Source organism: Variovorax pasteuri, from assembly GCF_051216435.1.
Classification (GTDB): domain Bacteria; phylum Pseudomonadota; class Gammaproteobacteria; order Burkholderiales; family Burkholderiaceae_C; genus Variovorax.
Genome location: NZ_JBPJZS010000013.1, coordinates 56,000 through 110,843 on the forward strand (window position 1 = coordinate 56,000; position 54,844 = coordinate 110,843).

Below are 54,844 nucleotides of genomic sequence, written 5' to 3' on the forward strand. Positions count from 1 at the left end.
GAACGGATCGGCCGGGTAGAACCAGGGCCCGGCAATGGCCACCGCCAGCACCGCCAGCAGCATCGCCATGCCGACGATGGCGGCGGGGTTGCGCAGGAACATGCGCAGCGCCTCCATGCCGGGGTGTTCCACGCGCACGGCGGGTGCAGCAACAGAGGGCATCGCGATCACCTTGTTCATGAGGCCTTGATCCGTGGGTCGATGAAGCGGTAGCACAGGTCGGTGAGCTGGTTCATCACCACCACCACGACCGACGAGAACAGCAGCACGCCGAGGATGGTCGGGTAGTCGCGCCGCAGCACCGACTCGAAGGCCAGCCGGCCGAGGCCCGGCCAGTTGAACACCGTCTCCACCAGGATGGCGCCGGCCAGCACGTTGCCGAACTGCAGCCCCAGCACCGTGACCACCGGCAGCAGCGCGTTGCGCAGCGCATGCTTGTAGAGCACCACGCGCTCGGCCAGCCCCTTGGCGCGCGCGGTGCGGATGAAGTCCGAGCCCAGCACGTCGAGCATCGACGAGCGCGCCAGCCGGCTGTATTGCGCCAGGTACACCAGGCTCAGCGTGAGCGTGGGCAGCACCAGGTGGTAGGCCACGTCGATCATGTCGGCCAGCCCGCCGGCGCCGCTCGAATCGATGGCGCGCATGCCCGCCACCGGCAATATCGGGAACACCGAGGCCAGCAGGATCACCAGCATGATCCCCAGCCAGAACACCGGTGCCGCGAAGCCCACGAGCGAGAGCACCGTGATGAACTGCGACAGCCAGCCGTTCGGCTTGCGCGACGACAGCACGCCCAGCGCCGTGCCCACGAAGAAGGCCAGCAGCACCGAGCTCAGCACCAGCAGCAGCGTGGCCGGCACGCGCTCGGCGATCAGGTGGGTCACCGGCAGGTTGAAGAAGTACGAGTAGCCCAGGTCGCCGCGCGCCACCTTGCCCAGGTACACGCCCAGCTGCACCGGCAGCGACCTGTCCAGCCCGTACTGCGTGCGCAGTTGCGCCATCAGCTCGGGCGACATGCCGCCGCTGGCGCCGGCGATGGTTTCCACCGGGTCGCCCGGTGCGGCGTGCACCAGCACGAAGTTGAGGACCACCACCGCGACCACCAGGCCCAGCGCCTGAAGCAGTCGCGATGCGATGTAGCGCAGCGTGCCCATGACCCGCGCCTTACTTGAAGTACACCTCGTCCATCGGCGACATCGGTCCCCAGATGGTGGTCGGCACGTTGCCCAGCTTCTTGCTGGTGATGGTGTGGTACGGCACCTGGTTGATGAACTCGATGGGCAGCTCGTCGGTCACGATCTTCTGGAAGGTGGCGTAGTAGGCCTTGCGCTGCGTCGGGTCCATCAGGCTGCCGGCGGTGTTGAGCAGCTCGTCCACCTTCGGGTTGGCGTACGACTGGGTGTTGGTCCAGACGATGGGCTTGATGTTGGTCGACAGGTAGGTGCGGTGCACGCCGATGATCGGGTCGCCCCAGTTGAACACCGTGTCCATCGACAGGTCGAAGTCGTGCGAGGCCAGCCGCTTGGCCCAGGCCGGAAAGTCGGCCGAGGCGCGCACCTCCACCGTGATGCCCACCTTCTTGAGTTGCCCGCGGATGTACTCGGCCACGTTCTTCTGCTGGTCGTCGGCGCCGGGCAGGTAGTCGATGGTGAGCTTGAAGCGCTCGCCGCCGGCACCGGCCTTGTAGCCCGCGGCGTCGAGCATCTCGCCGGCCTTCTTCAGGTCGAGCGGGTAGCGCACCAGGTCGGGCACCGCGAACGGGCTGCTGGCCACCAGCGGGCCGTCGGACACGGTGGCGAAGCCGCCCATCAGCGCCTTGGTGATGAAGTTCTTGTCGAGCGCCGTGGCAATGGCCTTGCGCACCTGCACGTCGGACAGCGGCTTCTTCGCGGTGTTGAAGGCCAGCCAGTTGAGCGCGCCGATGCCGTCGTAGCCCTTGGGCGTGAGCGACACCTTGGGGTCGTTGGCCAGGCGCTTCAGGTCGGTGGGCAGCGTGGCGAAGGGCACCATCTGGATGTCGCCGCGCTCCAGCCCGAGGATCAGGCTGGCCGAGTCGGGCGTGATGTTGACGATGATCTTGTCGAGGTAGGGCCTGTTCGGCAGAAAGAACTTGTCGAAGCGCTCCAGCACCACGCGCTGCGCCGGCTTGAAGTCGGTCACGCGGAAGGGGCCCGAGCCGATCACGTCGGTGCTGTTGCGCGGATGGTTCTTCAGGTCCTGCCCGTCGCCGTAGATGTGCTTGGGAAGAGTCGGGCACAGCGCGGGCGACATCGCCAGCACGATGGCCGGGTGCGGCACGCCCATGCGCACGATGGCGGTGTAGGCGTCGGGCGTTTCCACCTTGTCCACCGGTCCCATCATGGTGGTGAAGGGGTGGTTGGCCTTGATGGCCATGATCGAGAAGGCCACGTCGGCCGAGGTGACGGGCTTGCCGTCGTGGAACACCGCGTCCTTGCGCAGCTTGAGCGTGAGCGACTTGCCGTCCTCGGCCAGCTTCCACGATTCGGCCAGGTAGGGCTGCGGGTTCCACTTGTCGTCGAAGCGCAGCGGGCTCGCGAAGATCTGCGTGGAGGGCAGGGCGGTGGCAATGCCCGACTGCACCGCGCCGTTCAGGTGCCGGGGCGTCTGCGTGCTGCCGATGACCAGCGTGCCGCCGCGCTTGGGCTCGTCGGCCGCGAACGCCGGCAGCGGCAGCAGGCTGCTCGCGGCCATGAGCGTGGCGGACAGCAGCGTGGTGCGGCGCGTGAAGACCGCATCTGCAGGAATCGAGGGCAGCGAGGAAAGCGTGGGGATCGGCATGACAGGACCTCAGGGAGTTCGACACAGGCAATCGGTTTCGGTCCGCGGCGTTGCAGGACCTCGGTGTCGAAGATAGGCGCTTGGTGCGCGCCGGCGAAGAGCCAACGCCGCGCGAGTCACAGGGCCAGAAGGCACGGGTTTGCCCCGTTGTGCGCCGGGGCCGTGCGCCACATCGGGGAATGCGCGTGCGCGGTGCGTTTCCCGATGCGGCGAGGCGCCGCGTTGGCTACTTTTCGTCGCGCAGCCAGTACCACTTGTAGAGCATGCGCTGCCCCATGCGCCGGAACGGCGCGAACGCGCGCGACTCCACCATGCCCAGCACGTTGGGAAAGGGCAGCGGCGAGTGGTAGATGGGCAGTTCGAACACGTCCTTGCCCGTGTCCTTGCCCGCCACGCGCTCGGCCAGCCGCTTGCCGGCCCAGGTCGAGAACGACACGCCGTTGCCGCCGTAGCCCACCGCGTACCAGACCTTCTTGTCCGCCTCGGGCTGGGTGATGCGCGGCATCATGTCGTGGCTCATGTCGACCCACCCCCACCACGAGTAGTCGATGCGGATGCCCGCCAGCGGCGGAAACTTGCGCGCGATGGCGTCGGTCAGCAGCTTCAGGTGCACCGGGTCTTCGGCGTCGGCGCCGGTCACCGCGCTGCGGCTGCCGATCTGCAGCCGGTTGCCCTTGAGCAGCCGGTAATAGAAGCGCAGCGTGCGCGTGTCGGTCAGGAAGGTTTTCGAGCGGAAGTTGGTGGCCTGCAGCTCCGCATCGGTCAGCGGCCGCGTGACCACCGAGTTCGACAGGATCGGCATGAGCCGGTTCTTCAGCAGCGGGCTCAGCGCCTGCCCCGTGTAGCCGCCGGTGCACACCGCCACGCGGCGCGCGCGCACCACGCCGGCCGGCGTCCGCAGATGGTGCACGCCGTCGATGGTGTGCCAGCCCTGCACCGGGCTGGAGGTGTGCACCGTCACGCCCAGCGCGCGGGCGCGCTGCATCAGGCCGAAGGTGAACTTCAGCGGGTGGATGCCGATGCCTTCGGCCTCGAACATCGCGCCCACGGTTTCGCGCTCGTCGCAGTAGTCGCGGCGCACTTCCTCCGCGCTCATCATGCGGGTGGCGTAGCCGAACTTCTCGCGCATGAGCCGTGCCTCGGCGTCGAGCACCGGCAGCTTCTCGGCCCGGTGCGCCAGGTAGAGGTGGCCGCCGTCGTAGGCGTCGCAGTCGATCTGCGTGGTGAGATGGCGAAAGTTCTCGAAGCCGCTGCGAATCTCGGCGTCGAGCCGCCTGGCGGTGTCCATGCCCCAGCGCTGGATCCATTGCGAGCGCTTCAGGCGTCCGCTCGCGTTCTGCCCCTGGCCGCCGCTGCGGCTGGAGCAGCCCCACGCGGCCTGGTTGGCCTCCAGCACGGTGGCGCGAATGCCGTGTTCCTGCGCCAGGTAGAGCGCGGTCGACATGCCCGTGGCGCCGGAGCCGATGATGGCCACGTCGACATCGATGTCCTGCACCAGCGGGCCGTCGTCCTCCGGCGGGGTGCCGGCGCTGGCCACCCACCAGGTGGGCGCGTAGGCGCGGCCCGCGCCGGGGTCGGGCGCGTGCAGCGGGTCGTATTGCGGATCGTAGGGGCGCATGGGCACCTGCAGCGGCTGCGGCTCGAACGATGCGGCGTCGATGGCTGCGCTGGCGGTGGCGAACTGCACGGTGCCTGTCATGGTCATGAAGGGCTCCAGGAAGGGAAAAGGAAGGGTTCGGCTTACTTCGCGGCGGGCAGGTTGGGCCGGGCCTTGCGGAACACGTTCTTCAGGTGGATCTTTGCGCCCCTGAAGGTGAACACGTCGATGCCGTCGGTCTCGATGCGGCTGCCGTCGGCGGCGGTGCCGGTGAAGGTCCATTGCGAGGTGCCGAAGTCACCGTGCACGAAGTGCTGGCCGTTCACCCACTGCGCGTCGGGCACCGCGGCCCATGCGGCGGCGAAGGCCTTGCGCACCGCCTCGGTGCCCACATGGCGCGTGCCGCAGGCGTCGGGGCCGGCGGCGGTCTGGAAGATGCAGTCGTCGGTCATGAAGCCCATGAGCGCGTCGACGTCGTGGCGGTTCCAGGCGTCGCTGAAGGCGGCCAGGGTGTCGGTGGTCACGGTAGAGGAAGAAGAGGCAGTCACGCGGGAGCTCCGGAAATTGATGAGGCAAGCGTAGGCAGCCGGCTGCCTGCGCGATAGGGCCAGTTGCGGGAATTCGACCGAGCCAGAGCGCCGGCCAAAGTGCACGAACGGCACCGGCTGCCCTAAACTGCGGCGCACCATGCCCCCGAACCCGCGAGCCACCCAATGGGCGCAGCTCTTCGCGCTGCCCGACCAGCCGGCACTGCCGTTGCAAGCCCGCTTGCGCACCGCCGTGGTTCAGGCCATCCTCGAAGAACACCTGAGCCCCGGCGCGCCGTTGCCTTCGTCGCGCGAGCTCGCGGCCCTGCTGGGGCTGAGCCGCAACACCGTCACCTCCGCGTACCTGCAACTCATCGACGAAGGCTTCCTGGAGGCGCGCCCGCGCAGCGGCGTGTTCGTGGCGCGCAATGCGCGGCCGGTGTCCGCCGCACATGCGGAGCCGCTGGTGAGCCGCAGCGGGCAGGCGAGCCAGCCGCCGGACTGGTCGGGGCGCGTGCTGCGCTCGCTGATGGACAAGCCCACGCTGTCCAAGCCCGACCGGTGGCGCGACTACCCGTACCCCTTCGTCTACGGCAACTACGACCCGCAGCTGTTCCCCACCGAAGATTTTCGCGAGTGCTGCGCGCGCAGCCTGGCGCGCTCGCAGCTGCCGCACTGGACGCCCGACTTCGAGACCGACGACGTGCCCGACCTGATCGAGCAGATCCGCACGCGGCTGCTGCCCAAGCGCGGCGTGTTCGCGCTGAAGGAAGAGATCCTCGTGACCATGGGCGCGCAGCACGCCTACTACCTGCTGGCCGAGGCGCTGTTCGACGAGCACACGCGCGTGGGGCTCGAAGAGCCGGGCCATCCGCATGCGCGCAACAGCTTCTCGTTGCGCCAGCCCAAATGGGTCGAGGTCGACGTCGATGAAGACGGGCTGGTGGTCGATGCGCTGCCCGCCGCCGACTACCTGTTCGTGACCCCGTCGCACCAGAGCCCCACGACGGCCACGCTGAGCCTGGAGCGCAGGCAGTGGCTGCTGCGCAAGGCGGAGCTGCAGGACTTCGTGATCATCGAGGACGACTACGAGGCCGAGAACCTGTACGAAGGCAAGCCGATGCCCGCGCTCAAGAGCCTGGACAAGACGGGGCGGGTGATCTACGTGGGGTCGGTGTCCAAGAGCCTGTCGCCGGCGCTGCGGCTGGGGTTCATCGTGGCGCCGCGCGCGTTGATCAAGGAGCTGAGGGTCATCCGGCATGCGATGGTGCGGCACCCGAGCGCCTTCCTGCAGCATGCGTATGCGCTGTTCCTGTCGCTGGGGCATCACGAGTCGCATGCGCGGCGGGTGAACCACGCGATGCAGGAGCGGCTGGCCCTGGCGGCCCAGGCGCTGCGCGACCATCTGCCCGATTTCGAATTCCGGCTGCCTTCGGGCGGGGCGTCGATCTGGGTGCAGGCGCCGACCTGGGTGGACGCCACCGAGCTGTCGCTGATGGCGCGCAGCCACGGGGTGCTGATCGAGGCGGGCGACGTGTTCTTTGCCAAGCCGCCGTACCCGTGCCCGTTCTTCCGGCTGCGGTTGTCGTCCATTGCGGCGGCGCAGATTCCGGCGGGCATCCGGGCGTTGGGGCTGGCGGTCGAAGAGTTGGCGCTGGCGCGGGGCGAGAAGCGCCCGGCGGGTGGTCGGACGCACTGAGCCTTGCGGCTTCCCGGAAGGCCGAGGCGCACGCACCGCTGGCGTGCAGCGCGCACCAGAACGAGGGTAAGTCCCGAGCCACTGGCTCTACGCCCACGCAAGCGCTGGCACTTCCTGGCTGGCGGTGTTGGGTGCAAAGTCCGCAGCGAGATTCACCCTCCAGGAGAAAACAGATGACCTTGTCCCGACGTCTTTCCCTCCAGTGCGCAGCCCTCGCGGCGGCAATGACCCTTGGCGGCGCCGCCTTCGCGCAAACCAAGGAAGTCACCTTCGCCCACCAGGACATGCTGGTGCCGCTGCGCCTTGTCATGGAGTCCGGCGAGGTCGAGAAGGCCACGGGCTACAAGATCAACTGGCGCATGTTCTCGGGCGGCGGCGACGTGATTCGCGCCATGGCTTCGGGCGACGTGCAGATGGGCGAAACCGGCTCCAGCCCGCTGACCGCCGCGGCCAGCCAGGGGCAGGACATCAAGCTGTTCTGGATTTCCGCCGACATCGCGGACGCCGAGGCGCTGGTGGCGCGCAACGGCTCCAACATCAACAGCATGAAGGACCTGGCCGGCAAGAAGGTGGCCACGCCGTTCGTGTCGACCGCGCACTACCAGCTCATGGCCGGCATGAAGATGGACGGTGTAGACCCCAAGAGCGTGAACGTGATGAACCTGCGCCCGCCCGAGATCGCGGCGGCGTGGGAGCGCGGCGACATCGACGCCACTTTCATCTGGGACCCGGTGCTCTCCAAGATCAAGGCCAGCGGCAAGACCATCGCCACCTCGGGCAGCATCGGCAAGCGCGGCGCGCCCACGTTCGAGGGCATCGTGGTCAACGCCAAGTGGGCTGCCGCCAACGAGCCGTTCATGGTCGCGTTCGTGAAGGCGCTGAACCGCGCCAACGAGGAATACAAGGCCACCGGCAAGAGCTGGAAGCCCGACTCGCCGCAGACCAAGGCCATGGCCAAGTGGACCAAGGCCGACCCGAAGGACGTGGGGCCGGCCATGGCGCTCTACACCTTCCCGACGATGGCCGAGCAGCTCTCGCCGGTGTGGCTCGGCGGGGGCGCTGCGAAGGCGATGGCCAACACGGCGGCCTTCCTGAAGGAACAGGGGCGTGTGCAGGAGGTGAAGCCTGACTACAACGCTTTCGTGACCACTGCTTATGTCGAGAAGGCGATGGGCAAGTAACACTGCCTGTGGTTTCGGGGGGCGCCTTTGTTCGGGGTGGCGCTCACGCCGACGGGGTACCTTGCTCCGCGAATGTCCCCCGGCCTTCGGCCTCCTCCTTTATTTCGCTGCGCAAGGCACCCCATCGACGTGAGCGTCGTCAGCAGCGGTGGTTGATCAGCCGCAAACCGACAGCGTGCCCAGGTGAACAGGGCGTCGGGTGCTCCCCGCAGCGAAATAAAGGAGGAGGGGCGCAGCCCCGGGGGACATTCGCGGAGGGGAGTACCCGGCGGCCTGCGCACCCGCCCCGAACAGCAGCGCGCAACAGCAACCCGCATTGGAGAAAAAGACATGCCCACGCTAGACATCCGAGACCTCACGGTCAACTACGCAGTCAAGGGCGGCACGCTGCAGGCGTTGGCCCCGGTCAACCTCACGATGCACGACGGCGACTTCGTCGTTGCATTGGGTGCCTCGGGCTGCGGCAAGACCACGCTGCTCAACAGCATCGCGGGCTTCCTGCCGCCTTCGACCGGGGAGATCCTGCTGGACGGCAAACCCGTCGTCGGCCCCGGTGCCGACCGTGGCGTGGTGTTCCAGAAGCATGCGCTCATGCCCTGGCTCAACGTGCGCGACAACGTGGCATTGGGCCTGCGGCTGGCGGGTGTCGGCAAGACCGAGCGTGACCGCGTCGCCGAAGAAAAGCTTGCCCTTGTCGGCCTGGAAAAATATGCCGACCGCGCCGTGTACGAACTCTCCGGCGGCATGCAACAGCGCGTGGGCATTGCGCGTGCGCTCGCCAGCGACCCCGCCGTGCTGCTCATGGACGAACCCATGGGCGCGCTCGATGCGTTCACGCGCGAACAGGTGCAAGAGATCTTGCTGCACGCCTGGTCCAAGTCCAACAAGATGGTGTTCTTCATCACGCACTCGGTGGAAGAGGCGCTGTTCCTGGCCACGCGGCTGATCGTGATGAGCCCCAGCCCCGGGCGCATTTCGCACATCTACGACGACGTGCCGTTCTCTCGCCAGTTTTTGTCGCACGGCGATTCACGCAAGGTGAAGTCCGAGCCCGAATTCATTCGCATGCGCGAAGAAGTGCTGTCCATCATTCACCACCGCGAGGCCGCCCATGCCTGAGGTCACCATCGCATCGCCCCGTGTGGTCAACGCTGCCATGACGCCACCCTCCAAGCCCGCGGCATCGCCCGAATCTTCGGCGCAGGCGGCCGGCACCAAGCTCAAGACCAGCGCCTTCAAGGTGCCGGGCGAGGGCTCCAGCGTGGTCATCAGCGTGGTGACCGTGACCTTGCTGGTCGCGCTGTGGTTCCTGGTCACGAACATGGGCTGGGTCAAGCCGCTGTTCCTGCCCACGCCGCAGGCCGTGTTCCAGCAGTTCTACGAATACCTGACCGGCCAGGCCAACGACAAGCCGCTGTGGCAGCACTTTCTGGCCAGCATGTTCCGCGTGTTCTCGGCCTTCTTCCTGGCCTGCGCCACCGCCATTCCGGTGGGCATTGCCATGGGCATGAGCCGCTTCTGGCGCGGCATTTTCGACCCCCCGCTGGAGTTCTACCGCCCGCTGCCGCCGCTGGCGTACCTGCCGCTCATCATCATCTGGTTCGGCATCGACGAGCTGCCCAAGGTGCTGCTGATCTTCCTGAGCTGCTTCGCGCCGCTGGCACTGGCCGCGCGCTCGGGCATGCGCAGCGCGTCGCAGGAGCAGATCAACGCGGCGTACTCCATGGGCGCGAGCTACATGCAGGTGATTCGCCACGTGATATTGCCGTCGGCGCTGCCCGACATCCTGGTGGGCATGCGCATTGCCATCGGCTTCGGCTGGACCACGCTGGTGGCCGCCGAAATGGTGGCGGCCAGCATGGGGCTGGGTCAGATGGTGCTGAACGCGTCGAACTTCCTGCGCACCGACATCGTCATCATGGGCATCATCGTCATTGGCGTGGTGGCGTACCTGTTCGACCTGCTGATGCGCTGGCTCGAGCGGCGGCTGGTGCCTTGGAAAGGGCGCATGTAGGCGCCAGGGTCGGCGCAAGCGGCGACACCTGCAATGCGGGCGGCAAGGTCGGCATCGTCTGGCCGGCCGGCACCATCGACTGCTCCAGAAAGTCGAGCATCGCGCGCATCGCCGCGCTGTTGTGGCGGCGCTGCGAGTAGGCCGCGTACAGCCAGTGGTCGCGCGGCATGTGCTCTCGCAGCACCGGCACCAGCGCGCCGCGCTCCAGGTGCGACTGCGCCAGCGGCTCGGGCACGTAGGCCACGCCCACGCCGCGCAGCGCCAGCTCGATCAGTGCCACGGCGTCGTTGGCTTCCATGCGGCTGTGCACCGTCACGTCGTGCGGCTTGCCGTCGGTCTCGAAGGGCAGGTGCGTGGTGGGCATCGACGAATAGCTCAGCATCTCGTGGCGGCCCAGGTCCGCGGGCACCTGCGGCATGCCGCGCTGGGCCCAGTAGGCCGGCGTGGCGCACACCACCATGTCGTACTGCACCAGCCGGCGCACGATCAGGTTCATGTCGTCGATGCGCCCGCCGGTCAGGTGGATGTCGATGCCCTCCTCGATCAGGTCGATGTCGCGGTTGGTGAACACCAGGCTCACGTACACGTCGGGGTAGAGGCGGATGAACCCGGCAATCACGTCCGACAGCCAGCCCGCGATCAGGCCGTTCGGCGCGCTCATGCGCAGCCGGCCGCGCGGGTGCGAGCCGTGGGCCTGCAGGTCGTTCAGGGTGTTTTCGGCCATGGCCACCAGCTCGGTGCTGCGGTCCAGCAGCACCTGGCCGGCGTCGGTCAGGCTCAGGGATCGGGTGGAGCGGTTCAGCAGGCGCACGCCGCTGCGCTCTTCGAGCTCGGCCACGTAGCGGCTGACCGTGGCTTTGGACATGCCCAGCGAAATCGCCGCGCGGGAAAAGCTGCGTCGGAACGCGACTTCACGGAATGTTTTGATGAGATCGAGGCCGTCCATGGATGGGCGGATTGTTCCAGCTTCGGGATGCCGGGGTCTTTCGCCGGGGCATCGCCGGTTTTGCGGTTGAAACGGCGATGACTGCGTGGCTATACTGCCGCCGTCATGTCAAAAAAAGGCGTGACCGGGATTGGACTCCTGAAGCATCTCTGCGACGAAAGCCGCAGTACCCGCAAGGTTTGCGGCTTTGTCGTTCGTGCCCCCAGTTTTGGCGGCTCGACGGGCGGGCGCAAGCCCGGCCGGTTCTCGCAAGAGGTGCCCGGTAGTCCAACTCGTCGAGCTGCCGCCTCCGATTGGACTCGGGAGCGGCGGTTTCAGTAAACCGCACCTCTTGGAGGCCATTCATGGCTCACGTTCCCCCGTTCCCCGAATCTTTTTCAGCAACCGCCCGCGCCGAATCACTCGCGCTGCAGGCATGCGACGACGTCGACAACCTTCGCGTCGTGCAGCGTGCGTATGCGTGCATTGAAAAGCTCATCGATCCGCAGCGCGTGCAAGACACGGAAGAGGTCTGTCCGAATCGTTCCGAACTCAGCGCGCTGGTGCAGGTGGTCAATGAGGAATTGCATCGGCGGATCGAGACGGCCGATGCGGCGGTGCGGTCGTTGCGTGTTGCTGTGAGCGAAGGCGGCGCGACATGAAGGCCTTCGATGCCGATTTCATGTCTCGGCTCTCTTCCGAGGAGTGAGCGGCTTTGAAATCACAAGCTGTGATCTCAAACAACGGCCAGCGCGTGGTGTTGCGTCTTTACCGAGCCGGGCTTGGCAATGCAGCAGCCGGCGGTGTCAGGCTGGCACCGTCCGACACCTGTCTTCCAGGAGCGGAGAGGCAGGTTTCGTCGAACGCGCGCAGGGTGGCCTCGTCGATAGCGCCGACTTTTTGCAAGGCGCTCGCAGAAGCGTGAACGGCCTCGAAGGCATCGCTCTTGAACTCAAGCTGTTTCGTCATGGCATGTCTCCGCAAAATGTTTTTCGCTCACCGACGAGCGCGCTACTTCGGCCGGCGCAAGCGCACCGGTCCGCCCGGAGACGTCGCATCGACCTCATCTTCGCCCCGCGTGACCCGCAGCGCTCCCTTCGCCGCCAACTTCGCGGCCACTCGACGCACGGCAGGCATCAGTGCGCGCCAGGCGACATCGCTGCTCGCCAGCGCGCGTGCAACCTCCGACGGGCAGATCGAAGCGGATGCATCGCGCCGGTCGAGCAGCGCAAGGATGGTCTGCTCGATCTTCGGGTCGGTCACAGGCATGGGCGCATCGCTCGTCATCGCGGTGCGCCCTAAAGTGAATCCGGCCGCGCGCGCATGCCGTCTGCAGTGCTTCGTATCGCGGCCCGCTCCTCGTCGCTGAAGCGCTGCAGGTTGCGGGTCATCATGACCGTGCGTGGGTTGTTTTCCAGCAACTGCTCGTGCCGCGCGACGAAGTCCCAGTACATCACCGTCATCGGGCATGCGCCTTCGCCGCTGCGCGTGGCCGGCTTGTAGCGGCAGCCGTCGCAGTAGTTGCTCATGCGCTTGATGTAGGCGCCGCCCGCCGCATAGGGCTTGGTCACGAAGCGCGCGCCATCGGCAAAAAGCGACATGCCCACGGTGTTGGGCAGCTCGACCCATTCCACCGCATCGACGTACACCGACAGGTACCAGGCATGCACCTGCGCCGGCGCCACGCCGAAGGTGAGCGCGAAGTTGCCGGTGACCATCAGGCGCTGGATGTGATGCGCATAGCCGGTGCGCAAGGTCTGGCCGATGGCCTGCTTCATGCAGTTCATGCCGACCTGGCCCGTCCAGTACCAGTCGGGCAGCGGGGCGTTGTGCCGGAGCGCGTTGGCCTCGGCCAGTTGCGGCATGCGCCACCAGTACACCCCCCGCATGAACTCGCGCCAGCCAAGTATCTGCCGCACGAAGCCTTCCACCGACTCGATGGACACGGCGCCCGCGCGCCAGCGTGCCACGGCCGCATCGATCACCTCGCGCGGGTCGAGCAGCTTGAGGTTCAGGCAAGAAGACAGCAGCCCGTGGTACAGAAAGGGCTCGTCGGTCCACATGGCGTCCTGAAAGCGCCCGAAGTCCTGCAGCCTGCAGGCCACGAAGTCGTTCATTGCCACAAGGGCCTGCTCGCGCGTCACCGGCCAGTCGAACTGCGCCGCGCTGCCGTAGTGGTCGCCGAAGTGCGCCTCGACGTCGGCCAGCACCCCGCGCGTGATGGCGTCCGGCGCGAACGAGGGCGGCGGGGGCAGCATGCCCGGGCCGTTCCGGCCGAAGGCGCCGCGGTTGTCGTGGTCGAAGTTCCATTGCCCGCCTTCGGGCTGGCCGGCATCGTCCAGCAGCACCTGGTGCTTCGTGCGCATGCGCCGGTAGAAGGCCTCCATCACCAGGCGCTGCTTGCCCTGCGCGTGCTCCGCGAACTCGGCGCGCGAGGCCATGAAGTGCAGGTCGTCCCGGACCACCAGCCGCACGTCGGCCGCGTGGCAGACCTTGGCGATCGCCTGTTCGAGGCGCCATTCCCCGGCATCGACCGTCACGACCGCGCCGGGGCGGTGGCGCGACAAGGTGTCGGTCAATGCGGCCTCCAGCGAGGCGAAGGGGTGGGTGCCCAGCTTCAGGTAGTCGAGCGGCATGCCGCGCGCGGTGAGCGCTTCGGCAAAGTGGCGCATGGCCGACAGGAAGAGGGCGGTGCGCATCTTGGTGCTGGGCACATGCTGCGACTCTTGCGGCACCTCGGCCATCCACACGCGGTCTTGCGCGGCATCGAAGCCTTCGAAGGCCACGCTCGTGAGGCTCAGCTGGTCGCCGAGGACCACGATCAGGTTGCGCATGGGGAGGCAGGAATGTGGGGGCTGGGAATGTCCAGACCCACCGCATCGTAGCCCCCGGGCGCGCGAATGCGGGTTCGCGCGGTCTTCACTTGTTCTCCGCCGAGGCGGCGTCCTTCTTCTCTGCGGCCTGCTTGCGGCGGAACTGGGCGATGTCCGCGATCCGAAGGTCTTCGGGCAAGGCCTGGCGGTGCTTGCTGTGGCCGACGCGCTGTGCGTGATAGATGCCGGTGTGGCCCGAGACCAGGTAGCTCGCGATGCACGCGATGGCCGCGAGCGGGCCGATGGCCGGCCCGAACAGTTCCACGGCCATGACGATGGTGGCGACCGGCGTATTGGCCGCGCCGGCAAAGACGGCGACGAAGCCGATGGCGGCCAGCATCGAGAACGGCAGGTGCAGCAGCGGCGCCATGGCGTTGCCCAGGGTGGCCCCGATGTAGAAAAGCGGCGTGACCTCGCCGCCCTTGAAGCCAGTGCCCAGCGATGCCACGGTGAAGACCAGCTTGCCCAGGAAGTCCCATGGCGCGACCGGCGCCTGGAAGGACTGCACGATCGTCGGAATGCCCAGGCCGATGTAGCGGTAGCCGTCGACGGCCCACACCGCCATTGCAACGACGATGCCGCCCAGCAGCGGGCGCAGGGGCGGGTAGGCGATCCAGCGCTTCATCCACGCGCCGAGCTTGTGCGTGGCCGTGGCGAACACCAGCCCGGCCAGGCCGAACACGATGCCCGCGGCAACGACGGCAACCACGCTCCAGAACGCGACCGGCGCCACGGCGGTGACGACATAGTGCGTGTGATGCACACCCCAGGCCAGTCCGACCTGGTCGGCCACGATGGCGGCCACCATGCAGGGGAACAGCGCGTCGTAGCGCATGCGGCCGATGGCCAGCACTTCCAGTCCGAAGATGGCGCCGGCCAGCGGGGTGCCGAACACGGACGCAAAGCCCGCGCTGATGCCGGCCATGAGCAAAATGCGCCGGTCTTCGTGCTTCAGGCGGAACAGGTGCGTGAGCTGGTCGGCCAGCGCACCGCCCATCTGCACGGCAGTGCCTTCGCGGCCCACGGAAGCCCCGAAGAGATGCGAGATCACGGTGCCGCCCAGCACCAGGGGCACCATGCGCAACGGCACGACCTTCTTCGGATCGTGGATCTCGTCGATGAGCAGGTTGTTGCCGGCGTCCACCGGCTTGCCGAGGCGGTAGTAGATCCACCCTACGGCAAAGCCCGCCAGGGGCAGCAGCCAGATGACCTGGCGGTGCGCCTCGCGCCAGTTGGTGGCCCAGTCGAGGGCAAAAAGGAAGAAGGCGGAGGCGGAGCCGGCCAGCAAGGCGACGACGCTGGCGATGACGAGCCATTTGCCGATGTAGGGCAGAAGCTCGAGCTGTTCGGGGCGGCGAAAACGGGTCATGTGGATCAGGTGCGAAAAACGAGGGGCCTGATCGACCGGCAGGGCAATGCGTGAACGCGAACGCCTGCAGCCCTGCGATGTGATCAGGTGTCTGCAGGCATCATCAGCTGCGGGCGATGCCGCTGCGGTTCATGGAGGAATGCCATCTCCAGGGCGGCCGATGTTAGCCGCCCCGCCGCTCGCTAGCAAGGGCCGGACATGCCCAGCGAGTGCCCGCGCCTTTCCTTTTCGGCGCGTTCGTGCAGCCAGCGGAGCAGGGCGGTCTTGTCCATGGGCGTGGCGATGTAGTAGCCCTGGCCCTCGTCGCAGTCCATGGCCAGCAACGCCCGCAGGGCGGCGGCGTCCTCGATGCCTTCGGCCAGCACGTGCAGGCCGAGCTTGCGGCCCAGCTGCGCGATCATTTCGGCGATGCGCGCGCCTTGCGCCTCGCCCAGGCGGCGCACGAAGCTGCCGTCGATCTTGATGCGGTCCAGCGGCAACCGCTCCAGGTAGCTGAGCGAGGAGTAGCCGGTGCCGAAGTCGTCGATGGCAATGGAAATGCCCTTGGCCCGCAAGGCCGTCAGGGTGGACTCCAGCAGCTCGGTGGGCAGCGCGGCCACGGACTCGGTGATCTCCAGTTCCAGGTGGTGGCCCTGCAGGCGGCTGTGCGCCAGCGCCGCGCACACGGTGTCGTAGAACGCCGGGTCCTGCAGCTGCACGCTGGACACATTGACGGCCATGCGCAGCGGCGCGAGGTTCGCGTCCAGCAGCGCGCGCATGGCCAGGCAGGCGGTGGACAGCACCCATTGCCCCAGCGCCACGATCAGGCCCGAATGCTCGGCCACCGGAATGAAGCGGTCCGGCGGTATGAGGCTGCCGTCTTCGGCACGCCAGCGCACCAGGGCCTCCAGGCCCACCAGCGCATGGGTGTTCAGGTTGACCTGCGGCTGGTAGACCAGGAAGAGCTGCGCGTTGTCGATGGCCGCGCGCAGGCTGGACAGCAGCAGGGCGCGGTCGCGGGCCTCGGCGCCCATGTGGGCCGAGTACTGCAGGTGCTGGCCCCGGTGGTCGCGCTTGGCGCGCTTCAGGGCGAGTGTGGCGTCCTTGACCAGGTCGGCGCCGGCCTGCGCGTCTTCGGGCAGCAGCACGTAGCCGCAGGTCAGCGACACCTTGTGCGGCACGCCGTCCACCGCCAGCGGCTGGCGCACGCAGTCCAGCAATTGCTGGGGCGACACTTGCTGCAGCGGCCCGAGCACGCCGAAAGTGTCCGCGCCCAGGCGGGCGAGCAGCACGCCGGCCGGCAAGGCCTCGGCCAGGCGCCGCGCCACCGCCTGCAGCACGCGGTCGCCGAAGCGGTGGCCCATGACGTCGTTGGCGGCGCTGAAGTCGTCGATGTCGACCAGCGCCAGGATGTGCTCGCGCATGCCTTGCCGTGCGCAGTCGTCCACCTTCTCGACGAAACGGGTGCGGTTGGGCAGGCGCACGAGCGGATCGAAGTAGGCGTATTCGTGCAGCCGCTCCATCAGGCCCCGCTGGTGGAGCAAGGTGCCGAGGTGGAGGCAGAGCACATCCAGCAGCTGCCGGTCGAGCGCGCCGTGCAGGCCGGTGGTGTCGATGAAGACGGCCATGGGCTGCTCGCCCTTGCGGCCGATGTGCAAGGCCAACCCGCCGCCTTCGCTGCCTTCGCTGCCCTCGGCATCCTCGCCGTGGACGTTGCGGCCGCACGCCAGCGCGCGGCGCAGCAGTTGCACTGCCGGCTGCTCGGGCACCGCATGCAGCGGCAGGTCGAGCAGGGGAGCGAAGCGGCCGGTCGCTGCCAGCACCCGGTGCCCGCTCGCTGGCGGTGCTTGGGGTGCTTCCGGTGCGCAGGCCAGGCCGTCGCCGCCGGCGCCCAGCAGGGTGGTGAACTGTGCGATGACGCCGCGGGCGAAGGCGCGCAGGTCGGGTTCTTCCAGCAGCGAGGCGCTGGAGCGCACGATGAGCTCGAGCATGCGCCGATCGGGCGCCGTGCCCGGCGCAAGTGCAAGCGCTGGCGCGGGCGCTGGCCGCTCGGCGGCTTCCCCTGGCCGGCCCGCATCAGGCTCGCGGGTCATGCGGGCTGCTTCATGCGGGCTGCGCGTGCACCTGGCCGGATGCGAGCGCCACCTGGTTGCGTCCGCCGCGCTTGGCGACGTACAAGGCTTCGTCGGCCAGGCCGTAGGCCTCGTCGAAGCTGCTGCCGTGCGGCAGCCAGCTCACGCCGAAGCTGGCGGTGACGCTGCTGCCGTCGGGCAGGTCGAACGCAAAGCACTCGATGGCGCGGCGCAGGGCCTGCGCGACCTGCCCGTCGGCATCGCTGCCCGGCCCGGGCAGCACCACGGTGAATTCCTCGCCGCCCACGCGGCCGATCTGCGCCGTGGCCGGCGCCGCGTTCTTCAGGCAGGTGACCACGCCCTGGATGACGCGGTCCCCCGTGGGGTGGCCGAAGCTGTCGTTGATGCGCTTGAAGTGGTCGATGTCCAGCACGATCAGCGCGAGGTCATGGCGCTCGAAATGGCGGTTCACCAGCTCGATGACGGCCGCCCGGTTGAGCACGCCGGTCAGCGGGTCGTGCGTGGCGCGGTACTCGAGCTCGGCCGCCAGCGCCTGCAGGCGCAGGTTGAGCTGGTTCATCTCGAGTTCGGCCCGGTCGCTGCGGCGCACCAGCCGGCGCGTTTCGCGCAGGAGCCGCTCGTAGACGGTGAGCAGTTCGCCCAGGGCCAGGCGGCAGGGGGAGGGCTGCGCCGAAGCGCAGTCTTCATAGGCGGCGCGGGCGGCTTGCAGCGCCTGGTGCTCGGCATCGAACAGGTCCGGGGGCGCGGCGGTGGCGGCGGCGGTGTCCATTCAGGCGGGCCTCACCGGATGGCTGGCGAAGTCGATCGCGGGAAAGTCTTCGCTCAGCTCCTGGCCGAATTCGAGAATGGTGTCGTCTTCCTCGTCGTGGTACCAGTTCAGGGCCACGCGGTTGCCCGCCGCCACGGCGTCGGCGAGCGCCGCAATCAGGTTGAACAGCATCTTGGTGCTGGAACTGTTGAAGTAGGCCAGGGCAATGTTGACCTCGATGCGGCTGCCGTTCTGGCCGGCCAGGTAGTCCTTCAGGCGCGCGATGATTTCGCCGTAGAAGGCGGCGGCGTTCTCGGGGTACGACTCGCCGCGCAGGCCGAGCGTGTGGGTGTCGAACCTGAAGTCCACCTGGGGCGAACTGGGCGTCGGGGCAATGTAGAGGTTTTCCATCTGTGATCTTGATTCGTTGCCGGGCGTGGCGCGCATCAGATTGCCGCCTTCAGGTAGAACACCGGGGCGCCGCCGGCGCTGTCGGCGGCGTCGAAGTCGAACTCCAGCGGCTCCCGTGCGTCGCGCGCGACCGTGAGAAGTCCCATGCCCGCGCCTTTGCTGCCTTCGGGCGTTTCCTCGCGCAGTGTCTGGCGGTAGGCCTGCTTGATTTCGTCCAGCGTCATGCTGCGCAGTATTTCCAGCTTCACGCGCAGCGCATCGGCGATCTCGGGCTCCACGGGGTTGGCGCACAGCAGCAGAAAGCCGCCGTCGCTCTCGCGGCGGATGCACACCGAGCCGTGGCGCAGTTCGCCGCTCTGCTGGCTCGTGGCGGTCAGCGTGTCGGCCGAGTAATGAATGATGTTCTGCGCCATCTCCACGAACGAGGAGAACAGCCTGCGCCGTGTCGGCCCGGCCACGCCGGCCACCTCGAGCTGCAGCTTCACGGCGTCGGACATGGCGGCCACGATGTGCTGCGAAAAGTAGCCCACGTAGTAGAAGATGACCTGGTGCTGGCGCGCCAAGTTGAAGAAGGAGCCGTACTTGTCGGCGATCTGCGGGAACGGCACGGTTGAACTCCCCTGTCAGGTGCGAAAGCAGAAAAAGGTCAGGTCGTCGCGGCGGTGGTGCCCGCCCTGCCAGAGCCGCAGGGCGTCGAGCACGGCCTCGTTGATCTGCGCGGCCGTGCGCTCGCGCTGCGCGAGCAGCAGTTCGCGCACGCGCCGCTTGCCCAGTGCAATGGCGCGCGGGCCGCCGACCTGGTCGACCAGCCCGTCGGTGCTCACGAACACGAGGCTGCCCGCGGGCAGCGTGAGTTCCTGGTTGCTCCAGGCGAAGTCGAAATCGCTGTCCATGTAGCCCACGCCCTTGCGCTGCCCCTCGACAACTTCCACCGCATCGGCGCCGGGGCGCAGCACGAACAGCGACAGCCGCGCGCCGGCGAACACCAGCCGGCCGTGCGCGGGCTCGAACCAGAAGCACGCGGCGTCCATGCCGTCGTCGGAGCCCGGCGTTGCGTCGTGTTCGCCCATCTGTCCCAGCATCTGCTTGATGCTGCGGTTGACGCTGCCCAGCAGTCGCGCGGGGTCGCGCGCGCCGTGCTGCTCGATGGCCTGGGTCAGGCTGGTGGAGGCGATCAGCGTCATGAAGGCACCCGGCACGCCGTGCCCCGTGCAGTCGGCCACGGTGGCGAACCAGCCGTCGGCCTCGGTGCTGAACTGGTAGAAGTCGCCCCCGACCACGTCGCGCGGCTCCCACACCAGGTGGGCCTCGGGGCAGGCGCGCGCCAAGGCGTCGAGCGAGCTGCGCAAGGTGGACTGCTGGATCACGCTGGCGTACTCGATGCTGTGCATGATCTGGCGGTTGCGCGAAACCTGCAGGTCCGCCACCACTCGCATGAGCTGCAGGCCGTTGCCCACGCCGGCAAACTGGCCCTCGCGGGTGATGATGAAGCCGTCGGTCAGGGCCTTCTCGCCGTATTCCACGGTCTTGAAGGTCAGGGACTCCAGGTCGAGCGCCGCATCGACGATCAACGGGTCCTTGTCCATGAAGGCGATGCAGCTCTTGCGGCCATACAGCTCCACGCGGAACGGCTGGCTCATCTGCGACAGGAAGATGTTCCGGTTGATCAGGCCGATCGGCTGCTGCCCCTCCACCACCGGCAGGCTGACGAGGTCGCGATGCCGGCTGAAGACGTCCATTACCTTGTCGTTCGTCTCGTCGGTCGTCATGCACGGCACCGTGGTGCAGAGATCGCCCGCGCAGGGCTGGCGGAACCGGGGCCGGAAATCGCTCAAGTATTCGGAGGTTTCGGGCATGACGGCTGCGTTTGGTCAATAAGTGTGAACTTATGTTATGTTTTTAACATTTCGTGTCCGTGACAAAACGGTGGCGCTGCCGAGGCGCAAGCCGCGTTGCCGCTCGAAAATGGCCCGGCCTCATCCAAAACCCCTGCCGCCACGTACAGGTGCCTATGGCACGCGCATCGACGTGCCGCTATCGAGGAACAGTCATGCCGCAGGACATCGCATTCGCCATTCGCTGGGTCGAAAAGGGCCTGGTGCCCGACACCGTGGTTCGCCGCGGCATTCGCCGCCTGCTGAAAGACCGGCTCCACGAGCTGCAGGCGGGCAACGCGCTGGCCGTGGCCGAGCTGACGCAGGACTTCGTCGCCCGCATGGGCAAGGCCAACCTGGCGCCGCTGCCCGAGAAGGCCAACGAACAGCATTACGAAGTGCCCGCCGCCTTCTTCGGCGAAGTGCTGGGAAACCACCGCAAATACAGCAGCTGCTACTGGCCGGAAGGCACGCAGACACTGGAGCAGGCCGAGTTCGCGGCGCTGGCCGCCACCTGCGAACGGGCCGACCTGGCCGATGGGCAGGACGTGATGGAGCTGGGCTGCGGCTGGGGCTCGCTCACGCTGTGGATGGCGGCGCACTACCCCAACAGCCGGATCACCGCGCTGTCCAACTCCAATTCGCAGCGTGAATACATCGAGGCGCAAGCGGCGCAGCGCGGCCTTCGCAACGTGCGCGTGCTGACCCGCGACATCAACGTGTTCGACACCGACCAGCGCTTCGACCGCGTGGTGTCGGTCGAGATGTTCGAGCACCTGCGCAACTGGCCGCAGGCCTTTGCCAACGTGGCGCGCTGGCTCAAGCCGGGCGGCAAGTTCTTCATGCACGTGTTCGCCCACCGGGAGGCGCCGTACCCTTTCGAGGTGCGCGACCCCAGCGACTGGATGAGCAAGTACTTCTTCTCCGGCGGCATGATGCCCAGCGACGACCTGGCGCTGCACTGCCAGGACGACCTGCGCCTGCTGCGCCGCTGGCGCTGGGAAGGCAGCCACTACCAGCGCACGGCCGAGGCTTGGCTGCGCAACATGGACGAGCGCCGCGACACGCTGCGCCCGCTGTTCCAGGCCACCTACGGCGCCGACGCGAACATCTGGTGGACGCGCTGGCGGCTGTTCTTCATGTCGGTGGCCGAGTTGTTCGGCTTTGACAACGGCCAGCGCTGGTGGGTCAGCCACTACCTGTTCGAGCGCCGCGCATGAGCGGTTTCATGGAAGTGGCCCTGGCCGGGCTGGCACTGACCGCGTCGCTCGCGTTCCTGACCTGGGTGGCCAGCCTGGTGCGCCGCGACGCCAGCCTGATCGACCGCATGTGGCCCCTGTGCATCGTGGGTGCGGGGCTGGTCTATTTCGCGCTGCTGCCGGTGCAGACGGTGCGCGGCCTGTGCATGGCGGTGATCGGCGCGGCGTGGGCGGTGCGGCTGTGCCTGTACATCACCTGGCGCAACTGGGGGCACGGGGAAGACCGGCGCTACCAGGCGATCCGCGCGCGCAACCAGCCGAATTTCGGCTTCAAGAGCCTGTACCTGGTGTTCGCGTTGCAGGCGGTGCTGGCCTGGGTCGTGTCCGCGCCGTTCCTGCCGGGCATGACGGCACCGCGTGCGCTGGGCGCGCTCGACGCGCTGGGCATCGCGCTGGCGCTGTTCGGCACCTTCTTCGAGGCGATCGGCGACGCGCAGATGGCGCGCTTCAAGGCCGACCCCAAGAGCAAGGGGCAGGTGATGGACCGCGGCCTGTGGCGCTACACCCGGCACCCCAACTACTTCGGCGAAACCTGCGTCTGGTGGGGGCTGTGGCTCATGGCCATGGGCGGGGCGGGCTGGAGCGGCGCGTGGAGCGTGGTGTCGCCGCTGCTCATGACCTGGCTGCTGCTGAAGGTGTCGGGCGTGCGCATGCTCGAAGGCGACATCGGCGAGCGCCGCCCGGCGTACCGCGACTACATCGCGCGCACCAATGCCTTTCTTCCGGGGCCGGCGCGCGGCAACCACAAGGCGTCATGAGAAACAACAAGCACTGGGTTCTCGTGGTGGCCGCACTGGCCGCATTGGCCGCACTCTGGAACGGAGCGGCCACGGCGTCGGCCGCCGGGCCCACCGGCGGCGAATGGGACTTCCGCGTGCTGCTGGACGATGCGCCCATCGGCGAGCACCGCTTCGCGCTGGCCACCTCCGGCGACGAGCGCAAGCTCACCAGCGACGCGCGCTTCGCGGTCAAGCTGCTGGGCGTGACGGTGTACCGCTACCAGCACAACGCCACCGAGATGTGGCGCGGCGATTGCCTCAGGCGCCTGAGCTCGAGGACCGACGACGACGGCACCCCCGAGCGGGTGAACGCCGAGGCGGCGGGCGACAACGCGCTGGCCGTGACCACGCCCAAGGGCACGCAGTCGCTCGAAGGCTGCGTGATGAGCTTCGCTTACTGGAACCCGGCCATCCGCACGCAGGACAAGCTGCTGAACGCGCAGAGCGGCAAGTTCGAGGCGGTGAAGGTCAGCCGCGCCGGCAACGGCACCGTCGAGGTGCGCGGCCAGCAGGTGGCCGCCACGCGATGGCGCATTGCGACCGACGCGCAACCCATCGACGTCTGGTATTCGCCGCAGGGCGAATGGCTGGGGCTCGATTCCATGGTCAGCGGGAACCGAAAGCTCAGCTATCGGCTCAAGTAGGTGTGCATTAGTTGTACTTTGTGAACTATTCCATGGTTCCGGCCCTGGAATGCCCGGCGGCGCGCACAGACAGGCTGCGTTCAGCTCTGGTACTTATAAGCAAAGACAGCAAACCATCTGCAATGCCGAAAGGGAAGCGATGAACGTTTCGAAATTCCAGCTGCTCGACAGCTACTTCGACGCAAGGCTCCTCGAGCCTCGCCAGGACGCGGACGTGGCCGACCGGGCCCGGCGGGCGCGGCGCATGGCGCAACGGCTCAACGACCTGGCCTATCCCGTCTTTTGCGAGTTCGCCGAATACTTTGCCGCCAAGCTCGGCGACGCGGCCGAGTGCTACGTCGACCGGGAAGAAGGCCTCAGCCGCGACGCGCCCCCGCATGTCGGCTTTCGCTGGGGCGCCCAGGGCGGGCGGCTCAACGCGGTGGTCTTTACCGGCGACATCGAAAGCGGCGAAGTCCACGCCACGTGGCGCTGCTGGAGAAACGGCATTCCGGCGCACGGCGACAAGACGCTGGACCCGTTCTGGTCGCCCGAACTGGTGCATTCGATGCTGCAGGAGCTGATCTTCCAGTTCCCGCCGGTGTGATGCGCCGGTGACCGTGCGCATCGCCCTGGGCGCCGTGGCCGTTCTGGCGCTGGCCGTGCTGCTGGGCGTGGTGTACGAGCAGGCCGGGCGCTACCGCGCCGCGCGCGACTTTCCGCCGCCCGGGCAAATGGTCGACATCGGCGGGCGGCGCATCCAGCTGGATTGCCGGGGCTCGGGCTCGCCCACCGTGGTGTTCGAGGCGGGTCAGAGCGTCGACGGCGCGCTGAGCTGGTCGGCCGTGCAGCCGAAGGTGGCCGCGCACACGCGCGCCTGCGCCTACAGCCGCGCGGGGTTGATGTGGAGCGACCCTTCGGATGCGCCTTCCGCTGCGAAGCAGGTTGCGCAGGACCTGCATGCCGCATTGACCGGCGCCGGCGAACACGGCCCGTTCGTGTTGGTGGGCCAGTCGATCGGCGGACCTTATGCCGTCACCTTCACGCGGTACTTCGGCGCCGAGGTGGCGGGGCTGGTGCTGGTCGACCCCTCGCATCCGGACCAGGTGGCGCGCGTGGCGAACTACATGACGGAGTCGCGCTCGCTGCGCTCGCGCATCCTCATGAACCTGGGGTGGTCGGGGCTCTTGCGCGCGGCGGCACCGGTGCTGGTGCCGCAGGCGCCGAACCAGACGGCGCACGACCTGCAGGCGGTTCGCGCCTTTGCACCGCAGTCGTTCCGCACGCAGTTGGCCGAGGGTGACGCGACCGACCGCACGCTGGCCGAGGCAGGCGCCTTTCGCGACCTGGGCAACCGCCCGCTGGTGGTGCTCACGGCGATGGCGCCCTATACCGAGGGCGAACTGCGCGGCATGAAGATCACGCCCGGGCAGGGCGTGCAGGTGCAGGCGCTGTGGAAGCAGATGCACGACGACATCGCCAGCTGGTCCACGCGCGGCACGCACCGCCTGCTGCCCGGTGCGGGGCACGACATCCAGTTCGACGACCCCGAGGCGGTGGCCGATGCGGTGCTGTCCGTGGTGCGGCAGGTGCGCGCGGCCGCCCCTGCCGGGGCCTCACCGTGACGCCGAGGCCTGCGGTGCGTCGGCCGGCGAGGGCGAGCGCCCGATCAGCCACGCGCACAGGGCAGACACGGCACCCGCGAACAGCACGTACATGCAGATCTGCCACGGCTCGCCTGCGCCCGACTTGAGCAGCGCGGTCGCGATGATGGGCGTGATGCCCGAGGCGAAGATGCCCGAGAACTGGTAGACGAAGCTGATGCCCGTGTAGCGCACCTTCGCGTCGAACAGGTCGCAGAACAGCGCCGCCTCCGGCCCGTACACCGACGCATACAGGATGCCGAAGGGCACGATGATCGCGAGCCACACCAGCAGCACGTTGCCCCCGCTGTGCGTCATGAGCCAGAAGCCCGGAAAGGCCGACACCGCCGTGACGATCGACCCCCACATGTACACCCTGGGCCGGCCGATCCTGTCGGACAGCCGGCCGAAGAAGGGAATGAAGAAGATCATCACCACCGCCGCGGCCATCACGCCCAGCAGCGCGTCGGTGCGGCTGATCTTGAGCGTGCTGGTGAGGTAGTTGATCGAGAACACGCCGAAGATGTTGAAGAACACGCCGTCGATGTAGCGCGCGCCCATGCCCTTCAGCACATTGCCCGGGTAGCGCCGGATCATGTCCATGAACGGAATGCGCAGCTCGGCGTTGCGCGCCTTCACGGCTGCGAACTCGGGCGTTTCCTGCACGTGCAGGCGGATGTACATGCCCACCAGCACCATCACGCCGGAGATGAGAAAGGCGATGCGCCAGCCCCAGGCCATGAACTGCGCGTCGGTCAGCAGCGACGACAGCAGCGCCACCACGCCCGAGGCCAGGCACAGCCCGATGGCCAGCCCGATCTGCGGCAGCGAGGCGTAGAAGCCGCGCTTTTCCTTCGGTGCGTACTCGTACGCCATGAGCACCGCGCCGCCCCATTCGCCGCCCAGGCCGATGCCCTGTGCAATGCGAAGCAGCAGCAACAGGATGGGTGCGGCGACGCCGATCTGCGCATAGGTGGGCACCAGCCCGATCAGGAAGGTGGCCACGCCCATGATCATCAGCGTGATGATGAGCATGCTCTTGCGGCCGATCTTGTCGCCGAAGTGGCCGAAGATCACGCCGCCCAATGGCCGCGTGACGAAGCCCACGGCAAAGGTGGTGTAGGCCAGCAGGACCGACACCACCGGGTCGCTGCCCGGGAAGTACAGCTTGCTGAACACGATGCCGGCCACCACGCCGTACAGGAAGAAGTCGTACCACTCGATGGTGGCTCCCACCAGGGCCGAGATGACCACCCTGCGAATCGCTTTTTCGTCGGTTGCGCTCATGTGTTTGTCTCCAATGCGTTGTTGTCTGAACGGCCTCTTCGGGCCTTCGGGTGCTGCTATTGCCTGGCGTCCTCCCTGATCAGGTCGACGGCCTTCTCGGCCATCATCACGGCGGGTGCGTTGGTGTTGCCCGACACCAGCGTGGGCATGGCCGAGCAGTCGATCACGCGCAGGCCCGCGATGCCGTGCACGCGCAGGCGCGCGTCGACCACGGCGAGCGGGTCGCTGCCCATGCGGCAGGTGCCGGTGGGGTGGAAGATGGTGGCGCCGTTGTTGCGGCAGAACTCGAGCAGGTCTTCGTCGCTGGCCGCGGCGGGGCCGGGCTTGACCTCGCGCTTCACGTAGGGCCGCATCGCGGGTGCATCGGCGATGGCGCGGGCCGCCTTCACGCCGGCCACGGTGGTCGCGCGGTCGAGCGCGGTGGCCAGGTAGTTGGGCTGCATCTCGGGCGGCTCGGCCGCGTCGAGCGAGCGAATGCGCACGTGCCCGCGCGACTCCGGCCGCAGCTGGCACACCGACATGGTGAAGCCCGAGTACGGATGCACCTTGCCGCCCGCCATGTCCGCCGACAGCGTGGCCACATGGAACTGGATGTCGGGCGTGGCGGCCACGGGCTTGCCGTGGGCGTCCTTCAGCGCGCGCATGAAGCAGCCGCCCTGGTTGATGCCCACGGCCAGCGGGCCGGTGCGGTGCAGCAGCCATTCCATGCCCATGCCCATCTGGCCGAACCAGGAGTTGAGCTGGTCGTTGGTGGTGATGGGCTTGGCGCACTCGTAGCCCAGGCGGATCTGCAGGTGGTCCTGCAGGTTCTCGCCCACCCCGGGCAGGTCGTGGCGCAGCGCAACGCCCACGCGCTCGAGCAGCGCGCGCGGCCCGATGCCCGACAGCTGCAGCAGTTGCGGCGACTGGATCGAGCCGGCCGCGAGCAGCACCTCGGCGCGGCATCGCGCGGTCTTCAGTTCGCCGCCTTGGCGGTAGGTGATGCCGGCGGCGCGCTTGCCTTCGAACACCAGCTTGCCGGCCAGCGCCTCGGTCTCGATGCGCAGGTTGGGCCGGCGCTTCACGGCCGGCGTCAGGTAGGCCGTGGCCGTGCTGCAGCGCCAGCCCTTGTGCGTGGTCAGCTGGTAGTAGCCGGCGCCTTCCTGTGCGGCGCCGTTGAAGTCGCGGGTGCGCGGCACGCCGGTCTGTTCGGCGCCGCCGATGAAGGCCTCGATCAGCTCGTGCTTCGCGGCGATGTCGGACACCTTCAGCGGCCCGCTCCCGCCATGGAAGGCGTCGCCGCCGCGCTGGTTGCCCTCGGACTTGATGAAGTAGGGCAGCACGTCGTCGTAGCCCCAGCCGGCGTTGCCGAGCGCGGCCCAGTGGTCGTAGTCCTCGCGCTGGCCGCGGATGTAGATCAGCCCGTTGATGGCGCTTGAGCCGCCCAGCGTCTTGCCGCGCGGCCAGTAGATGCGCCGGCCGTTCATGTTGGGATCGGGGTCGGTTTCGAAGCGCCAGTTGTAGGTGGGGCTCCACATCGTCTTGCCGTAGCCGATGGGCAGGTGGATCCACAGCGAGCGGTCGGCCGGGCCGGCTTCGAGCAGCAGCACGCGAGTGGCCGGGTCTTCGCTGAGCCGGGCGGCCAGCACGCAGCCGGCGGAGCCGGCGCCGACGACGATGTAGTCGAACTCTTGGTCAGGCATTCGGCGAGGTCCGGAGGGATCCTGTGGTGAGGGAGTGGAACAATCGCGGGGCTCGGCCGCATCCTAGGCCAATGATTTTCGGAACGCAATGTTCCACTTTTAAGGTTTACCCGCATGCCCCGTCCCGCGAGAGCCGCTGCCGCCGTGATGTCCCCCGTGGAGCCGGAGCCCGGTTCCGGCTCGTCCGCCGAGCGCAGCCTGCGCTTGCTGGCGCTGCTGGCCAACCAAGGCCGCGCCCTCACGCTGGCCGAACTGGCCGCGCAACTCGGCCTGCCCAAGGGCACCGCGCACCGCATCTGCACGCAACTGCTGGCCACCGGCTTCCTGGCGCGCGACGTGGACGAGCGCTCCTTCAGCGTGGGCCCGGCGCTGCGCAAGCTGGCCTTCGACACGCTCAACCACGGCGTGGTGCGCGGCCTGCGGCACGAAGTGCTGTCGGAACTGGTGCGCGAGGTGGGAGAAACCTGCAACCTCACCACGCTCGACGGCGCGGGGGTGCTCTACCTCGACCGCGTCGAGGCGCAATGGCCGCTGCGCCTCACGCTGGACGTGGGCTCGCACGTGCCGTTGCACTGCACGGCCAGCGGCAAGCTGTTCCTGGCGCTGATGCCGAAGAAGGAGCGCGACGCGCTCGTCGACAGCCTGCCGCTGGAGCGCATGACCGCCAACACGCTGACGACGGCCGATGCGTTGCGCGCCGAATGCGAGGCCATCGCGAAGGGCGGCTACGCGTGCGACCGCGAAGAGTTCATTGCCGGGCTGGTGGCGGTGGCCGTTCCCGTGCGGGACGCCGAAGGCGCGGTGCGCGCCGCGCTGGCGGTGCATGCGCCGACGGCGCGCATGTCGATGGCCGATGCCTTGACGCGCATCGATGCGCTGAAGGCCGCCGCGGGCAAGATGACAACGCTGCTCTGAGCAGCCGCGCCGCGCCAGCTGCCCACGAAGGCGACGACTTCTACTTCACCAGGCGGCACTGCGTGAGCTTGGGCGATGGCACCACGGCGGTGGCCAGGAAGCCTTCGTTGAGGCAGTCGAACACGATGCTCGACGATGGCTGGAACGGGGTCAGCTTCTGGTCCTTGAACTTCGGCTTCAGGGCCTCCTGGTCGCTCACTGCGAACTGCGTGTCGAACTGCGCGCCGTCGTCGGCCACCGCGCCGAAATAGGTGGTCTCCGCGCTGCTGCCCATGCGCATCACGCGGCCGCTGAATGCCAGGCGCTTCTGCGTGTACTTTGCCGCCGCCTCCTTGGGGTTGGCCTTGTACGCCTCGACGAGCTTGCCGTAGCTCAGCACGGGCGCGGCGTTGTCGGCCTGCGCGTTGCCGTGCCAAAGGGAGGCCGCAACGATCAACGGGAGCGCGGGAAGAAAGGCAGCGAGCCTGCCGGTGTTTTTCTGCATGTGATTCACCCTGAATTTCTTTTCATTTGGCGCTGCCGTCCGCCGCATTTTTCGCTTGGCGGGCAGCGCCCTCGTGCCTTGATGGCCGGGCGAATATACAGGGTGAATGCGGGGCGAAAAGACGTCGCTTCGACCCAGTAGAACCTTCTCTTTACGGCGCCGACGTCGGGTGGCTCGCCGCGGCCCTCAGGCCTTTGGAACGCCGAGTGCGAGCCGCGGGGGACATGGCCGGGCTGGCATGCGCGGATCGCGTCGAAGAAGCAGGCTCGCAGGCTTGAACGGATGCGCCAAGGGCGCCCCACAGGCTGGCAAAACGAACGTCGGCTTCCTTGCGCAACCGGGCGATCTGTTCGATCCGGTGGTCCGGCGGCGCAAAGCGCCCCCCTTGCGTTCGCTGGTGGAGCGCGTGAATGGCGGTGTAGGCGGCCGTCTCTGCGGCGATCCAGGCGGCCAGATCGGGGTTGCGTTCTTCGGGCATGGTTTCTTGGGGCGGCGTAGCGGTGAGGATGGAGCAATCTAGGGCGTCCCTGCGCCGGAATTTGTAGGCTTGCGCCTTCAAGCCGGGCCGGACGGGCCGTACCCCCGCGCCGTCGTGGCCCACAATCTCCCAGCCATGCACTGCGCGCCGTGCGCGTGCGGCGCAAGGGGAGCCCATGCCGAAAGTCGTCGACGCCATCCGCAACTTCAACGCAGGCCGCGACCCCGAGCGCCTGGCGATGAAGTACGCCAACCTGCGCAGCAACGCCTTCGTGTTCCTGCGGGGCACCTGCCATCTCTTCTACGACCGCCTGCCGAACGATGCGCTCTTCACCAAGGCGCCGGCGGGCTGGCTCTGCGGCGACGCGCACCTGGAGAACTTCGGCAGCTACAAGGGCGACAACCGGCTCGTGTACTTCGACCTCAACGATTTCGACGAGGCGGCGCTGGCGCCCGTCACCTGGGAGCTGGTGCGCTTCCTGTCGAGCATCCTGGTGGCGGGCGACAGCCTGTGCGCGGCCGGCGACGCCGATGCCTTGTGCAAGACCTTTCTCGATGCCTACGCGGCCGCGCTGGTGCCCGGCAAGGCCCGCTGGGTGGAGCGAGACACCGCGGACGGTCTGATCCGGCAACTGCTGGACACCCTCAAGGCGCGCACGCGGCCGGCCTTTCTCAACCGGCGCACCGACAGGAAGGGGCGCGGCCGTGTCATTCGCTGCGACGGCAAGCACGCGCTGAGCGTGAGCGACGACGCGCGTGCGAAGGTGACGGCGCTCATCGACACCTTTGCGGCCTCGCAGGACAAGCCCGGCTTCTTCAAGGTGCTCGACGTGGCGCGGCGCATCGCGGGCACCGGCAGCCTGGGGGTCGAGCGCTACATCGTGCTGGTGGAAGGCAAGGGCTCGCCCGACGGCAACTACCTGCTCGACCTGAAGCAGGCGCTGCCGTCTTCGCTCGCGCCGCACCTCGCGCTGAAGCAGCCCGCGTGGCCGTCGCAGGCGCACCGCGTGGTGGGACTGCAGCAGCGCATGCAGGCGGCGTCGATGGCGTTCCTGCACCCCATCGTGGGGGCCAAGGCCACGTCTGCTTCCTATGTGCTGCGCGGCCTGCAGCCGAGCGAAGACCGGGTGAGCCTCGATGCCCGCCGCAACAGCCTTGCGCAGATTCGCGGCGTGATCGGCGAGATGGGGCAGCTCGTGGCGTGGGCGCAGCTGCGCAGCGCGGGCCGGCAGGGATCGGCCGTTGCCGACGCGCTGGTCGATTTCGGGGGCTCGGCCAAGTCGTGGCGCAAGGACCTGCTCGAGGCTGCCCACGAATGCGCCGCGCAGGTCGAGAAAGACTGGAAGACCTACAGTGCGGCTTTCGATGCGGGGGCGATGGCCCCGTGAGCGGACCGGCGCTCGGCTCGGGGCCGGCGCAGGGGCTCAAGCCCACCCGCTGGCCAGCGCGCGCACCACGCTGACCGCCGCCAGCGCAATAAGCAGGTTCAGCACATGCCGCCTGAACTGCGCCGGCGACACACCCTTGAACGAGCGCTGCCCGTACCAGATGCCCGCGAGCATTGCCGGTGCGAGCCACAGCGCCCACTTGAGCGTGTCCGGCCCGATGAGGTTGCCGGAGGCATGCGCCGGCGACGGCATCAACGCCGCGCACACCAGCGACACCACGTCGCTGAACAGCAGCAGCGCAATGAGCGTGGCGCGCAAGGCGGCCGGCGCCATCTTCGCGGTGCTCAGCAGCACCGCGATCGCAATGCCGCCGATGGCCGCCACGCCGTTGATGAACCCCGACGCCAGGCCCGCGGCCAGCCGCACGCCGCGCGTGGGCACCAGCGTGAGGTGTGCGCCCGCGCGCAGCAGCAGCGCGGCCGCCATCAGCAGCACACCGATCAGCAGGCGCAGCGGCGTCTCGGGCAGCCAGGCGAGCAGCGCCACGCCCAGCGGAATGCAGACCAGGTTGCCCAGCATCAGCCAGCTCAGCCACGGCATGTCGATGTCGCGCGCAATGCCGCGCAGCTGGCTCAGGCTCGCAAGAATCTCCAGCATGAAGATCGCGGGCACCACCAGCGCGGGCGACACCACCAGCGACATGCCGGCCACCGTGATGGCCGAGAAGCCGAAGCCCGCGAAGCCGCGCACGATGCCGGCCGCGAACACCACGCACAGGCTGTAGGCCAGCGTGGCCGGGGCCAGCGGCGGCACCAGCAGTTCGGCCGCCGTCATGCCTCGAACAGCGGCAGCAGCTTAAGGCGCTGCACCTTTCCGGAAGGCCCGCGCGGCAGGTCGCGCACGAAGCGGTAGTGGCCGGGCGCCTTGTAGCGGCCGAGCGCGGCGGCGCTGAACTCGCGCAGCTCTTCCTCGGTGCAGGCGCAGCCTTCGCGCAGCACGATGCACACGCCGATCTCCTGGCCGTAGTGGCGGTCGGGCACACCCACGGCGGCGGCTTCGCGCACGGCGGGGTGGCGCAGCAGCGCCTCGTCGATCTCGCGCGGCGCGATGTTCTCGCCGCCCTTGATGATCAGTTCCTTGATGCGGCCGGTGACGAAGAAAAAGCCGTCCGCGTCGCGGTAACCCAGGTCGCCGGTGCGCAGCCAGCCGTCGGGCGTGAAGGCGGCGCGGGTGGCTGCCTCGTTCTTGTAGTAGCCCAGCATCACCTGGGGCCCGCGGATCACGAGCTCGCCGGTCACGCCGTCGGGCACGGCCGCCAGCTGGGCATCGACCACGCCGGCCATGCAGCCCGAGGCGCGGCCCACCGAGCCGAGCTTGCGCGCGGCCGGGTCCATCGGGTTCGAGAACGCGGGCGCGGCCGTCTCGGTGAGCCCCATGGTCTCGACGATGCCGATGCCGAACATCTGCTCGAAGGCGCGGTGGTGCTCGGGCGGCAGCGCGGCCGAGGCCGAGCGGCAGAAGCGAATGGCCAGCGTCTGCGCCAGCGGCGGCTTCGCACCTTCGAGCAGGTACGAGATCATGGTGGGCACCACGTTGATCCAGCTGCACTGCGCGCGCGTGGCCTGCGCCCAGAAACGGCCGGCCGAGAACCTCGGCGGCATCGCCAGGCTGCCGCCGTGCGCCAGCGGCGCGAGCATGGTCACTGCAAAGGCGTTGATGTGATACAGCGGCAGCACCGCAAGCACGCGGTCCGACGGCTGCAGTGCGTGCTCGGCGCTGATGGCGTGCGCATTGGCCGCGAGGTTGCGCTGCGTGAGCATCACGCCCTTTGGCATGCCGGTGGTGCCCGAGGTGTACATCAGCAACGCGACGGCGTCGGGCGAGGGCGGCGAGGCCGCCTGCGCCATTTCTCCTTCGTCCGGCAAGGCATCGCCTTCGGGGTCCGCCACGATCACCTTCACCGGCCGGCCAAAGCCGTGCACGATCTCGCGCACGCGCGCTTCCCATTCGGGCGCGACGCAGACCACGCGGCAGTCGGAATGCGCGAGCACGTAGCGCATCTGCTCGGGCTGCGACAGCAGGTTGACGGGGTTCACGCAGAAGCCGCCGTGCATCGCACCCAGCAGCACCCGCAGGGTCTGCAGGCCGTTGGGCATGACGACCGAGACGGTGTCTCCCGCCTGCATGCCATGCCCCTCCAGCACCGCGGCAACGCGGCGGCATGCGCGCGCGAGTTCACCGTAGCCGAGATGCCGCTCGGACTCGGTGGCGCGCGCATACACCGCGTGCGGCTGGCGAAGCGCCTGCTGCTCGATCAGCGCATGAACGGTGAGGGCCGGCGCCGCCATGCTCAGTTGGCGCCGTGCGCGGCGAAGAACGCGCCGAAGATCTGCTCCTCGGTCGGCACCACCTCCGGAATCGGCCGCGACACGCGCGTGATGTTCAGGTAGTGGCGGTAGTTCATGTTGTCCGAGAAGTTGTTCTTGCCCCAGGTGCCGCAGCCCATCGACAGAGAGAACGGCAGGCCGTTGTCGAAGCTGCCGCCGGTGGCGATGCAGTGCGCCTGGTCGACGATCACGCGAGCCACCGGCAGCGTGAGCCCGAGCGTGAGCGCGCGTTCGGGCACCGCGCTGTGCAGGCCCACCGAGTGGCCGGCGCCTTCGTACGCGTAGATGCGCTCGACGGTGGCCATGGCGTGCGCGAAGTCGGGCGCGGCGTACACCGCGAGCACCGGGCTGAGCTTCTCGCCGGAGAACGGATGGTCGTGGCCCACGCCATCTTCGGCCACCATGAGGATGCGCGGGTCGGCCTCGGCAATGGCCTGCCACGCCGCGCGGTTTGCGCCGTCCACCTCCGCCGCGCGTTCGGCGATGGCGCGCGCCGACTGGCCGATGACGGCGGGCGAGAGTTTTCCTTGCGGCCACATCAGCGCCTGCAGCGTGGCTTTCTGCGGGGCGGCGAGCATCACTGCGCCCCGGTCCTTCAGCGCGGCGAGCATCTGCGCGCGCACCGCATCGACGATGACCAGGCTGTTCTCCGACGAGCAGCTGGTCGCGTTGTCGAAGGTCTTGGAGCGCACGATGCGGTCGGCCGCGGCCACCACGTCGGCCGTTTCGTCCACGATGCCGGCCACGTTGCCCGCGCCCACGCCGAAGGCCGGGGTGCCGCTCGCATAGGCCGCGCGCACGTTGGCCTGCGAGCCGGTGGCCACCACCAGGTCGCACAGCCGCATCAGCTCGGTGGTCGATTGCTTGTTGACGGGCGACGGCAGCAACTGCACCAGGTCGCGCGGCGCTCCGATGCGGTCGAACTGCGCGTGGATGAACGCGATGAGCCGCGCCGCCGTCGACCAGCCCTTGGGCGAGGGCGCCACGATGACCGCGTTGCGCCCCTTGAGCGCGTTGATGATCTTGTTGGCCGGCGTGGCGCCCGGGTTGGTCGAGGGCGTGATGGCGCAGACCACGCCCACGGGCCGTGCGATCTCGACGATGCCGCGTGCCGGGTCTTCGGCAATCACGCCGACCGAGCGCGCCCCGTGCAGGTCGCGCAGCAGGCCGAAGGTCTTGCGGTGGTTCTTGCGCACCTTGTCCTCGACGTTGCCCACGCCGGTGTCGGCCACCGCCAGCTCGGCCAGTTCGCGGTTGCGCGCCGGCTCGACGATGGCCCAGCCGGCCGCGACCACGGCGGTGTCGACCTGCGCCTGCGACCAGGTTTCGTAGATGCGCTGTGCGGCGCGCGCGCGCGCCACGAGTTCGGCGATGGGGCAGGGATTTGAATGTTCCATGGCGTCTGTCCGTGTCGGTCAATCGACCTTGATGTTTGCCTCTTTCGCCAGTTTTTGCCAGCGCACGAGTTCGGTGGTGACAACCTTGCCCAGCTGTTCGGGCGTGCCGCCGACGCCTTCGCTGCCCTGGGCCAGCAGCTTGTCGCGGATGTCGGGTTCCTTCACCACGGTGTTGATCACGCGGTTGAGCTTGTCGATGGCGGGTTGTGGCGTCTTCGCGGGCACGAACACGGCGTACCAGGAGTCGACGTCGAAGTCGGCAATGCCGGCTTCCTGCATGGTGGGCACGTCGGGGAAGGCCGCACTGCGCCGGGTGGTCGACACCGCGAGCGCCTTCAGCTTGCCGGCCTTCACGAACTGCGCCGCGGCCGGAATGGACACCCACAGCAGCGGCACCTGCCCGCCCATCACGTCGGTCACGGCGGGGCCGCCGCCGCGGTAGGGAATGTGCGTCATCTGGGTGCCGGTGCGCAGCTTCAGCAGCTCGCCGGCCAGGTGCCCGGGCGAGCCGTTGCCGACCGAGGCGAAGGAAATGCTGTCGGGCTTGGCCTTGGCCATGGCCACCAGTTCGGCCACCGTGCTGGCCGGAAACTGCATGTTGGCCACCAGGATCTGCGGCAGCGAGGCGACCATGGCGACCGGTGCGAAGTCTTTCGCGGTGTCGAAGCCCAGCTTGTTGTAGATGGCCGGGTTGATGGTGTGCGACGACAGCGTGAACAGCACCGTGTAGCCGTCGGGCGCCGACTTGGCGACCAGCTCGGTGCCGATGGAGCCGGCCGCGCCGCCGCGGTTGTCGATGAGCACCGGCTGGCCCAGCAGCGTCTGGAAGCGCTCCTGCACGATGCGCGCGATGACGTCGGTGCCGCCACCGGGCGGGTAGGGCACCACCAGGCGGATCGGTTTTGCGGGGTAGTCGGCGCCGGTGTCGGCGTGTGAGGACAGGGGCGCCAGCAGCGCCGGGATCGCGGCCGCGGCCCACAGCAGGGGGCGCAGGCGGGAGGTGAAGAACAGCGTCATTCGAGTCTCCTTTTCTTCGGGGTGTCCGCCAAGGGGCCTGCCGCCGCACGCGCGCGGTAGCCCAGCGTGAGGCTGGCGTCGCGCGCGCAGGCCGTGAGGCGCCCGGCCAGCAGGCGCGCCTGCGTGCGTGCGAAGCGGATCGACGGCACGCTCATGCCCACGGCCGCGACCGCTTCGCCGCGTGCGTTGAACACCGGCGCGCCGAGGCCGCACACGCCCAGGCGCCATTCCTCGCGGTTCTCTGCATAGCCGCGTGTGCGTGTGCGCGCCAGTTCCAGAAGAAGGGCATCGATGTCGGTGATGCTGTTCCCGGTGTGTGCCACCAGCGCCCCGAGGCGTTGCCGCAGCGCGGCGGCATCGAGCGACGCGGCCGCCAGCAGCGCCTTGCCCGAGGCCACGCAGTACGCCGGGGCCCGGCCGCCGACGCGGGAGTACGCGGCCACGGGCAGGGGGCTGTCGAACTTGTCGAGGTAGACGATGTCGGCGCCGTCGAGCACGGCCAGGTGGATGGTCTCGCCCGTGGCCTGCGCCAGCGCGGCCAGGTGCGGTCGAAGCAGGGCCCCCACATCGGCGGCCTCGCCGACCAAGGCGCCCAGTTCGAAGAGCTTGAGGCTGGGGCGGTAGGCGCTGGTGCCGGGGTCTTGCACGGCCCAGCCGCATTCGACGAGTGTCTGCAATGTGCGGTGCGCGTTGCTGCGCGCCATGCCGAAGGCCTGGGCCAGATCGGTGACGCGGCAGTCGCGCTGCAGGCGTGCCATCCATTCGAGGGCGGCAAGGCCCTTGGCAAGCGTGGAATCCATGGGTTTGTCTCTGGTGTTCCAAATATTGGAACGGCGTTCTTGGATTTGAAACGCACTGTAGGAATGTCAGTGGCGCTTTGTCAACCAGGGACCTGGATGCAGTGCCAAACGCTTCAGCGCCGGTGGCGCCCGGCCATGAGGTCGATCACTTCGCGAAAGATCGTGTTGCCGCTGGAGGCCGCGAGGTCGAGCACATGGCTGCGGCTGTAGTACGGGCTCAGGTCGAGGCCCACGCCGATGCCGGCAATGGCGATGTCGCCGCGCTGCTCCTGGCGCGCCACCACGTCGCGCAGGTGATGGTCCAGGTAGTGCGCGTCGTTGGCCAGGTGGGTGGCGCTGTCCATCGGGGAGCCGTCTGAAATGACCAGCAGCAGCTTGCGCGCCTCGCTGCGCGCGCGCAGCCGCGTGCAGGCCCAGTCGAGCGCCTCGCCGTCGATGCCTTCGCGGAACAGGTCGGGCTTGAGCAAGGCGGCCATGGCCGGGCGTGCGCGGCGCCAGGGCGTGGCCGCAGCCTTGAAGACGAGGTGGCTGCGTTCGTTCAGGCGCCCGGGGTGGGGCGGGCGGCCCGCGCGCACCCACTCGCGTTGCGGGCGTCCGCCGTTCCACGCGCCGGTGGTGAAGCCCAGCACCTCGCTGGTCACGCCGGCCTGTTCGAGTGCGCGCGCGAACACGTCGACCATCATCGCCACCGACTCGGCGTGCTCCTTCATCGAGCCCGAGCAGTCGATGAGAAAGGTGACCATGCAATCGGCCACCGGCTCCATGCGCTCCGTGCGGAACAGGCGGCGCTCGGTGGGCGAGGCGACCAGTTGTGCGAGCCGGCGTCCGTCGATCAGGCCTTCTTCCTGCCCGCCGCTCCAGCCGTCGCGCTCGGGCTCGGCCAGCAGGGCGCGCAGCTCGCGCGCGAGGCGGGCGATGTTCACGCCCTGCGCGGCAATGCGGCGGTCTAGCTTGTCGCGGTGCTCTGCCAGCACGTCCTTGCGCGCGAGCGTGGCGGCGTCCTGTTCACGGTCGTAGGCATTGGTGAACACGCGGTAGCTGCCGCCCGCCTCGTCGAGCACCGCGCTGCGGCCCGACTCCGCGGTGGTGAAGCGCTCGATGATCTCCCGGTCCATGTCCGTGACCAGGCTGAACACGCTGCGCTTGTCGTCCACATGCGGGTCGCGCGCGGCTGCGCTTTCTTCGCCGGCCTCGTGCAGCATCGCGGCGACGGTGCGTGCGATGGCCAACGCGTGCACCGCATACGCGGCCTGGTCGGTGCGGTCGCGGCGAAGGCCTGCCAGCGCATGGCCGATTAGCGGCGCAAGCGCGAAGCGGGTGGCTTCGAGCATGTCTTCGGTTTGCTCCACCACCTGCTGGCCGCTGACGCGGGCGCGGCAGATCTGTGCCACGGCGTAGAGCAACAGGCCGCGCGCGGTGTCGGTCAGCCCCGAGTGATGGAAGGCCAGCGACCACTGTTCATGCCGGTGGCGCAGGTTGCGGCGCATGCCGGCCATGACCTCGGGCGCCATCGCCTCGGCGCGGAACTGCTCGAGCATCTCGAACAGCATGCGTTCGACGGGCTCTTCGGGCCGCAGGCTGTCGTGCAGCGCCGCGTTCGATTCTGTGAGCCGCAGCGCCAAGCCGTCGGCCACGCCACGGAACGATGCGAAGTCGTCGGTGTCCGGCGACGGATGCAGGTGCGGCGCGAACCACGGGAACGCCACGCGTCCGCGATGCAGCCGCCGTCCGCGAAAGTGCAGGTCGCGCTCGCCGCTGAAGGCGCGCACCACGCCCGCGCACAGCTCGGCCACCAGCTCTTCCTGCCGCACCTTGCGCTGCATCGCGCTGGCCGATGCAGGCGCTTGGCTCATTCGCGCGCGCCCGCCGACAGCTGGTGCGACTCCTGCAGTTCGCGGTCGAAGCAGCGCTGGAAATACTCGGCGACCAGCGGCCGTTCGGCGTCGTCGCACTTGTTGACGAAAGACAGGCGAAACGCCAGCGCCGGGTCCTTGAAGATCTCGACGTTCTCGGCCCAGGTGATGACGGTGCGCGGCGACATCAGCGTCGACAGGTCGCCCGCAGCGAAGCCCTTGCGGGTGAGGTCGGCCACCGCGACCATCGAGGCGACCAGCCGGGTGCCGGCCTCGCCGGCCAAAGACGGCACGCGCGCCTGCACGATCGCGATCTCTTCGGCGGCCGGCAGGTAGTTGAGCGAGGCGATGATGTTCCAGCGGTCGATCTGCGCATGGTTCAGGCGCTGCGCGCCGTGGTAAAGCCCGTTCAGGTTGCCCAGGCCCACCGTGTTGGCCGTGGCGAACAGGCGAAAGAAGGCGTGCGGGCGCAGCACCCTGTTCTGGTCCATCAACGTGAACTTGCCGTCGCGCTCCAGGATGCGCTGGATGACGAACATCACGTCGGGCCGGCCCGCGTCGTACTCGTCGAAGATCAGCGCCACGGGCCGCTGCAGCGCCCAGGGCACGATGCCCTCCTGGAACTGCGTGACCTGCTGGCCGTCGCGCAGCACCACCGCGTCCTTGCCGACGAGGTCGAGCCGGCTGATGTGGCCGTCGAGGTTCAGGCGCACGCAGGGCCAGTTCAGCCGCGCGGCCACCTGTTCGATGTGCGTCGACTTGCCGGTGCCGTGGAGCCCCTGCACCATCACGCGCCGGTCGCGCGTGAAGCCCGCGAGGATGGCGAGCGTCACGTCGGGGTTGAAGCGGTAGACCGCGTCGACCTCGGGCACGTGGTCTTCAAGGCCGTCGAGTCCTTCGCGATGGCTGAAGGCGGGCACCTGCAGGTCGGTGTCGATGCCGAACACCTCGCGCACGCTGAGCATTCGGTCCGGTCGGAGGTCTGCGGTATCGGTCACGGGGGGCTTTCTGTGGATTCTGTGGAAGAGGTCAGGCCTGCGCGCGCTCGGCGGCCGCATCGGTGCCGATGCGGCTGAGCGCGAGCGCTGCGCGTTGCAGTGCGGGCAGCAGCGCCTTCGCCTTGGCGGCGTCGAGCCGCATCACCGGCGCCTGCACGGCAATGCACAGGTTGGAGGGCGCGTCGTCGCCGGACGGCACCCGCGTGGCGATGCACAGCAGGCCGGGCAGGAACTCTTCATGGTCGATGGCGTAGCCGTCCTTACGCACGCGCTGCACTTCCTTTTCGAGCGCGCCGGGGTCGGTCAGGGTGCGGGGCGTGCAGGCTTCCAGCGGTGCGCTGTGGAGCAGGCGGCGGCGCTGCGCCGCGCCCATCTGCGAGAGAAAGACCTTGCCGCTGGCCGAGCAGTGCACCGGCACGCGCGAGCCCGGGTGCAGGTAGAAGCGCAGCGGCGCGGCGGTCTCCACGCGGTCGAGGTACACCACCTCGCTGCCCGACAGCGCCGTGAGGTTGCAGCTTTCGCCGATTTCTTCCACCAGTTGACGCAGCACCGTATGGCGCGCACCGTGCAGGCTGTCGTTGAGCAGCAGGTTCTCGGCCAGCCGCCGCAGCCGCGTGCCGATGCCGTAGTGGCGGCCGTCGCCTTCGCGCTGCAGCAGGCCCGCGCCTTCGAGCTGCTGCAGCATGCGGTGCAGCGTGGGCTTGGGCAGGCCGGTCTGCTCGACCAGGCCCTGCAGCGAATGGCGCTGGTCCTTGGCGGCCATGACTTCGAGCAGCGCGAACAGGCGCATGGTGGGCGAGTCGCCGTCCAGGCCGGCGGGTTCGGCGGCATCGACGGTCTCCGACGGGAGCGCTTTGACGATCTTCATGGCGCGGATCATATTCTTTTTACAAAAAAAGAGACGTGGCGTATCGAATTTTGTAAATTGTTTGACGGGACGCCGGTGGCGTCCTATATTCCGCCGAAACGAATTTCGGAACAAGCAGTTCCGACTTTCAAGTTTCAACCCGACCGCCCCATTCCACCAGGAGACGACTTCCATGAGCCAGAAGCAACCCGCCGCCCCCGTTCGAGCCTCGCGCGAAGCCGTCACCGGCGTGCAGAAGATGACCCCCTCCGAGGCCTTCGTCGAGACCATGGTCGCCAACGGCGTGACCGACATCTTCGGCATCATGGGCTCGGCCTTCATGGACGCGATGGACATCTTTGCGCCCGCCGGCATCCGGCTCGTGCCGGTGGTGCACGAGCAGGGCGGCGCGCACATGGCAGACGGCTATGCACGCGTGTCGGGCCGCCACGGCGTGGTGATCGGGCAGAACGGCCCCGGCATCAGCAACTGCGTGACGGCCGTCGCGGCGGCCTACTGGGCGCACAGCCCGGTCGTGATGATCACCCCCGAGACCGGCACCATGGGCATGGGCCTGGGCGGCTTCCAGGAGGCCAACCAGCTGCCGATGTTCCAGGAGTTCACCAAGTACCAGGGCCATGTGAACAACCCCAAGCGCATGGCCGAGTACACGGCGCGCTGCTTCGACCGCGCCATCTCCGAGATGGGCCCGACGCAGCTCAACATTCCGCGCGACTACTTCTACGGCGAGCTCACCACCGAGATCCCGAAGCCGATGCGCGTGGAGCGCGGCGCGGGCGGGGAGAACAGCCTGAACGCGGCCGTCGAACTGCTGGCCTCGGCCAGGTTCCCGGTGATTCTTTCGGGCGGTGGTGTCGTGATGGGCGACGCCGTGGAAGAGTGCAAGGCCCTGGCCGAGCGCCTGGGCGCCCCGGTGGCCAACGGCTACCTGCGCAACGACTCGTTCCCCGCGAGCCATCCGCTGGCGGCCGGCCCGCTGGGCTACCAGGGCTCCAAGGCCGCGATGAAGCTGATCGCGCAGGCCGACGTGGTGCTGGCGCTCGGCTCGCGCATGGGCCCCTTCGGCACGCTGCCGCAGCACGGCATGGACTACTGGCCCAAGGACGCAAAGATCATCCAGGTCGAGGCCGACCACACCAACCTCGGGCTGGTGAAGAAGATCACCGTGGGCATTCACGGCGACGCCAAGGCCACCGCCAAGGAGCTGCTCAAGCGCCTGCAGGGCAAGACGCTGGCCTGCGACGCCACCAAGGCCGAGCGCGCCGCGACGATCAAGATCGAGAAGGCCGCCTGGGAAAAAGAACTCGACGAGTGGACCCATGAGCGGGACCAGTACAGCCTGGACGCCATCGAGGAAGCCAAGGGCGAGAAGACGCCCACCGGCGGCACCTACCTGCACCCGCGCCAGGTGCTGCGCGAGCTCGAGAAGGCCATGCCGCCGCGCGTGATGGTGTCCACCGACATCGGCAACATCAACGCCATTGCCAACAGCTACCTGCGCTTCGAGGAGCCGCGCAGCTTCTTCGCGCCGATGAGCTTCGGCAACTGCGGCTACTCGCTGCCGACCATGATCGGCGCCAAGTGCGCCGCGCCCGACCGCCCGGCCGTGGCCTACGCCGGCGACGGCGCCTGGGGCATGAGCATGTCGGAAATCATGACCGCGGTGCGCCACGACATTCCGGTGACGGCCGTGGTCTTCCACAACCGCCAGTGGGGCGCGGAGAAGAAGAACCAGGTCGACTTCTACAACCGCCGCTTCGTGGCCGGCGAGCTCGAAAGCGAGAGCTTCGCGGGCATCGCCAAGGCCATGGGCGCCGAAGGCATCGTGGTCGACAGGCTCGAAGACGTGGGCCCGGCGCTGAAGAAGGCCATCGACATGCAGATGAACCAAGGCAAGACCTGCGTCATCGAGATCATGTGCACGCGCGAGCTGGGCGACCCGTTCCGCCGCGACGCGCTGTCCAAGCCGGTGCGATTCCTCGACAAGTACAAGGACTACGTCTGAACGCATGACCGATTCGCTGCTGACGCTGAACGCGGGCTCCTCGTCCATCAAGGTCGCATTGTTCGATGCGACGCGCCCGGGCGGCGACGGCGCGTTGCCGTCGGCACGCTGGTCGGGCCAGGCCGACGGCCTGGGCGCGGGCCTGAAGGCGCGGCTGCGCGTGCACGACGCGCAGGGGCAGCCGCTGCTCGACGAGGCACTGGACGGCGCGCAGGCCTCGCACCAGGGCGCGCTGGCCGCCTTGCTCGAATGGCATGCGCACGAGGCCGGCAGCGGGCGCATCGCAGCGGTGGGGCACCGCATCGTGCACGGCGGCACGGACTTCGTGGCGCCGGTGCGCGTCGATGCGGCGTTGCTCGACGAACTCGCCAAGTTGGAACCCCTCGCGCCGCTGCACCAGCCGCACAACCTTGCGGGCGTGCGTGCGGCGATGAAGGCGTTCGAGGGCGTGCCGCAGGTGGCGTGCTTCGACACGGCCTTCCACGCGGTGCAGGCCGAGGTCAACCGGCGCTTCGCGTTGCCGCGCGCCCTGCATGACGCGGGCGTGCGGCGCTACGGCTTCCATGGGTTGTCGTACGAATCGATCGTTGCGCAGTTCACCGCCCTCGCGCCTGCGCTGGCGCAAAAGCGCGTGATTGTCGCGCACCTGGGCAACGGCGCCTCGATGTGCGGCATGGTGCAGGGCCGCTCGGTCGCGACGACGATGACGTTCTCGCCGCTCGACGGGCTGACCATGGGCACGCGCTGCGGCCACATCGATGCGGCTGTGGTGCTGTACCTGCTGCGCTCGCGCGGCATGTCGGCCGACGAGGTCGAGACGCTGCTGTTCCGCGAGTCGGGGCTGCTCGGCATGTCGGGCGTTTCCAGCGACATGCGTGCGCTGCATGCGTCCGAAAAGCCTGCCGCGGCCGCAGCCATCGACCATTTCGCCGAGCAGGTCGTGCAGCACATGGGCAGCCTCGCGGCCGCGTTGCGCGGGGTAGACGCCATCGTGTTCACCGGCGGCATCGGCGAGAACGACGCGCTGCTGCGGGGGCGCATTCTCGAAGACTGCGAGTGGCTGGGCGTGAATGTCGACGCGGCCGCCAAGGACGGCGCCGCTGCCCTTCTCACCACAGCAGAAAGCCCTGTCAGCGCATGGGTGCTGCGCACCGACGAAGAAGCGGTGATTGCCCGGCACACCGCGCGCGTGCTGCGCGCGGGCTGATCGCTCAACGCGCCGTGGCCGCGCGCGGCACGCTGGCGCCGCAGTGGCGAAGAAAGTCCGCCGTCGCACCCCCCAGCAGCTTGTCGCGGTGCATCACCGTGGCCAGCTTGCGCATGCCCGCGGGCAAGCGCGTGCGCAGCTCGACCAGGTGCCCGTCTTCCAGCGCCTGCGCCACGGTGTAGCGCGACAGGCAGGCCAGGGCGGTGCCCGAGGCCACCACCCGCTTGATGGCCTCGGTGCTTCCGAGCTCGAAGCCCACGATCACCTGTTCGAGGTTCTGGATCAGCCACGCGTCGGTCACCTGCCGCGTGCCCGAACCATGCTCCCGCAGCACCCAGGTCGCTTGCGACAGCTGTTTGTGCGTGGCCACGCGGCCTGCCAGCGCGTGGCCCGGCGCGGCCACGATCACCAGTTCGTCGCTGCGCCAGGCGCGCACCACCAGGTCGGGGTGCGTCTGCGGGCCCTCGATGAAGCCGACGTCGACGTCGAAGCCCGCCACGGCCTCGATCACGTCGCGTGTGTTGGCGATGTGCAGGTGCACCTGGCTCTGCGGATGCAGCGCCGTCCACTGCGTCATGCGCTCGGGCAGCAGGTACTCGCCGATGGTGAAGCTCGCGGCCACGCGCAGCGGCGCCGCATGCTCGCCGCTGAACAGGGCCTGCACCTCGCCGGCCTGGTCGAGCAGCCCCTGGGCCTTGGGCAGCAGGGCGCGGCCGTTCTCGTTGAGCACCAGCCGCCGGCCGATGCGGTCGAACAGCAGCACGCCCACGGACACCTCCAGGTCGGCCAGCGCGCTGCTGGCCGCCGACTGCGAACGCGCGATGCGGTCGGCCGCGGCGCGCGTGCTGCCGCCGCGCGCGGTGGCCACGAACACCTCGAGCTGGCGCAGGTTCAGGCGCAGTCTCTGGGTGGGAAGTTGATCTGTTTTTCCGGTCATGGTGAAAGATATTCTGCGCTTTTCCGATTGATGACGGGCCCATACCATCGGTTTTGCCACGCATGAAAACAAAGGACCGACCGTGTTCAAGTTCCTGTCTCGCGAGCCGGTGCACGACCCGCTGTCGGCACCCACCCCCACGGCCGAGACCACGGTCAAGACCACCACCTGCTACATGTGCGCGTGCCGCTGCGGCATTCGCGTGCACCTGCGCGACGGAGAGAAGGGGCCCGAGGTTCGCTACATCGACGGCAACCCGGACCATCCGCTGAACCAGGGCGTGATCTGCGCGAAGGGGTCGTCGGGCATCATGAAGCAGGTGTCGCCCGCGCGCATCACGCAGCCGCTGCTGCGCAAGGCCGGCAGCGAGCGCGGGGCGGGGGAGTTCGAGCCCATCAGCTGGGAACGCGCCTTCGACATGCTGACCGAGCGGCTCGGCAGGATTCGCGCGACCGACCCGAAGAAGTTCGCGCTGTTCACGGGGCGCGACCAGATGCAGGCGCTCACGGGCCTGTTCGCGCGGCAGTTCGGCACGCCCAACTATGCGGCGCACGGCGGCTTCTGCTCGGTGAACATGGCCGCGGGAATGATCTACACCATCGGCGGCAGCTTCTGGGAGTTCGGCGGTCCCGACCTGGATCGCGCCAAGCTGTTCGTGATGATCGGCACGGCCGAAGACCACCACAGCAATCCGATGAAGATCGCCATCGCCAAGTTCAAGCGCGCGGGCGGCCGCTTCATCTCGATCAACCCGGTGCGCACCGGGTACTCGGCGATTGCGGACGAGTGGATTCCGATCAAGCCCGGCACCGACGGCGCGCTCTTCATGGCGCTGCTCCACGAGCTGATTGCGAGCGACCTGCTCGACCATGCGTTCCTGAAGCGCTTCACCAACGCGCCGCAGCTGGTGGTGCTCGACGACTGCGAGCGGCAGGGGCTGTTCGCTTTCGACCCCGACCCGCAGCGCGGGCCGCCCGGGGACGGCCGCAACCCGCACAACAAGCTGGTGTGGGACACGGCGAGCGGCAGCGTGAAGAACGCCTACCCCGAAGGCATTGCAGACGGCTGCGACCCCGCGCTGGAAGGCCACTACACGCTGGCCGACGGCACGCGCGTGGCGCCGTCGTTCCAGCTGCTGCGCGAACGCGTGGCCAGCTGCACGCCCGAGTGGGCGCAGGCCATCACCGGCATCGACGCGGCGCGCATTCGCCAACTGGCGCGCGAGATGGGCGAGACAGCGCTCAAGCAGGCCTTCGAGCTGCCCATTCCATGGACCGACGCCTGGGGCAAGCAGCACCCGAGCACGCAGGCACGCCCGGTGGCGTTCCATGCGATGCGCGGGCTTGCGGCGCACTCCAACGGTTTCCAGACGGTGCGTGCGCTCGCGGTGCTGATGAGCGTGCTCGGCACCATCGACGCGCCGGGCGGCTTTCGGCACAAGGCGCCGTACCCGCGCCACATCGTGCCGAACTACCGGGCCTTCAACGACCCCGGCATGATCCAGCCGAACACGCCGCTCAATGCGGCGCCGCTGGGCTTTCCGGCCAGCCCCGACGAGCTGGCGATCAACCCCGACGGCTCGCCCATCCGCATCGACCATGCGTTTTCGTGGGAGCACCCGCTGTCGGCGCACGGGCTCATGCACAACGTGATCACCAACGCGGCGAAGGGCGACCCATACCGCCTCGACACGCTGATGATCTTCATGGCCAACATGGCCTGGAACTCCAGCATGAACACCATGGGCGTGCGCGAAATGCTCAACCGCAAGGACGAGAAGGGCGAGCACATGATTCCCTTCCTGGTGGTGTGCGATGCCTTCCAGAGCGAGACCGTGGCCTTTGCCGACCTGGTGCTGCCCGACACGACGTACCTGGAGCGCCACGACGTGATGGGCATGCTCGACCGGCCGATCTCGGAGTTCGACGGGCCGGTGGATTCGGTGCGCGTGCCGGTGGTGCCGCCCACGGGCGAGTGCAAGCCTTTCCAGGAGGTGTTGATCGAGCTGGCCTCGCGGCTGAAGTTTCCGGCCTTCACCACGCCCGAGGGCGGGCGCAAGTACACGGGCTACCCGGACTTCGTCGTCAACTTCGAGCCGCAGCCGGGCATCGGCTTCCTGATGGGCTGGCGCGGCAAGGACGGCACCGAGCACCTGCGCGGCGCGCCGAACCCCAGGCAGTGGGAAGCCTATGCGCAGAACAACTGCGTGTTCCAGTACCACATGCCCGAGACCATGCACTACATGCGCAACTGGAACCGGGAGTACCTGGACTTTGCCAAGGACAAGGGCTGGCGCCAGCGCAACGACCCGGTGCAGCTGGCGCTGTATTCCGACACGCTGCAGAGCTTTCGCCTCGCGGCGCAGGGCAAGAGCGCCGGACGGCAGCCGCCCGATGCGCTGCGCGAGCGCATCGACACGTACTTCGATCCGCTGCCGTTCTGGTATCCGCCGCTGGAAGAAGCCGCGACCGATCTCGCCGCGTATCCGCTCAATGCGCTCACGCAAAGGCCGATGGCGATGTACCACTCGTGGGACTCGCAGAACGCGTGGCTGCGGCAGATCCACAGCCACAACTACCTGCATGTGAACCCGCTGACCGCGCAGGCCGCAGGCATTGCCGACGGCGGCTGGTGCTGGGTGGAAAGCCGCTGGGGCCAGGTGCGCTGCATGCTGCGCTACAGCGAGGCGGTGGAGCCGGGCACGGTGTGGACGTGGAACGCGATCGGCAAGGCCGATGGCGCGTGGCAGCTCGCACCCGGCTCGGACGAGGCGCGCAAGGGCTTCCTGCTGAACCACCTGATCAGCGAGGAGCTGCCTTGTGCGGGAACGGCGAGCGGGATCATCAGCAATTCGGACCCGATCACCGGGCAGGCCGGGTGGTACGACGTGCGGGTGCGCATACGGCCGGCGGAGCCGGGCGAGCCGGAAGAGAGCTTTCCGCAGATGGGGAGCATGCCGTCGGTGCCGGGGGTGCTGGGGAAGGCGGCGAGTGTGTTGACGTACTTTGCGGGGAGGGGGAAGAAATGATGCAGTGGTTGAAGGATTTGATGGCCCCGGTATCGCGCCCTCCCCCTCTGGGGGAGGGCGGGGGTGGGGGCATCGGCGTTGGAGCCGGAAGCCTCGTTGCATTGAAGGCCGACGTGCCCCCACCCCAGCCCTCCCCCAGAGGGGGAGGGAGTCATGCCAACACCGTGCGCGCCGAGCCCGGCGAAACACTGGCCAAGCAACTCGCCCTCGTCATCGACCTCAACGTCTGCGTCGGTTGCCACGCCTGCGTCACCTCCTGCAAGCAATGGAACACCTCCGGCAGCGCCGGCCCGCTGGCCGACGAGCGCCCCTATGCCGCCAACCCCACCGGCACCTTCTTCAACCGCGTGCAGACCTACGAGGCCGGCGCCTTTCCCGCCACCGAGACCATCCACTTCCCCAAGAGCTGCCTGCACTGCGAAGACCCGCCGTGCGTGCCCGTGTGCCCCACGGGCGCAAGCTACAAGCGCAAGGAAGACGGTATCGTGCTGGTCGACTACGACAAGTGCATCGGCTGCAAGTACTGCGCGTGGGCCTGCCCCTACGGCGCGCGCGAGCTCGACGAAGAACGCCAGGTCATGACCAAGTGCACCCTGTGCGTGGACCGCATCTACGACGAGCACTTGCCCAAGGAAGACCGCAAGCCCGCCTGCGTGAAGGCCTGCCCCACGGGCGCGCGCATCTTCGGCGACGTGAAAGACCCGGACTCCGATGTCTCCAAAGCCATCCGCGAGCGCGGCGGCTACCAGCTGATGCCCGAGTGGGACACGAACCCGGCGAACCAGTACCTGCCGCGGCACATCACGCAGCCGGCGCAGGCACCGGAGTAGCCGCATGCATCCCGCGTTCTCGATTCTTTTCTTCACCACGTTGGCAGGCGCGGCGCAGGGGCTGGTGTTCACGCTTGCGCTGGCCGCGCTCTTCGGGCTGGAACTGGCGCCAGGCTTCTTGAGCCTGGCACTGGGTGTTGCCGAGGTGCTGCTGGTGGCGGGCCTGGCCGCATCGTTCATGCACCTGGGCCGCAAGACACGCGCATGGCGCGCGGTGCTGATGTGGCGCACCTCGTGGATGTCGCGCGAGGTCATCGTGCTGCCGGCGTTCATTGCGCTGGTGGGGCTGTGGTGGCTGTCGCTGCACTTCGGCTTCGGCGCGCCGTGGTCGTGGCTGCTGCCGCTGGGGGTGCTGTGCGGCGCTGTGCTGCTCTGGTACTGCACCGCGATGATCTACGCCTGCCTGCGCTTCATCGAGGAATGGGCGCATCCGCTGACCGTCGTCAACTTCACGCTGATCGGGTTGTCGTCGGGGCTGATGCTGGCCTGTGCGATGGCGGCGCTGGCCGGAGAGGCGCGCTTCGTGCAGGTGTTCGGGCCGTGGGCGCTGGTCGCCACGCTGGCGGCCTGGGCGGCGCGCGGCAAGGCGCTGCGGCGCAATGCAGGCATCCGCCACAAGTCGACGCTGCAATCGGCCACCGGCATCCGCACGCACAAGCTGGTGCAGAAGTCGATGGGCATGTCGGCCGGGTCGTTCAACACGCGCGAGTTCTTTCATGGTGCGTCGCTGGTGGCGCTGAAGAACATGAAGCTCGGCTTCCTGCTGCTGGCCTTCGTGGTGCCTGCGCTGCTGGTGGTGTGGGCGATGGCGAGCGCGGCCGTCGTGCCATGGTTGCTCGCGGTGGCGGTTCAGGCGCCGGGCCTGCTGGCCGAGCGCTGGTTCTTCTTCGCGCAGGCGAAGCATCCGCAGAACCTGTATTACCAGGTGGTGTCTTAGCTCTCGAAACCCCGAAGCCGTGGCACGATGCGCCGCCATGAACTTCCGTCAATTGCGCTACTTCTGCGAGGTGGTCGACAGCGGCACCCTCGCGCGGGCCGCGGAACGCTTGTTCGTCGCGCCCACCGCCATCAGCATGCAGATCGCTCAACTGGAGCAAGGCCTCGGTGGTGCCTTGTTCGATCGCACCGCCAAGCCCATGACGCTGACGCCGCTCGGGCTGTTCTTCCTGCCTCGGGCCAGGGAATTGCTGGCCAACGGCCAAAGGCTGGAAGAAGAGACCCGCGACGTGGCCACGGGCAAGAGCGGCTGGCTCGGCATCGGCTTCGTTCGCTCGCTGCTCAACTCCATCGTGCCGGCCGCGGTGCGGGCCTTTCGGCACAAGCACCCCGACGTCAAGCTGGAACTTGTCGAACTGCTGTCCGAACACCAGCCGGCGCAGCTGCGCAGCGGACGCATCCACATCGGCCTGTCGCGCTTCGCCGCGCCGCCGGAGCCGCCCGCGGACCTGCGGCATGTGGCGCTTTTCGAAGATCCGTTCGCCGTCGTCGTTCCAGCGGATCACCGGTCGGTCAAGCGCGGCAGGATCTCCCTGGCCGAGCTGTCGAAATTGCCGCTGATCAGCTACCCCAAGGACCCGCAAAGCTCCTTCGCACAGCAGGTGATCGCGCGGCTGCGCGAGGCAGGTGCCGAGCCGCGCGTGGGGCACGAGGCCATCGAGATCCACACCGCGCTCGGACTCGTCGCCGCAGGCCTTGGCTTTGCAGTCGTGGGCGCCTCGGTGGCGCAGCGCGGGCAGAGCGACGTGGCCTTCGTCAGGCTGGCCGAACTCAAGGCCTGCACCACGGTGGTGGCCGTGACGCGCGTCGACGAAGAGGGACCGCTGGTCGCTTCGATGCTCAAGACCCTGGCATCCGCGCGGCCTGCGTCGTAGAACTTCAGAATAGCTGAAGATATCTGCAGAAAACGGCAATATCGTTCACGAGTTCATGGGGTGATCATCCGCACCCATGAGACAAGAATCACACGACACGGCCCTTGAGCGCCTGCGCCAGTTGGGCACGGCCACCGTCTACGAGGCGCAGGGTGCGCGCGGCGCGTTCGACAGCGGGCTGAAGCCGCTCGATCCGGCCAGCCGCCTCGTGGGCCCGGCCCTCACGGTGGACATGCGGCCCGCGGACAACCTCATGCTGCACTATGCGCTGCTCAAGGCGAAGCCGGGCGATGTGCTGGTGGTCGACGCCAAGGGCTTCATGGAGGCCGGCCCGTGGGGCGATGTGCTGACGGAAGCGGCCTTGGCGCGCGGCGTGGCGGGCCTCGTCATCCACGGAGCGGTGCGCGATGCCGAGGCCATCGTACGGACGGGCTTTCCGGTGTTCTGCCGAGGGCTTTCGATCAAAGGCACCGGCAAGCACCAGCCCGGGCTGTTGAACGTGCCCTTGTGCATCGGCGACGTCTTGGTTCGGCCGGGCGACATCGTCGTCGGCGACCGCGACGGCTTGGTGATGGTGGAGCGCGATGCCGTCGACCTCGTGCTGGCGAGCGCAATGGCCCGCGAGGAGAAGGAGGCCAGATTCCGCCGCGCGATCGCGAACGGAAGTTCCACCGCGGAACTGCTCGGCCTGACCGACACCCTGCATCGCCTCGGCCTGCATTGAGGCGCGTGCGCACCACGGCCAGAACAACGAAACCCCCAGGAGACAAAACCCATGAACAAGCGAACCATCCTCAGGCTCTGCGCATGCGCAGCCGCGTTGGCAGCCACTGCATCCGCACTCCCGGCCTTTGCGCAGGCCTATCCGCAAAAATCCATACGCCTGATCGTTCCGTGGCCTGCGGGCGGTGCGACCGACTCGGTGGGCCGGTCGGTGGCCGAAGCCTTGCGTGTGCAACTGGGGCAGCCCGTCATCGTTGACAACATTGCCGGCGCAGGCGGCAACATCGGCACGCAGCAGTTCGTGCGGCAACCGCACGATGGCTACACGCTGCTGTTGGCCACGAGCTCGACCAACTCCGCCAACCCCTACCTCTACAAGCGCACTGGCTTCGACCCGATCAAGGACTTTGCGCCGGTCGCATCCCTGGCCGTCATACCGAGCGTGATGGTGGTGGCGGCCGGCTCACCCTACAAGACGCCCGCGGACATCGTCAATGCCGCCAAGGCCAAGCCGGGCTCGCTGTCCTTCGGTTCGGGCGGTGTCGGCAATTCGGCGCATCTGGCGGGTGAGCTCTTCAAATCGGTGGCCGGCATCGACGTCATTCACGTGCCCTACAAGGGCAGTTCGCCGGCGTTGACCGACGTGATGGCAGGCCAGCTTGACTACATGCTCGACACCGGCGCGTACGGCCAGGTCAAGGGCGCAAAGATCCGCGCGATTGCCGTTGCCTCGGACAGGCGTCATCCCATGCTGCCGGGCGTGCCGACCTTCGACGAGCTCGGGATCAAGGGCATGCACATGAATGCCTGGTATGGACTGGCCGCACCGGCGGGCACACCACCCGCGGTGGTCGAGCGGCTCAACGCGGCGGTGCAAACGGCCTTCAAGAGCGGGGACCTGAGCAAGCGGCTGGCTGACATCGGCGCCGAAGTGAAACCTGGCGACGCCGCAAGCTTCGCCGCCTTCTGGAAGTCCGAGCTCGAGCGTTACGCGGGTCTTGTGAAGCTCACTGGCGCATCATTGGATTGATGAGCACAGGCATCGCGCTGCTAGACGCACCGGGCGCTCGTCGACCGCCCAGCGACGCAGTGAAGCCCGAGCTCACGCTCGAGTGCAGCACCTGCGCTGTCATGAGCGCGCTAGGCCGTAGGGGCCGCTATGCAGGCGAGGTCGACAACGACCAGCGCGTGCAGCGGTTCACGTGCGATGGAAGCGCGATGGGGGAGCAGGGCAGCCGGCTCAGGCCCCGTAGTTCAGCGCCAGCCCCGGCGTGGGCCAGTCGTCGATGGCAATCAGCCGTCCGCTGCCCGAGAGCGTGACGAACGCCGTGCGGCGGTCGCGCCCGCCGAAGCAGATGTTGGTGGTGTAGCGGTCGGGCAGCGGCACGTGCTCGACGGTGCCACCGTCGGGCGCGACGATGCTGATGCCGCCGTGCAGCAGCGTGGCCACGCAGAGGTTGCCCAGCGCGTCGACGGCCATCGAATCGAAGCGCTGGTAGTGGCCGCCCGGCGAGGCGCAGAGCATGCGACCGCCATGCGGCGACGGCCAGCCGTCCTTTCGCACGCGGCCCGGCGCGGCGATGTCGAAGGCCCAGACGCGCGCACCTTCGGTCTCCGCGTAGTAGAGCGTCTGCCCGTCGGGCGACAGGGCGATGCCGTTGGGCGTCATCACCGGCCGCGCAATGGCGTGGGCTGCGCCGCCGTCGGCGTGGCCGTAGAACAGGCCGCCGCGGTCCATGTCGCGCTCGCGGGTCTTGCCCAGGTCGGTGAAGTAGAAGCCGCCGTGCGCGTCGAACACGATGTCGTTGGGCCCGCACAGCGCGCCGCCATCGACCGTGTCGTACAGGCGCTCGGCGCGGCCGGTGGCGAGGTTCACGCGTTCGATGCGGCCGCCCGAATAGTCGTTGGCCTGGCCGACGGGGCGCAGGCAGCCGTCGGCTTCGGTGTGCCATTGGAAGCCGCCGTTGTTGCACACGTACACCGCGCCGTCGGGCCCTATGGCCGCGCCGTTCGGCCCGCCGCCCAGGTCGGCCACCACCTGCACCAGGCCGTCGGCGCGCACGCGGGTGAGGGTGCCGCGGGCAATCTCCACCAGCAGCACCGAGCCGTCGTCCATGGCAATCGGGCCTTCGGGAAACTGCAGGCCGGTGGCGAGTTCACGGATGCGCATCGGAGCTCCTTGAATGGGCTTTGAGCCGGCCAGTTTGCTACCGGCTGCCCGCGCCGTGAGGCTCGTCGGGCGTTTTTTTTGCGCCAAGTCCTACGCCCGCCTCCTGCTCGAGAACAGTCAGATGGGGCCACCATGCAATCAAGCTTTCTGGACCATGCGCTCCTTCTTCTTCAGCAGCACGCCTATGCAAGGGTGCTGTGCGAGTTTCATCGCATGGAGGAGGCGCGGTGTCGGGCCGTTGATGTCGCGACCCACGGCCGGGTGAAGGCGCAGGTGCGCCTGGCAGTCTGCGAGCGGCGTCTGGCGGCGTACCGGGCCCAGCTAACCGATCCCGACAAGGCGGCGGCCGTTCGGGTGGCGAGGGCGCTGTACCTGCGGTTTCTGTTGAGCAGCGCGGGTGCGCGGCTGCAGCCCTGGTGCGACGGCGAAGACCTGTCGCACATGCCACGTTCGCACATGTTCGAATGGATCGCGCACGACTACGAGCAGCTCGAACTTGCGTCACTGGAAGACGCAATGACGCCCGCTGAAACGGCCTTGTACGCACGTTCCCTCGAGGGTGTGGACGACTGAAATCGGGGTGCCTGGGGGGCTACCAGCGCTTCCACCAAGGGTTGCGCGCCTGGCGCAGTTCCAGGTGGCGGGTGTCCAGCTCGTGCCGCGGCGGTGGGGGCGCACCCGCCATTCGCCTGAGTTCGACCTCCAGCGCGTGCGCGATGCCGCGCGCGTTGTGATCACCTCGCAACGCGCGCCTGCGCCACTCCGCAGCGAGAGCTGCAAGGCCGTTCTGATCCAGGTTTTGTGCTTCCACCATGGGCGCTGAGTCTTCCATGGCGCCCTGTACGTGCTTGTAGGCGCAACGGTCGAACGCGCGTGCGTGGAAATTACATGGCGCTACATCCTGGCCGTTGAACGAGTTCGCTACAATTGAGAACTATTCGTATTAATCTAGGGCGCAGTGCATTCCGCTGTGCGAAGAACCCATGCCGGCCGCCGAGTTCGTGTTGCAGCACGAGGTGCAATCGCTTTACAGCAACCACCATGGGTGGCTGCACGGCTGGCTGCGCAAGAAATTGGGCTGCTCGCACCACGCGGCCGACTTGGCGCACGACACCTTCGTGCGTGTGCTGAGCAAGACCGGGCCCGTGGCCGCGGCCGAACCGCGCGCCTACCTTGCGACCATCGCGCACGGCCTGGTGGTCGACTTCCACCGGCGCCGCGCGCTCGAACGCGCCTATCTCGAGACGCTGGCCGCGCTGCCGGAGCCGCAGACGCCGTCGCCCGAGGAGCGCGCCCTGGTGCTGGAGGCGCTCACCGCCATCGACGCGATGCTCGACGGCATGAAGCCGCCGGTCCGCCAGGCTTTCATCCTGTCGCAGCTCGACGGGCTGACCTACAAGGAGATCGCCGAGCGGCTCCATGTGACGGTGCGCACGGTCAACAACTACATGCTCAAGGCGCTGGAGCACTGCCACCTGCTGGCGCCGTGAAGCCCGTGTTCGAACGCACCCCGGACAGCGGCGGCATCGCGCTGCTGGCCCCCCGCGAAGCCGAGGTCCGCCGGCATGCGATTGCCTGGTACGCGCGCCTGTGCTCGGGCGAGGCGACCGATGCCGACCGCGAGGCCTGGCAACGCTGGCACCACGCACACCCCGACCATCAGCGCGCGTGGCAGCGGCTGGCGTCGATGCAGACGACGCTCAGGCGCGTGCCCGGGCACATCGCCGCGCCCACCTTGCGCGCGGCCCAGCCCGAGCGGCGCCGCGTGCTGCGCGGCCTGGCGGTGCTGGCCTCGGGCGGCTCGCTCGCGTACCTCTCCTGGCAGGCGGCGGACATGGGCGGCGTGCAGGGCGGCTGGCGCGCGTGGCTGGCGGACTACCGCACGGGCACCGGCGAGCAACGTTCCGTGCTGCTGGCAGACGGATCGCGGCTGATGCTGAACACCCGCACCTCGGCGGACGTGGCCATGGACGCATCGCATCGGCTCGTGACGCTGCGCGACGGCGAGATCCTCGTCGAGACGGCCAAGCCGCAAGCGCCCGCCGCCAGGGATGCGCGGCCCTTCATGGTGGCAACGCCGCAGGGCCGCATCCTTGCGCTGGGCACGCGCTTCACCGTGCGCACCCA

53 protein-coding genes and 1 riboswitch (2 of these 54 cut by a window edge) are annotated in these 54,844 nt (G+C 68.4%); of the genes, 23 read left to right on the top strand and 30 right to left on the bottom strand.

Features of this window, described 5'->3' with window-relative positions; all coding sequences use genetic code 11:
• From ACSFBM_RS30925 to ACSFBM_RS30945, 5 genes are all read right to left on the bottom strand, one after another.
• Window positions 1–180 carry the beginning of an ABC transporter permease gene (locus ACSFBM_RS30925; protein ID WP_435487806.1) on the bottom strand. The gene continues 711 nt to the left of window position 1, outside the view, so the window shows 180 of its 891 coding nt (coding positions 1–180); the start codon lies at window positions 178–180; its stop codon lies beyond the left edge, outside the window.
• On the bottom strand, window positions 177–1,154 hold the full coding sequence (locus ACSFBM_RS30930) for an ABC transporter permease (RefSeq protein ID WP_435439155.1): 978 nt from the start codon (window positions 1,152–1,154) through the stop codon (window positions 177–179). The genes ACSFBM_RS30925 and ACSFBM_RS30930 overlap by 4 nt, the downstream gene beginning before the upstream one ends.
• A 10-nt stretch (window positions 1,155–1,164) precedes the next feature.
• On the bottom strand, window positions 1,165–2,712 hold the full coding sequence (locus ACSFBM_RS30935; protein WP_435487901.1) for an ABC transporter substrate-binding protein: 1,548 nt from the start codon (window positions 2,710–2,712) through the stop codon (window positions 1,165–1,167).
• A gap of 313 nt (window positions 2,713–3,025) precedes the next feature.
• Window positions 3,026–4,504: an NAD(P)/FAD-dependent oxidoreductase gene (locus ACSFBM_RS30940; protein ID WP_435487807.1), complete on the bottom strand. Its 1,479-nt coding sequence runs from the start codon at window positions 4,502–4,504 to the stop codon at window positions 3,026–3,028.
• Window positions 4,505–4,539: 35 nt separating this feature from the next.
• The gene (locus ACSFBM_RS30945; protein ID WP_435439153.1) at window positions 4,540–4,944 is read right to left on the bottom strand and encodes a nuclear transport factor 2 family protein; all 405 of its coding nucleotides are present in this window, start codon (window positions 4,942–4,944) and stop codon (window positions 4,540–4,542) included.
• Window positions 4,945–5,083: 139 nt separating this feature from the next.
• On the opposite strand from ACSFBM_RS30945, the gene pdxR reads away from it, so the two are divergent.
• From pdxR to ACSFBM_RS30965, 4 genes are all read left to right on the top strand, one after another.
• Complete coding sequence (gene pdxR / locus ACSFBM_RS30950) at window positions 5,084–6,622, top strand: MocR-like pyridoxine biosynthesis transcription factor PdxR (protein ID WP_435439152.1); 1,539 nt, start codon at window positions 5,084–5,086, stop codon at window positions 6,620–6,622.
• 173 nt (window positions 6,623–6,795) lie between these two features.
• Complete coding sequence (gene tauA, locus ACSFBM_RS30955; protein ID WP_435487808.1) at window positions 6,796–7,803, top strand: taurine ABC transporter substrate-binding protein; 1,008 nt, start codon at window positions 6,796–6,798, stop codon at window positions 7,801–7,803.
• Window positions 7,804–8,133: 330 nt separating this feature from the next.
• The gene (locus tag ACSFBM_RS30960) at window positions 8,134–8,922 is read left to right on the top strand and encodes a taurine ABC transporter ATP-binding protein (protein ID WP_435439150.1); all 789 of its coding nucleotides are present in this window, start codon (window positions 8,134–8,136) and stop codon (window positions 8,920–8,922) included.
• Between the two features lie 37 nt (window positions 8,923–8,959).
• Entirely contained in the window at window positions 8,960–9,817 is an 858-nt protein-coding gene (locus ACSFBM_RS30965; RefSeq protein ID WP_435487902.1) for an ABC transporter permease subunit, read from the top strand.
• On the opposite strand, the gene ACSFBM_RS30970 is transcribed toward ACSFBM_RS30965, so the two are convergent.
• Window positions 9,735–10,763: a LysR family transcriptional regulator gene (locus ACSFBM_RS30970; RefSeq protein WP_435487809.1), complete on the bottom strand. Its 1,029-nt coding sequence runs from the start codon at window positions 10,761–10,763 to the stop codon at window positions 9,735–9,737. The two genes, ACSFBM_RS30965 and ACSFBM_RS30970, sit on opposite strands and share 83 nt — an antisense overlap.
• Before the next feature lie 344 nt (window positions 10,764–11,107).
• On the opposite strand from ACSFBM_RS30970, the gene ACSFBM_RS30975 reads away from it, so the two are divergent.
• Complete coding sequence (locus tag ACSFBM_RS30975) at window positions 11,108–11,404, top strand: hypothetical protein (protein WP_435487810.1); 297 nt, start codon at window positions 11,108–11,110, stop codon at window positions 11,402–11,404.
• A 106-nt stretch (window positions 11,405–11,510) separates the two neighbouring features.
• Here the strand turns inward: ACSFBM_RS30975 and ACSFBM_RS30980 are convergent, their stop codons facing one another.
• The 9 genes from ACSFBM_RS30980 to ACSFBM_RS31020 all read right to left on the bottom strand — a co-directional run bounded on the left by ACSFBM_RS30980 (window position 11,511) and on the right by ACSFBM_RS31020 (window position 20,071).
• On the bottom strand, window positions 11,511–11,711 hold the full coding sequence (locus tag ACSFBM_RS30980; RefSeq protein ID WP_435487811.1) for a hypothetical protein: 201 nt from the start codon (window positions 11,709–11,711) through the stop codon (window positions 11,511–11,513).
• A gap of 42 nt (window positions 11,712–11,753) precedes the next feature.
• Entirely contained in the window at window positions 11,754–12,011 is a 258-nt protein-coding gene (locus ACSFBM_RS30985; protein WP_435487812.1) for a DUF3253 domain-containing protein, read from the bottom strand.
• Window positions 12,012–12,040: 29 nt separating this feature from the next.
• Window positions 12,041–13,576 (bottom strand): cryptochrome/photolyase family protein, encoded by a 1,536-nt coding sequence (locus ACSFBM_RS30990; protein ID WP_435487813.1) that lies wholly within the window; start codon window positions 13,574–13,576, stop codon window positions 12,041–12,043.
• An 85-nt stretch (window positions 13,577–13,661) separates the two neighbouring features.
• The gene (locus ACSFBM_RS30995) at window positions 13,662–14,984 is read right to left on the bottom strand and encodes a voltage-gated chloride channel family protein (RefSeq protein WP_435487814.1); all 1,323 of its coding nucleotides are present in this window, start codon (window positions 14,982–14,984) and stop codon (window positions 13,662–13,664) included.
• Between the two features lie 87 nt (window positions 14,985–15,071).
• A riboswitch (Fluoride riboswitch) is annotated at window positions 15,072–15,143 on the bottom strand.
• A gap of 23 nt (window positions 15,144–15,166) precedes the next feature.
• Window positions 15,167–17,056, bottom strand: a complete 1,890-nt coding sequence (locus tag ACSFBM_RS31000) for a putative bifunctional diguanylate cyclase/phosphodiesterase (RefSeq protein WP_435487815.1) — start codon at window positions 17,054–17,056, stop codon at window positions 15,167–15,169.
• Between the two features lie 10 nt (window positions 17,057–17,066).
• A complete protein-coding gene (locus ACSFBM_RS31005; protein ID WP_435439142.1) occupies window positions 17,067–17,825 on the bottom strand; it encodes a GGDEF domain-containing protein in 759 nt (252 codons plus the stop codon).
• On the bottom strand, window positions 17,826–18,215 hold the full coding sequence (locus ACSFBM_RS31010) for a DUF1987 domain-containing protein (protein WP_435487816.1): 390 nt from the start codon (window positions 18,213–18,215) through the stop codon (window positions 17,826–17,828).
• A 35-nt stretch (window positions 18,216–18,250) separates the two neighbouring features.
• Window positions 18,251–18,823 (bottom strand): SiaB family protein kinase, encoded by a 573-nt coding sequence (locus tag ACSFBM_RS31015; RefSeq protein WP_435487817.1) that lies wholly within the window; start codon window positions 18,821–18,823, stop codon window positions 18,251–18,253.
• Between the two features lie 15 nt (window positions 18,824–18,838).
• A complete protein-coding gene (locus tag ACSFBM_RS31020) occupies window positions 18,839–20,071 on the bottom strand; it encodes a SpoIIE family protein phosphatase (RefSeq protein ID WP_435487818.1) in 1,233 nt (410 codons plus the stop codon).
• Window positions 20,072–20,265: 194 nt separating this feature from the next.
• On the opposite strand from ACSFBM_RS31020, the gene ACSFBM_RS31025 reads away from it, so the two are divergent.
• The 5 genes from ACSFBM_RS31025 to ACSFBM_RS31045 all read left to right on the top strand — a co-directional run bounded on the left by ACSFBM_RS31025 (window position 20,266) and on the right by ACSFBM_RS31045 (window position 24,375).
• Window positions 20,266–21,309 (top strand): SAM-dependent methyltransferase, encoded by a 1,044-nt coding sequence (locus ACSFBM_RS31025; protein WP_435487819.1) that lies wholly within the window; start codon window positions 20,266–20,268, stop codon window positions 21,307–21,309.
• A complete protein-coding gene (locus ACSFBM_RS31030; RefSeq protein WP_435487820.1) occupies window positions 21,306–22,106 on the top strand; it encodes a DUF1295 domain-containing protein in 801 nt (266 codons plus the stop codon). The genes ACSFBM_RS31025 and ACSFBM_RS31030 overlap by 4 nt, the downstream gene beginning before the upstream one ends.
• Window positions 22,103–22,771 (top strand): DUF6134 family protein, encoded by a 669-nt coding sequence (locus ACSFBM_RS31035; RefSeq protein WP_435487821.1) that lies wholly within the window; start codon window positions 22,103–22,105, stop codon window positions 22,769–22,771. Before ACSFBM_RS31030 ends, ACSFBM_RS31035 begins: the two co-directional genes overlap by 4 nt.
• Before the next feature lie 139 nt (window positions 22,772–22,910).
• A complete protein-coding gene (locus ACSFBM_RS31040; RefSeq protein ID WP_435487822.1) occupies window positions 22,911–23,357 on the top strand; it encodes a hypothetical protein in 447 nt (148 codons plus the stop codon).
• Window positions 23,358–23,364: 7 nt separating this feature from the next.
• Window positions 23,365–24,375 carry an alpha/beta fold hydrolase gene (locus ACSFBM_RS31045; protein ID WP_435487823.1) on the top strand — a complete coding sequence of 337 codons (1,011 nt, stop codon included), beginning with the start codon at window positions 23,365–23,367 and terminating at the stop codon, window positions 24,373–24,375.
• Here the strand turns inward: ACSFBM_RS31045 and ACSFBM_RS31050 are convergent.
• Window positions 24,367–25,680 (bottom strand): MFS transporter, encoded by a 1,314-nt coding sequence (locus ACSFBM_RS31050; RefSeq protein ID WP_435487824.1) that lies wholly within the window; start codon window positions 25,678–25,680, stop codon window positions 24,367–24,369. The two genes, ACSFBM_RS31045 and ACSFBM_RS31050, sit on opposite strands and share 9 nt — an antisense overlap.
• Before the next feature lie 56 nt (window positions 25,681–25,736).
• Window positions 25,737–27,362 carry a GMC family oxidoreductase gene (locus ACSFBM_RS31055; RefSeq protein ID WP_435487825.1) on the bottom strand — a complete coding sequence of 542 codons (1,626 nt, stop codon included), beginning with the start codon at window positions 27,360–27,362 and terminating at the stop codon, window positions 25,737–25,739.
• 114 nt (window positions 27,363–27,476) lie between these two features.
• On the opposite strand from ACSFBM_RS31055, the gene ACSFBM_RS31060 reads away from it, so the two are divergent.
• The gene (locus ACSFBM_RS31060; protein WP_435487826.1) at window positions 27,477–28,277 is read left to right on the top strand and encodes an IclR family transcriptional regulator; all 801 of its coding nucleotides are present in this window, start codon (window positions 27,477–27,479) and stop codon (window positions 28,275–28,277) included.
• 40 nt (window positions 28,278–28,317) lie between these two features.
• Here the strand turns inward: ACSFBM_RS31060 and ACSFBM_RS31065 are convergent, their stop codons facing one another.
• Both ACSFBM_RS31065 and ACSFBM_RS31070 read right to left on the bottom strand, forming a co-directional pair.
• On the bottom strand, window positions 28,318–28,761 hold the full coding sequence (locus ACSFBM_RS31065) for a hypothetical protein (RefSeq protein ID WP_435487827.1): 444 nt from the start codon (window positions 28,759–28,761) through the stop codon (window positions 28,318–28,320).
• Between the two features lie 151 nt (window positions 28,762–28,912).
• Complete coding sequence (locus ACSFBM_RS31070) at window positions 28,913–29,239, bottom strand: hypothetical protein (protein WP_435487828.1); 327 nt, start codon at window positions 29,237–29,239, stop codon at window positions 28,913–28,915.
• Window positions 29,240–29,414: 175 nt separating this feature from the next.
• On the opposite strand from ACSFBM_RS31070, the gene ACSFBM_RS31075 reads away from it, so the two are divergent.
• Window positions 29,415–30,626 (top strand): DUF2252 domain-containing protein, encoded by a 1,212-nt coding sequence (locus ACSFBM_RS31075; protein WP_435487829.1) that lies wholly within the window; start codon window positions 29,415–29,417, stop codon window positions 30,624–30,626.
• A gap of 36 nt (window positions 30,627–30,662) precedes the next feature.
• Here ACSFBM_RS31075 and ACSFBM_RS31080 read toward each other — a convergent pair whose 3' ends face one another.
• The 8 genes from ACSFBM_RS31080 to ACSFBM_RS31115 form a co-directional block, all read right to left on the bottom strand.
• Entirely contained in the window at window positions 30,663–31,460 is a 798-nt protein-coding gene (locus ACSFBM_RS31080) for a sulfite exporter TauE/SafE family protein (protein WP_435487830.1), read from the bottom strand.
• Complete coding sequence (locus tag ACSFBM_RS31085; protein ID WP_435487831.1) at window positions 31,457–32,974, bottom strand: AMP-binding protein; 1,518 nt, start codon at window positions 32,972–32,974, stop codon at window positions 31,457–31,459. The genes ACSFBM_RS31080 and ACSFBM_RS31085 overlap by 4 nt, the downstream gene beginning before the upstream one ends.
• A gap of 2 nt (window positions 32,975–32,976) precedes the next feature.
• The gene (gene sauS / locus ACSFBM_RS31090; RefSeq protein WP_435487832.1) at window positions 32,977–34,410 is read right to left on the bottom strand and encodes an acylating sulfoacetaldehyde dehydrogenase; all 1,434 of its coding nucleotides are present in this window, start codon (window positions 34,408–34,410) and stop codon (window positions 32,977–32,979) included.
• Between the two features lie 18 nt (window positions 34,411–34,428).
• Window positions 34,429–35,427: a tripartite tricarboxylate transporter substrate binding protein gene (locus tag ACSFBM_RS31095; protein ID WP_435487833.1), complete on the bottom strand. Its 999-nt coding sequence runs from the start codon at window positions 35,425–35,427 to the stop codon at window positions 34,429–34,431.
• Window positions 35,424–36,227 (bottom strand): IclR family transcriptional regulator, encoded by an 804-nt coding sequence (locus tag ACSFBM_RS31100; RefSeq protein WP_435487834.1) that lies wholly within the window; start codon window positions 36,225–36,227, stop codon window positions 35,424–35,426. Before ACSFBM_RS31100 ends, ACSFBM_RS31095 begins: the two co-directional genes overlap by 4 nt.
• Before the next feature lie 113 nt (window positions 36,228–36,340).
• A complete protein-coding gene (locus ACSFBM_RS31105; protein WP_435487835.1) occupies window positions 36,341–38,080 on the bottom strand; it encodes a cobaltochelatase CobT-related protein in 1,740 nt (579 codons plus the stop codon).
• On the bottom strand, window positions 38,077–39,078 hold the full coding sequence (locus tag ACSFBM_RS31110; RefSeq protein WP_435487836.1) for an AAA family ATPase: 1,002 nt from the start codon (window positions 39,076–39,078) through the stop codon (window positions 38,077–38,079). The genes ACSFBM_RS31105 and ACSFBM_RS31110 overlap by 4 nt, the downstream gene beginning before the upstream one ends.
• A gap of 31 nt (window positions 39,079–39,109) precedes the next feature.
• Window positions 39,110–39,958, bottom strand: coding sequence for an IclR family transcriptional regulator (locus tag ACSFBM_RS31115; RefSeq protein ID WP_435487837.1), 849 nt, complete (start codon window positions 39,956–39,958; stop codon window positions 39,110–39,112).
• 160 nt (window positions 39,959–40,118) lie between these two features.
• On the opposite strand from ACSFBM_RS31115, the gene xsc reads away from it, so the two are divergent.
• Together xsc and ACSFBM_RS31125 are read left to right on the top strand one after the other, a co-directional pair.
• Window positions 40,119–41,951, top strand: a complete 1,833-nt coding sequence (xsc, locus tag ACSFBM_RS31120; RefSeq protein ID WP_435487838.1) for a sulfoacetaldehyde acetyltransferase — start codon at window positions 40,119–40,121, stop codon at window positions 41,949–41,951.
• 4 nt (window positions 41,952–41,955) lie between these two features.
• Window positions 41,956–43,158 (top strand): acetate/propionate family kinase, encoded by a 1,203-nt coding sequence (locus ACSFBM_RS31125; RefSeq protein ID WP_435487839.1) that lies wholly within the window; start codon window positions 41,956–41,958, stop codon window positions 43,156–43,158.
• Between the two features lie 4 nt (window positions 43,159–43,162).
• Here the strand turns inward: ACSFBM_RS31125 and ACSFBM_RS31130 are convergent, their stop codons facing one another.
• Window positions 43,163–44,095 (bottom strand): LysR family transcriptional regulator, encoded by a 933-nt coding sequence (locus ACSFBM_RS31130; RefSeq protein ID WP_435487840.1) that lies wholly within the window; start codon window positions 44,093–44,095, stop codon window positions 43,163–43,165.
• A gap of 82 nt (window positions 44,096–44,177) precedes the next feature.
• On the opposite strand from ACSFBM_RS31130, the gene ACSFBM_RS31135 reads away from it, so the two are divergent.
• The 6 genes from ACSFBM_RS31135 to ACSFBM_RS31160 all read left to right on the top strand — a co-directional run bounded on the left by ACSFBM_RS31135 (window position 44,178) and on the right by ACSFBM_RS31160 (window position 51,577).
• Window positions 44,178–47,123: a molybdopterin oxidoreductase family protein gene (locus ACSFBM_RS31135; protein WP_435487841.1), complete on the top strand. Its 2,946-nt coding sequence runs from the start codon at window positions 44,178–44,180 to the stop codon at window positions 47,121–47,123.
• Window positions 47,120–47,953: a 4Fe-4S dicluster domain-containing protein gene (locus ACSFBM_RS31140; RefSeq protein WP_435487842.1), complete on the top strand. Its 834-nt coding sequence runs from the start codon at window positions 47,120–47,122 to the stop codon at window positions 47,951–47,953. Before ACSFBM_RS31135 ends, ACSFBM_RS31140 begins: the two co-directional genes overlap by 4 nt.
• Window positions 47,954–47,957: 4 nt before the next feature.
• Entirely contained in the window at window positions 47,958–48,890 is a 933-nt protein-coding gene (locus ACSFBM_RS31145) for a dimethyl sulfoxide reductase anchor subunit family protein (protein WP_435487843.1), read from the top strand.
• A 37-nt stretch (window positions 48,891–48,927) separates the two neighbouring features.
• On the top strand, window positions 48,928–49,824 hold the full coding sequence (locus ACSFBM_RS31150) for a LysR family transcriptional regulator (RefSeq protein WP_435487844.1): 897 nt from the start codon (window positions 48,928–48,930) through the stop codon (window positions 49,822–49,824).
• 76 nt (window positions 49,825–49,900) lie between these two features.
• Window positions 49,901–50,548: a 4-carboxy-4-hydroxy-2-oxoadipate aldolase/oxaloacetate decarboxylase gene (locus ACSFBM_RS31155; RefSeq protein ID WP_435487845.1), complete on the top strand. Its 648-nt coding sequence runs from the start codon at window positions 49,901–49,903 to the stop codon at window positions 50,546–50,548.
• A 51-nt stretch (window positions 50,549–50,599) separates the two neighbouring features.
• Window positions 50,600–51,577, top strand: a complete 978-nt coding sequence (locus tag ACSFBM_RS31160) for a Bug family tripartite tricarboxylate transporter substrate binding protein (protein ID WP_435487846.1) — start codon at window positions 50,600–50,602, stop codon at window positions 51,575–51,577.
• 210 nt (window positions 51,578–51,787) lie between these two features.
• Here the strand turns inward: ACSFBM_RS31160 and ACSFBM_RS31165 are convergent, their stop codons facing one another.
• Entirely contained in the window at window positions 51,788–52,717 is a 930-nt protein-coding gene (locus ACSFBM_RS31165; protein WP_435487847.1) for an SMP-30/gluconolactonase/LRE family protein, read from the bottom strand.
• A gap of 132 nt (window positions 52,718–52,849) precedes the next feature.
• Here ACSFBM_RS31165 and ACSFBM_RS31170 point away from each other — a divergent pair, with 132 nt between their 5' ends.
• Window positions 52,850–53,290, top strand: coding sequence for a hypothetical protein (locus tag ACSFBM_RS31170; RefSeq protein ID WP_435487848.1), 441 nt, complete (start codon window positions 52,850–52,852; stop codon window positions 53,288–53,290).
• Between the two features lie 19 nt (window positions 53,291–53,309).
• On the opposite strand, the gene ACSFBM_RS31175 is transcribed toward ACSFBM_RS31170, so the two are convergent.
• A complete protein-coding gene (locus ACSFBM_RS31175) occupies window positions 53,310–53,531 on the bottom strand; it encodes a hypothetical protein (protein ID WP_435487849.1) in 222 nt (73 codons plus the stop codon).
• A 169-nt stretch (window positions 53,532–53,700) separates the two neighbouring features.
• On the opposite strand from ACSFBM_RS31175, the gene ACSFBM_RS31180 reads away from it, so the two are divergent.
• Together ACSFBM_RS31180 and ACSFBM_RS31185 are read left to right on the top strand one after the other, a co-directional pair.
• Window positions 53,701–54,207: a sigma-70 family RNA polymerase sigma factor gene (locus tag ACSFBM_RS31180; protein ID WP_435487850.1), complete on the top strand. Its 507-nt coding sequence runs from the start codon at window positions 53,701–53,703 to the stop codon at window positions 54,205–54,207.
• Between the two features lie 5 nt (window positions 54,208–54,212).
• Window positions 54,213–54,844, top strand: the 5' portion of a protein-coding gene (locus ACSFBM_RS31185; RefSeq protein WP_435487851.1) for a FecR domain-containing protein. Its footprint extends 388 nt past the window's final position; 632 of the gene's 1,020 nt are visible here — the first part of the coding sequence; it begins with the start codon at window positions 54,213–54,215; the stop codon falls past the right edge of the window.

Excerpts from the sequence above, each read along its gene's own strand:
- ACSFBM_RS31125 (WP_435487839.1), top strand. The coding sequence starts at position 41,956 with ATGACCGATTCGCTGCTGACGCTGAACGCGGGCTCCTCGTCCATCAAG.
- ACSFBM_RS30990 (WP_435487813.1), bottom strand. The coding sequence starts at position 13,576 with ATGCGCAACCTGATCGTGGTCCTCGGCGACCAGCTGAGCCTCACGAGC.
- ACSFBM_RS31080 (WP_435487830.1), bottom strand. The coding sequence starts at position 31,460 with ATGACGGCGGCCGAACTGCTGGTGCCGCCGCTGGCCCCGGCCACGCTG.
- pdxR (WP_435439152.1), top strand. The coding sequence starts at position 5,084 with ATGCCCCCGAACCCGCGAGCCACCCAATGGGCGCAGCTCTTCGCGCTG.
- ACSFBM_RS30975 (WP_435487810.1), top strand. The coding sequence starts at position 11,108 with ATGGCTCACGTTCCCCCGTTCCCCGAATCTTTTTCAGCAACCGCCCGC.
- ACSFBM_RS31100 (WP_435487834.1), bottom strand. The coding sequence starts at position 36,227 with ATGGATTCCACGCTTGCCAAGGGCCTTGCCGCCCTCGAATGGATGGCA.
- ACSFBM_RS30935 (WP_435487901.1), bottom strand. The coding sequence starts at position 2,712 with ATGGCCGCGAGCAGCCTGCTGCCGCTGCCGGCGTTCGCGGCCGACGAG.
- ACSFBM_RS31020 (WP_435487818.1), bottom strand. The coding sequence starts at position 20,071 with ATGCCCGAAACCTCCGAATACTTGAGCGATTTCCGGCCCCGGTTCCGC.
- ACSFBM_RS30980 (WP_435487811.1), bottom strand. The coding sequence starts at position 11,711 with ATGACGAAACAGCTTGAGTTCAAGAGCGATGCCTTCGAGGCCGTTCAC.
- sauS (WP_435487832.1), bottom strand. The coding sequence starts at position 34,410 with ATGGAACATTCAAATCCCTGCCCCATCGCCGAACTCGTGGCGCGCGCG.
- ACSFBM_RS31005 (WP_435439142.1), bottom strand. The coding sequence starts at position 17,825 with ATGGACACCGCCGCCGCCACCGCCGCGCCCCCGGACCTGTTCGATGCC.
- ACSFBM_RS31140 (WP_435487842.1), top strand. The coding sequence starts at position 47,120 with ATGATGCAGTGGTTGAAGGATTTGATGGCCCCGGTATCGCGCCCTCCC.
- ACSFBM_RS31035 (WP_435487821.1), top strand. The coding sequence starts at position 22,103 with ATGAGAAACAACAAGCACTGGGTTCTCGTGGTGGCCGCACTGGCCGCA.
- ACSFBM_RS30940 (WP_435487807.1), bottom strand. The coding sequence starts at position 4,504 with ATGACCATGACAGGCACCGTGCAGTTCGCCACCGCCAGCGCAGCCATC.
- ACSFBM_RS30985 (WP_435487812.1), bottom strand. The coding sequence starts at position 12,011 with ATGCCTGTGACCGACCCGAAGATCGAGCAGACCATCCTTGCGCTGCTC.
- ACSFBM_RS31050 (WP_435487824.1), bottom strand. The coding sequence starts at position 25,680 with ATGAGCGCAACCGACGAAAAAGCGATTCGCAGGGTGGTCATCTCGGCC.
- ACSFBM_RS30995 (WP_435487814.1), bottom strand. The coding sequence starts at position 14,984 with ATGACCCGTTTTCGCCGCCCCGAACAGCTCGAGCTTCTGCCCTACATC.
- ACSFBM_RS31115 (WP_435487837.1), bottom strand. The coding sequence starts at position 39,958 with ATGATCCGCGCCATGAAGATCGTCAAAGCGCTCCCGTCGGAGACCGTC.
- ACSFBM_RS31175 (WP_435487849.1), bottom strand. The coding sequence starts at position 53,531 with ATGGTGGAAGCACAAAACCTGGATCAGAACGGCCTTGCAGCTCTCGCT.
- ACSFBM_RS31105 (WP_435487835.1), bottom strand. The coding sequence starts at position 38,080 with ATGAGCCAAGCGCCTGCATCGGCCAGCGCGATGCAGCGCAAGGTGCGG.
- ACSFBM_RS31010 (WP_435487816.1), bottom strand. The coding sequence starts at position 18,215 with ATGGAAAACCTCTACATTGCCCCGACGCCCAGTTCGCCCCAGGTGGAC.
- ACSFBM_RS31170 (WP_435487848.1), top strand. The coding sequence starts at position 52,850 with ATGCAATCAAGCTTTCTGGACCATGCGCTCCTTCTTCTTCAGCAGCAC.
- ACSFBM_RS31075 (WP_435487829.1), top strand. The coding sequence starts at position 29,415 with ATGCCGAAAGTCGTCGACGCCATCCGCAACTTCAACGCAGGCCGCGAC.
- ACSFBM_RS31155 (WP_435487845.1), top strand. The coding sequence starts at position 49,901 with ATGAGACAAGAATCACACGACACGGCCCTTGAGCGCCTGCGCCAGTTG.
- ACSFBM_RS31030 (WP_435487820.1), top strand. The coding sequence starts at position 21,306 with ATGAGCGGTTTCATGGAAGTGGCCCTGGCCGGGCTGGCACTGACCGCG.
- ACSFBM_RS31150 (WP_435487844.1), top strand. The coding sequence starts at position 48,928 with ATGAACTTCCGTCAATTGCGCTACTTCTGCGAGGTGGTCGACAGCGGC.
- ACSFBM_RS31130 (WP_435487840.1), bottom strand. The coding sequence starts at position 44,095 with ATGACCGGAAAAACAGATCAACTTCCCACCCAGAGACTGCGCCTGAAC.
- ACSFBM_RS31000 (WP_435487815.1), bottom strand. The coding sequence starts at position 17,056 with ATGACCCGCGAGCCTGATGCGGGCCGGCCAGGGGAAGCCGCCGAGCGG.
- tauA (WP_435487808.1), top strand. The coding sequence starts at position 6,796 with ATGACCTTGTCCCGACGTCTTTCCCTCCAGTGCGCAGCCCTCGCGGCG.
- ACSFBM_RS30965 (WP_435487902.1), top strand. The coding sequence starts at position 8,960 with ATGACGCCACCCTCCAAGCCCGCGGCATCGCCCGAATCTTCGGCGCAG.
- ACSFBM_RS31070 (WP_435487828.1), bottom strand. The coding sequence starts at position 29,239 with ATGCCCGAAGAACGCAACCCCGATCTGGCCGCCTGGATCGCCGCAGAG.
- ACSFBM_RS31040 (WP_435487822.1), top strand. The coding sequence starts at position 22,911 with ATGAACGTTTCGAAATTCCAGCTGCTCGACAGCTACTTCGACGCAAGG.
- ACSFBM_RS30960 (WP_435439150.1), top strand. The coding sequence starts at position 8,134 with ATGCCCACGCTAGACATCCGAGACCTCACGGTCAACTACGCAGTCAAG.
- ACSFBM_RS31165 (WP_435487847.1), bottom strand. The coding sequence starts at position 52,717 with ATGCGCATCCGTGAACTCGCCACCGGCCTGCAGTTTCCCGAAGGCCCG.
- xsc (WP_435487838.1), top strand. The coding sequence starts at position 40,119 with ATGAGCCAGAAGCAACCCGCCGCCCCCGTTCGAGCCTCGCGCGAAGCC.
- ACSFBM_RS31095 (WP_435487833.1), bottom strand. The coding sequence starts at position 35,427 with ATGACGCTGTTCTTCACCTCCCGCCTGCGCCCCCTGCTGTGGGCCGCG.
- ACSFBM_RS31160 (WP_435487846.1), top strand. The coding sequence starts at position 50,600 with ATGAACAAGCGAACCATCCTCAGGCTCTGCGCATGCGCAGCCGCGTTG.
- ACSFBM_RS30970 (WP_435487809.1), bottom strand. The coding sequence starts at position 10,763 with ATGGACGGCCTCGATCTCATCAAAACATTCCGTGAAGTCGCGTTCCGA.
- ACSFBM_RS31085 (WP_435487831.1), bottom strand. The coding sequence starts at position 32,974 with ATGGCGGCGCCGGCCCTCACCGTTCATGCGCTGATCGAGCAGCAGGCG.
- ACSFBM_RS31145 (WP_435487843.1), top strand. The coding sequence starts at position 47,958 with ATGCATCCCGCGTTCTCGATTCTTTTCTTCACCACGTTGGCAGGCGCG.
- ACSFBM_RS30930 (WP_435439155.1), bottom strand. The coding sequence starts at position 1,154 with ATGGGCACGCTGCGCTACATCGCATCGCGACTGCTTCAGGCGCTGGGC.
- ACSFBM_RS31065 (WP_435487827.1), bottom strand. The coding sequence starts at position 28,761 with ATGCAGAAAAACACCGGCAGGCTCGCTGCCTTTCTTCCCGCGCTCCCG.
- ACSFBM_RS31025 (WP_435487819.1), top strand. The coding sequence starts at position 20,266 with ATGCCGCAGGACATCGCATTCGCCATTCGCTGGGTCGAAAAGGGCCTG.
- ACSFBM_RS31180 (WP_435487850.1), top strand. The coding sequence starts at position 53,701 with ATGCCGGCCGCCGAGTTCGTGTTGCAGCACGAGGTGCAATCGCTTTAC.
- ACSFBM_RS31055 (WP_435487825.1), bottom strand. The coding sequence starts at position 27,362 with ATGCCTGACCAAGAGTTCGACTACATCGTCGTCGGCGCCGGCTCCGCC.
- ACSFBM_RS31060 (WP_435487826.1), top strand. The coding sequence starts at position 27,477 with ATGCCCCGTCCCGCGAGAGCCGCTGCCGCCGTGATGTCCCCCGTGGAG.